Raw genomic sequence first — 57225 nt, forward strand, 5'->3', positions numbered from 1 at the left:
GACGGCCGGCTGTGGCTGCACGGCGGGCACGCTGATGGCCAGCTGGTTGAGGCGCTCCTGCCAGGCGATGACGGCCGCGCGGGCCTCGTGCGAGTCGCGCAGCACGGCCTCGAAGCGCCGCGCCGCGCGCGGGCTCAGCGTGCCCAGCGCCTGGGCGGCGGCCAGCCGGTCGAGCAGTTCAGGGCGCAGATAGTTCATGCGGCGTGCCCCCGTCCGTCCAGGCAGGCGCGCAGCCGCTCCAGGCCGCGCCGCAGCCAGGTCTTGACGGTGCCCAGCGGCGCGCGCAGATGCTTGGCCACCTCGTCATGCGTGCGGCCCTCGTAATAGGCCAGGGCCAGGCTCTGGCGCAGCGGCGCGTCCAGGCCGTCCAGGCAGGCGCGCAGGCCGAGCGTGCCGCTGGCCTGGGTCAAAAGGGCCAGCGGGTCGGGGCGTTCGCTGGCGAGAGCCTCATGCTCGTCCAGCGTGTCATGGGTGTCGGCGTGCTTGCTGCTGCGCAGATGGTCCAGCGCCTTGTTGCGCACGATGGTGATGAGCCAGCTCATCGGCGAGGCACCCGTCTGCGCATAGCCGCCGGCGTTGTGCCAGATGTTGACGAAGGCCTCCTGCAGCACTTCCTCGGCCCGCTCGCGCCGCCTGAGCACCAGCATCGCCACACCCAGCAGGTGGGCGCTGGTGGCCTGGTAGAGCTGCTCGAAGGCGGGCTGGTCGCCCAGCGCCACCTGGCCGAGCCAGAAGGCCAGGCGGTCGGTGGCGGCGGGCGCTGCGGGCATCGCGGCAGTGTCGATTACTTTCGCTGCGTGCGGCGGCGGCTCACCCAGCCCATCGCGGCCAGCCCGCCCAGCATCAGCGCATAGCTGCTGGGTTCCGGCACGGCGGCGACGAAGTTGCTCCCGGTGAAGCCGGCCAGGGCGCCCGGCGCGGCGGCACCCTTGGGGCTCTCGATGCGGGCGAGGATGGACAGGTCGGCCGTGGCGACATTGAGGTTGCTCGAATAGACCAGCCGGTTCACGCCCAGCGTGCTGTTGGAATACATGAAGAAGCCGGCACCGTCCGTCGTCACCAGGCTGGCGATCAGGTTGGCGGCATTGCCGGCGCCGAAGGCCGTGGCCGGGTTGTTGTCGTCGTCGAACTCGTTCAACACGATGACGTTGCTGCCGGCGGCCGGCGGCGCGGCCAGCGTGGCACTGGCGAAGCTCAGCGACCCGCCCGCATTGAACTTGCTGAGGTCGAAGACGAAGCGGTCGGTCGTCGGGTCGAAGGTCGCGATGCTGCGCTGCTGGCCGGCAAACACGGTGCGCACGCCGTCGGCCGGATTGGCCGTGGAGCCGGCGAAGGGCGCGGTGTTGAACAGGGTTTCGGCGGCGGCGTGGGCTTGGGCCGTGGCGGCCACGCCGAGGGCCAGCAGGGTGCGGGCGATGAGCTTCATGGGATCTCCAGTTCGTTGCAGGCGAGGCACGACATGTGTCTCAGCCGGCAGGAACGGAGGTCCCCCGGTTCTGGATGTGGAATCCCCTAGGCCGTGTAGGGGATTACAGCTCGGTGCGCAGCGCCCACAGCTCCGGGAACAGCACCACGTCCAGCATCTTGCGCAGATAGCTGACGCCGCCCGTGCCGCCCGTGCCGCGCTTGAAGCCGATGACGCGCTCCACCGTCGTCACGTGGCGGAAGCGCCAGAGGCGGAAGGCGTCTTCCAGGTCCACCAGCTCCTCGCCCATCTGGTACAGGTCCCAGTTCTTCTCGGGGGCGCGGTAGACGGTCAGCCAGGCCTCCTTGACGCCCTCGTCGGCCACATGGGGCTGGGTCCAGTCGCGCTGCAGGTTGGCGGCCGGCACAGCGATGCCGCGGCGGGCCATCAGCTTCAGCGCCTCGTCGTAGAGCGACGGTGCCTCGTAGGCCTCGCGCACCTGGGCCAGCAGGTCGGGCCGGTGCTCGTGGGGCTTGAGCATGGCGGCGTTCTTGTTGCCCAGCATGAACTCGATGCGCCGGTACTGCGCGCTCTGGAAGCCGCTGCTCTTGGCGAGGTAGGGCCGCACGGCGCTGTACTCGGGTGGCGTCATCGTCGCCAGCACATCCCAGGCGTGGACGAGCTGCTCCATGATGCGCGACACCCGCGCCAGCATCTTGAAGGCCTCGGGCAGGCGATCCGCCGCCACGTTCGCGATGGAGGCCTGCAGCTCGTGCAGCATCAGCTTCATCCACAGCTCCGAGGTCTGGTGCTGCACGATGAAGAGCATCTCGTTGTGGTCGGGCGAGAGCGGCTTCTGCGCGTTCAGAATGGCGTCGAGCTGGAGATAGTCTCCATAGCTCATGTCCTTGGAGAAATCGAGCTGGGCGCCGTGGTGTTGGACGTCGGACATGCTCAGGTCACCTTGGATCGGCTGGTGAACTGGGGTGCATCCCAGGAGCGCGAATCGAGGATCTGGCCCAGCACGTCCACCGCGCGCGCCACATCGGCGTAACCGTTGTACAGCGGCGCGAAGCCAAAGCGCAGCAGCTCGGGGTCGCCGGCGCGGAAGTCGCCGATGACGCCCTGGGCAATCAGCGCCTGCATGACCGCATAGCCGTCCACACCCTGGGGCAGAGAGAACGACACCTGCGAGCCGCGCATGGCCGAGTCGCGCGGCGTCGCGATGACGGCGCCCGGCACGCGCGCTTCCACGCTGCCGATGAAGGCCTCCGTCAGCGCCAGCGACTTGTTGCGCAGCGCCTTGATGCCGCCCAGCTTCTGCGCGGCGTCGAACACGTCCAGTGCCGTGTCCAGGCCGGTCATGGCCAGCACCGCGGGCGTGCCGCACTGGTACTGCTGGATGCCCGGTGCAGGCTGGTATTCGCTGTCGAAATCGAAGGGGTTGGCGTGGCCCAGCCAGCCGGTCAGCGGCTGCCAGACCTGGCCCTCGTGGCGCGGGTGCATCCACACGAAGGCCGGCGCGCCGGGGCCGCCGTTCAGGTATTTGTAGCCGCAGCCGATGGCGAAGTCCGCCGCGCTGCCCAGCAGGTCGATGGGCACCGCGCCGGCGCTGTGCGCCAGGTCCCACACGGCCAGCGCGCCGGCCTGGTGGGCCCAGCGCGTCAGCAGGGCCATGTCGTGCATGCGGCCGCTGCGGTAGTTCACATGCGTCAGCATCAGCACGGCGCAGCGCTCGTCCAGCAGTGGCGGGATGTCCTCCGGCGACTCGGTCAGGATCAGCTCGCCGCCATGCGCCCGCACCACGCTTTGCGCGATGTAGTTGTCGGTCGGGAAGTTGCTGCGCTCGCTGATGACGACCTTGCGCTTGCCCTGCTGCAGTTGCAGCGCCGCATGCAGCACCTTGTAGAGGTTGACCGAGGTCGAGTCCGCCACCAGCACCTCGCCCGGCCGCGCGCCCAGCCACGGTGCCAACCGGTCACCGAGGCGGCGCGGCAGGTCGATCCAGCCGGCGGCGTTCCAGCTCTTGATCAGGCCCTGGCCCCACTCCTGCTCGACCGCGCGCTGGATGCGCTGCGGCGTCGCCTTGGGCAGGGCGCCCAGCGAGTTGCCGTCGAGATAGGTGATGTCCTCGGGCAGCTGGAAAAGGTCGCGCAGGCTGCGCAGCGGGTCGGCGGCGTCGAGCCGCTTGGCGTCGTCAATATTCATGGCAGTTCCCTCAGGACGGCGCGCACGGGCGAAGCGCAGGCGCCTTGGAGTTTGAGTGGCAGGGCGATCAGTTCGTAGTCACCCTCGGGCACGTCGTCGAGCACGAGGTTTTCCAGCACGCGCAGGTCGTGGCGACGCAGCTGCTGGTGGCTGTCCAGCACCTTGGAGTCGGCCGGGTCCACGCTCGGCGTGTCGATGCCGATCAGGCGCACGCCGCGCGCGGCCAGCCATTCGACGGCTTCCGGTGCGTAGGCGGTGAAGGCGGGGTTCCACGCCGTGTCGGCCCGCTCGCAGCAGCGCACCAGCACGCGCGGCGGCAGGCCTTGTTCAGCGTGCTGGAGGTGCGCCACCGTGATCAGCGGCGCCGCGCCGATCGCGTGGATGACGCGGCAGCGGCCGAGGTAGGTGTCCAGCGGCACCTCCGCGATGGCGGGCGCGTCGTTGGCGTAGTGCAGCGGCGCATCCGCATGCGCGCCCACATGGGGGCTCATCGTGATGGCGCTGAGGTTGACCGGGCAGTCCGGCGACAGCTGCGCCGTCCAGCGCAGGCTGTAGGGCTCGTCACCCGGGAAGATGGGTGCGTCGGGGGCGACGGTGGGGGAGATGTCCCAGAGTCGCGGGGTGAGGGGAGGGGCGTTGGAACTGCTCATGGCGGCGGCACCATAGCGGCAGGCTGGAGAGCGTGGTGTCGGTTAATTCCAACTGCCTGTCAACCGAGCGTGGCCGGTGCCGGGGGAGGTTCCCCGTCGCGCAGCTCGCGCGCCAGCGCGTCCAGTTCCTCGTCCAGGCTGAGGCGGCGGCGCCAGTCTCGGCCGGCCTTGCCGTACCAGTACTCGGCGTCCTCCAGGTCGCCCTCCTGCACATGCACCAGCGCATGCAGCCAGGCGGCTTCGGGCGAGTCGTGGCGCTGCACCTGGTCGTGGGCCTGGGTCCAGTGGCCGTCGCGCAGCAGCGCCAGCACGTCCAGCAAGGGTTGGTTCACGGCGTCTCCTCGTGCTCAGCCTCGGGGGCGGCGGACAAGTCCTGATCCCAGGGTTCGCCGGCAAAGCGCGCCGCCAGGAAGTCCACCAGCAGGCGCAATGCCAGCGGCTGGTGCTGGCGCGACAGGTAGATGGCATGGATGCCCATCACCTCGGGCTGGTAGTCGGGCAGCAGCGGCACCAGCCGGCCCGTGTGCAGATCATCGCCCAGGTAGTAGGTCGGCAGCATGCCCACGCCGGCGCCGGCCAGCACCGCGCGGCGCAGCACGGCGGTCTCGTTGGTGTGCAGGCTCCAGTTCACCGGCACGGTGATGAGCTCGCTGCCGCGCAGGAAGCGGTACTGCCGGCCGATGCCGAAGGCGTGCGCCACGCAGCGGTGCTGGCGCAGCTCGTCTGCCGTGCGCGGCGTGCCGTGCTGCTGCAGATAGCCCGGCGACGCGCACAGCATGGAGCGGCAGCGTGCCAGCGGGCGGGCAATCATGGCCGGGTCCAGGGTGTTGGTGATGCGCACGGCCAGGTCCACCCGCTCGGCCACCAGGTCGGCCGTCTTGTCGGCCACCGACAGCATCACCTCCACCTGGGGGTGCTGCTGCTGGAAGTCCACCAGCGCGCTCGTCAGCTGGGCCTCGGCGAACGAGCCCGGCGTCGTGATGCGCAGCAGGCCGGCGGGCTCCCGGCTGCGCTCGGCGGCCAGGTGCTGGGTCTCCAGCGCCAGGTCCAGCAGCTGCCGGCAGGCGGGCAGGGTGGCGCTGCCGGCATCCGTCAGGCTGACGCGGCGCGTCGTGCGGTGCAGCAGCCGCGCGCCAAACCAGTCCTCGGCCGCCGCCAGATAGCGGCTGACCATGGCGGTGGACATCTCCAGGTGCTCGGCCGCCTGGGTCAGGCTGGCCCGGTCAGCCACCTCCACGAAGACGCGCAAAGCAGTCAGGCGATCCATATGTGTCCCGAATTGCGACGGATAGTGAAATAAACAGTCAACCGAAGCGAACTTTATCAACCATATCGCAAAACCTAGAGTTCGCTCCACACCCTGCCGACGGCAGTCCACCTCACCCCGGAGATGCTCATGTTCCCTCTCAGCCAACTCGCCCGCCGCCTGTTTCCCGCCCTGGCCCTGGGCATGGTTGCCACCGGCGGCGCTCAGGCGCAGGCCCCGCTGGCCGTCAAGGTCTACAACGCCGATGGCAACAGCTTCCACGTCAATGCCGTCGTCGTCAGCGGCAAGACCGAGGCCCTGGTCATCGACAGCGGCTTCACTCGCGCCGATGCGCTGCGCGTGGCCGCCAACGTGCTGGACAGCGGCAAGACGCTGAAGATCATCTTCATCAGCAACGCCGACCCCGACTACTACTTCGGCGCCGAGACGCTGAAGAGCGTCTTCCCCCAGGCCCGCGTGCTGACCACGCCCGCCGTGCGCGAGAAGATCCAGGCCAAGCTGGCAGGCAAGCTCGCCTTCTGGTCGCCCAAGATGGGCGCCAACGCACCCCAGCAGCCCATCGTGCCCGAGGCGCTGCAGGGCAACAGCCTGACCGTGGACGGCGAGACCATCGATGTGCGCGGCACCACCGGCGTGCTGGCCCACCGGCCTTACGTGTGGATCCCGTCCATCAAGACCGTCGCTGGCAACATCGCCATCTTCGGCAACCTGCATGTCTGGACGGCCGACACCCAGAAGCCCGCAGAGCGCCAGGCCTGGTTCGCCCAGCTCGACGAGATCGAGGCGCTCAAGCCCGCCACCGTCGTGCCCGGCCACATGGCCGCCGGCACCGCTCTGGACGCCAGCGCCATCCGCTACACCCGCGACTACCTGCACCGCTTCGACACCGAGGCCGCCAAGGCCAAGACCGGCGCCGAACTCATCGAGGCCATGAAGCAGGCCTACCCCCAGGCAGGCCTGGGGCTGGCGCTGGACATCGGCGCCAAGGTCAACAAGGGCGAAATGGCCTGGTGAGCACCATGACGAGCCCTGTCCTCCACTACATCTACGACCCCCTGTGCGGCTGGTGCTGGGGCGCCGCGCCGCTGGTGCGCGCGGCCCGCGCCGTGCTGCCGGTGCGGCTGCATGCCGGCGGCATGATGGCCGGCGCTCAGCGCCAGCCCGTCACGCCCGAGCTGCGCGCCTTCGTGCTGATTCACGACCAGCGCATCGCCGAGGCCACTGGCCAGCCCTTCGGCGACGCCTACCGCGACGGCCTGCTGCGCGACAGCCAGGCCATGTTCGACTCCGAGCCGCCCACGGCCGCCATCCTCGCTGCCGACGCCCTCGGCGGCCGCGGCCTGGACCTGCTGGCCGAGCTGCAGGCCGCGCACTACGTGCAAGGGCGGCGCATCGCCGAGCCGGCCGTGCTGGTCGAGCTGGCAGGCGCCATCGGCCTGGCCGAGGCCGATTTCGAGGCCGAACTGGCCCGCCAGAGCGCCGGCCCGGTGCAGGCCCACATCCAACAGACCCGCACCTTCATGGCGCGTGCTGGTGCGCGAGGCTTCCCGAGCTTCCTCCTCGAAACCCCCGCGGGTCTGACCCGGGTGGACGCAGCCGCCCACCTGGGCCGGCCACAGGGTTTCGCGGCCGCGCTGCAGGGTCTGGCTGGCCAGCCGCCGGCCGAGCCGGGCGGCACGGCGGCGCTGTGCGATGCCGACGGGTGCGCGCTATGAAAAGCAAGCTGCAGATCGTGTCGGACCACTACGCCGCCTCGGCGCGCGGCGACGTCACGGCCATGATGGCCGACATGGCACCCGACGTGGCCTGGACGGAGATGGCCGGCTTCCCCTGTGCCGGCACCTGGGTGGGCCCGGAAGCAGTGGCCCGCCACGTCTTTGCCGTGCTGGGCCGCGACTGGGACGGCTACCGCTTCACGTTGGAGCAGCTCATCGACGGCGGCGAGCAGGTGGTGGGCATCGGCCACTACAGCGGCCGCTGCCGCGCCACGGGCAAGGACTTGCACGCGCGCGTGGCGCATGTGTGGCGGCTGGCGCAGGGGCGGGTCGTCGCGTTCGAGCAGTTCACCGACACCTTGCTGGTGGCGAGGGCGATGGAGGTGTGAGGCGCGCGGCGGCGCCGTCCTCGGTGCGGCCTAGCGCCGGAACTTGCCGCTCTGGTCGATGATGGCCAGGTCCACATAGTCCAGGCCGCTGTGGTCCTTGGGGCCGTAGCCCACCTCGATGCCGCCCACGTCGAAGCGGCCCATGTTCTCCAGCGCATCGCGCAGGCTCTGGCGCGTGGGCTGCTTGCCGGCGCGCTTCAGGCCTTCCACCAGCACCTTGGCCGACACATAGCCCTCGACGACGGTGGGCGTCAGGTCCACGCCGGCCTTCTGGGCGGCCTCCGAGATCTCCTTGATGATGGGCTTGGCAATCGAGCGCTCGTACGGGAACACCTGGCTGACGATGACGCCGTAGCCGATGTCGCCCAGGTCCTTGATGAAGCCCATCGAGGCGTTGTTGGACAGGGTCACCAGCTGCGCATTCGAACCCGCCGCGCGCACCGCCTTCATGCCCGCCACGACGGCCGTGCCCGAGCCGATGAACATCACCGCCTGCGGCTGCTTCTCCAGCAGCTTGGGCACGATGGCGCTGAAGTCGGGCTTGGCGCGGTCGTACTTCTCGTGGGCCACGGGCTTCTTGTTGGTCTTGTTCAGGCCGGCCATGGCACCCTGCACGGCGTCGTCGCCGAAGGAGTCGTCCACCTGCACGATGGCGATGCGCTCCATGCCGATCAGGCTCAGGTGCTCGATGGCCCGCTCGGCCTCGCGCTGGTAGGTGGCGCGCACATTGAACAGCCACGGGTGCACGGGCTTGTGCAGCACCATGGCGCCCGTCGACGGGCCCACCAGCGGCACCTTGTGCTCGGTCAGCAGCGGCATGATGGCCTGCGTGTGGGGCGTGCCACGGTTCAGGAACAGCGAGATGACGCCCTGGTCGATCAGCTGCTTGGCGTTGGCCGCGGCGATCTTGGGATCGAACTTGTCGTCCAGCGACACCAGGTTGATCTTCTGGCCATTGACGCCGCCGCCGGCGTTGACGATGTCCAGATAGAGCTTGGCGCCCTTGGTTGCCTCACCCACGCTGGCCGCCACCTGGCCGGTGTGGCCGGCGGTCTGGCCGATGGTGAGGTCGGCGTGGGCGTTGGTGGTGGCGAGGGCGGCTGTTGCCGTGACGGCAATGGCGAAGAGGCGGCTGGCCTGTTGCCGAAGTGTGGTCATGGGTTGTCTCCTGGCTGCCCCTGGCTGCGGCGGGCTCTTGGTGCTGGCGGCCTGCTCGCGGGAGCGCTCATTCAAGCATGGGAGGGTGACGCTTTGGAGGTTGCCGCGATGTGGATAGTGCTTATGTCGCGGCTTTGGCTTGACGCGTGAGGCCCAGCCGGGAGTTCGCCCCGGCGGGCGACCTACTTTCTTGGACGCCCAAGAAAGTAGGCAAAGAAGCCGCCCCGGTTCCGCCGCCCCTCGGGATACGAGGGGTTCCCTGCGCTTCTCGAACGCCGAGGCCCGCGCAAAACTCCCGCCGCTACGCTCTGGTCAAACAGTTGCGCGGAGTCAGTTCACGAAGCGTGCTGCGCACGCGCCTCGGCGCCCTGCGATGCTCGGCGGCTTCAAAGGGGTGAGACGAAACAGCCGACAGCCAATGCTAAAACCAAGGGGCCGGTCTAAGCGACCGACCCCTTGGTTCTCGGGTACTTAGATTGAGACCCGGCCCCGATTTCGCCGCAGTCAATCTGCGAAGTGCAGTTGAAATTAGGCTTAGGTCTTATGGGGCGCAAATTCCCCTATGCTTCCGCGGTCTATCAATACCAAAAAATGCATATCTGGCACTTGCTGGCGGGCATGATTGGCTAAGTCGAACGGTAGAGAGAATAATCGGCGAATCCATTCCAATCGCTTTAATTGAGGGGCGCGAACAATTCGTGATCCTTCTAACTCCAGATTTCCCGCAATGGATAGTTCAATTTTTGAGTGCACCAGGGCGTTGCGTTGACCGATTAGATATTTGAGCGCGCCATAGAGCGCGCCGCCCTTTGGGAGGGAATATGAAGGATGAAACGTCTTGGGGCCAGTCGTCCATTTTTCCAGAACATCTGCTCGCTCTAGTATCTTAAATACTTCAGTGCTGGAATACGTTGCCAAGCCAAGCGCTAGAAATGCGTTGATGGTGGCTTCGGCGAGTGCGTGAGCCAGGAATGCAACAGTGACGAACTCGCCCATGATGCGTTCGTCAAACTTGAAATATCGCTGCATTTCCGGGTGGGAGAAGTACTTGGCCTCTTCCGAAAGATGGGCAAGAAGTTGTTCGTCAGCGTGATTGGGATTGTTCTGCCTAAGGGAAGACAGCCTCGTCATACTTTCCGCCAATAGTTCATTTGCCGATTTCGGCTTAAAGCTGGTTGCTTCCCTTTCCAATTCGAGGAAAGCAGGCCATCTTGATCGCAGCGCAAAATCGATGTATTGGTAGTCTGTCGTGAAGCTCATAGACGGCGTTGGCATCGACAGTCCCAACTCCTTTGCCCACGCGCAATCAGCTTCAAACTTCTCTCGCTGTTTGCGCCTCAGCTCCGAAGCTTCATCGCGATCCCGGTTGCTCATTTGCGCTTCTCCCGCGACGACTGTAGAGCACTCTCATCACTAAACGGGATCGGGACCGGGTTTCAGGTCCGGCATCTGGTCAGGTCTCAAATCTGTCTCCCAACCTCGCTCCAGCCCGGCCCTCTGCAAGTCGCGGAACGCGCCGACTGTCTGACACACAACTGCCCTGCAAGAGTTCGCGGTGAACCGAGACGCGTCACGGCGTCAAAGGAACGCGCCCGTCGCGTAGTAGCTGCTACTTTCGCAACTCCCCTGACAATCGCCCCACGCCGACCGCCGCTGGACGATGCACCCCCCCTCAACCCCCACCTCGCCTTCGGCCGCCCCCCCGGCTTCCCCCGCCTTCCTCTCCGGCGGCGGCGAGATGGGTGCGTTGATGCGGGCGCATGACTGGGCCGCGTCGCCGCTCGGCCCCCCGCAGTCCTGGCCGCAGCCGTTGCGCGCGATGGTGCGATTGATCCTGAACACCGGCCACCCGATGTACATCTGGTGGGGCGACGAGAACGCCTGCCTCTACAACGACGCGTACCGCGAATGCATAGGCCCGGAGCGCCACCCATGCTCGCTGGGCCGGCCGGCGCGCGAGGTGTGGGAGGAGATCTGGCCCATCATCGGCCCGCAGATCGAGCAGGTGCGCGCCGGCCGCGGCGCGACGTGGAATGTGAACCACCTGGTGCCGATCACGCGGCATGGCCGGCGTGAGGACGTGTACTGGACCTACAGCTACAGCCCCATCGACGACGAGGACAGCCCGCACGGCATTGGTGGCGTGCTGGTGGTGTGCACCGAGACGACCGAGCAGGTGCTGGCCAACCAGCGCATGGCCGCGGAGCGCGATCAGCTGGGGCAGTTGTTCGAGCAGGCGCCGTCCTTCATGACGCTGCTCAGCGGCCCCCATCACCGCTTCGAGATCGCCAACCCGAGCTATCTGAAGCTGGTGGGCAACCGCGAGGTCGTGGGCAAGACGCTGGCCGAGGCGCTGCCCGAGGCCGTGGAGCAGGGCTACCGGACCTTGCTGGATAGCGTCTACGCGAGCGGCGAGGCCCACATCGCCAAGGGCGCGAAATTCAGCTACCAGGGCAGCCCGGGTGCGCCGGTCACCGAGCGCTTCGTGGACTTTGTCTACCAGCCGATCAAGGGCCGCGACGGCAGCGTGACGGGTATCTTCGTCGAGGGCGCGGACGTGACGGACCGCGAGACGGCCGATGCCGCGCTGCGGGCCAGCGAGGCCAAGTACCGCGAGCTGGCGCAGGCGCTGGCCCGGTCCAACCAGGCCAAGGACGAGTTCCTGGCGACGCTGGCGCACGAGCTGCGCAACCCGCTGGCAGCCATCCGCAATGCGCTGACGCTGCAGCGCCGCGCGCGGCACGACGAGCGCATCCTCGAGTCCAGCGGCGACATCATCGAGCGCCAGATGGCGCAGATGGTGCACCTCATCGACGACCTGATGGACCTGTCGCGGCTGACGCGCGGCATCGTGGAGTTGAAACGCGAGCCGCTGTCGCTGATGGACGTGGTGCGGCAGGCCGTCGAGGCGAGCCATGCGGGCGTGGAGCAGGCCGGGCACCGCCTGGTGGCGCGTCTGCCCGAGCGCGATTGCGTGGTGGAGGCCGACGAGACGCGCCTCATCCAGGTGCTGTCCAACCTGATCAACAACGCCGCCAAGTTCACGCCGCATGGCGGCCACATCGAGGTCAGCCTGCAGGGCGAGGCCGAGGTGGCGGTGCTGTCGGTGCGCGATGACGGCATCGGCATCGCGCCCGGCATGCTGGAGAGCGTGTTCGACATGTTCGCCCAGGTGCAGCGCTCCCACGACCATGTGGGCGGCGGCCTGGGCATTGGCCTGACGCTGGTGCGGCAGCTGGTGGAGCGGCACGGTGGCAGCGTCGAGGCCCACAGCGCCGGCCTGGGCCGGGGCAGCGAGTTCGTCGTGCGGCTGCCGCTGGCCGGGCATGCGGTGCTGGCGCCCCAGCCCGCCGATACGGTGCAGGCGAGCTTCGCGGGCACGGGCCTGCGGGTGCTGGTGGCCGACGACAACGCCGACGCGGCGGAAAGCCTGTCGGCGCTGCTGGCCCTGTGCGGCAACGAGGTGAGAACCGCCGTGGACGGTCTCTCGGCGCTGGCGATCGCGCAGGAGTTCCAGCCTCAGGCCATGCTGGTGGACATCGCCATGCCGGGGCTGACCGGCCACGAGCTGTGCCGCAAGGTGCGCGAGACGCCCTGGGGGCGCGGCGTGCTGATGATCGCGGCCAGCGGCTGGGGCCAGCAGAACGACCGGCAGCGTTCCATCGAGGCCGGCTTCGACCACCATCTCGTCAAACCGGTGGACTACGCCGCGGTGGACGCGCTGCTGGCCGCCAAGGCCGGCCGCGCGCCGGGCTGAGGGCGCGGGCCCGCCGCCTACTTCACGGTGACGGAGAAGTTCTTCGACCCGAAGTTCATGCCGCCCGATGACGACGTGATCTCGAAGCCGTACTGCACGTCACCCACGACCAGGTCGGCCATCCACCCGAGGTTCCTCAGGTAGTTGAGGACGGCCAGCACGTCGATCGTCGTGTTGTTCGTCTTCGTGGTGCGCAGGAAGGAATAGACCATGTTGGCGCCGTTGTTGCCGCGGTAGACATTCCAGGTGGCGCCGCCCACGTTGACGTTGGTGTAGACGGGGATGGCGCAGCCCTGCGCGGTCCAGTTGTAGGAGATGGGCTTGACGTTGCCGCAGCCACCGGCCGTGCCGGTGTAGTTGAGCCACAGCATGATCTCGTGGGCGTTGTTGCCTACCCAGACGTCGAAGGCGGACTCCCAGGCACCGCCGGAGGGCGTGGTGGCCGAGACGGTGGACGACAGCTGCGACAGCGAGCTGATGGTGCGGTTGACCGTGTAGCCGATGTGCGGGTACGACTTGATGCCGCCGGTGTTGGGTTGGTCGGACCACACGCCCCAATCGGCATTCGTGTTGGCCCAGATCGTCTGCGCACCGGCGGCCACGCCACCGCAGGGCGACCAGACGTCGTTGTTGAAGGTGTACTTGCCGTAGGTCCAGGTGGCGAACAGGTTGGTGGCTGAACAGGACGCCGTGGCAGGCGAGGAGGCGGCCCAGGTGGCGGCTCGGGCGCTCGTGGATGCGAGAGCCAGGGCGACGAAGGCGGCTGCGCCCAACGCGCGGTGAATTGATTTCATATGTCTCCGTTATGGTTGAAAGGGGTCATCGCCCGCGACCGCAGCCGTTGTGGATGGCAGCGTTGTCATGGGCGAATTAATTCGAGCCCCGAACAATTAGTTCGACCATCGGGCTTACCCGACCCCACCGAACCAGGCCGCCGGCGTGGCTTCATGCGCCACGAGGCGCACGGCGAGGGCTTGTGTGACTACCAGCTGCCCTGGAAAGAGTTCGGGCTGAACCGGCTGTCGCGGGTGATCACGCCCATGTCGACGAACTCGAAGTCCGAGGCGTGCAGGGTCTTGAGGTTGGAAATGGTGGCGTCCTGCCACTGCGCGCTGGGCTCGCCCTGCACATAGAGGTCGGAGCCGATGTCGGCCACGTAGAGGCCGTAGCGCTGCATGGCCACCGCGAGGGCCTTGGCCTGGGCGCTCCAGGAGGCCGGCGGCACGAAGCTGGCCTTCAGGCGCAGCACCGCGCCAAAGGGCACGCCGCCCGCCGTGTCACCGCCCGCGTGGTGGCGTGCGGGCCAGACATGGCTGCGGGCGAGCACGCTGTCGCGCAGCGTCACGCGCAGGGCATGGCGGATGTCGCCCGCGCTGGCTTCGGCGGCGCGCGCCAGCAGCGGCAGCATGGGCAGGCCGGCGGCGTCGCCTGAGGTCCAGGTGTCGGGCCGCATGTCGTTGCTCTTCAGGTTCCAGGCGGCCGTCGAGTAGCTGTACCACTGGCCATTGAGCTGGTAGCTGGCGTAGCTCTCCCACAGCCTGCAGATGCCCTGCTCGACGATGAGGACGTGGCGGTCGCCGCATTGCCGGGCGTCGTTGCAGGCGCCGGCCTCGGCCTTGATGAGGTTGTCGCGCGGGAAGGGGAAGCGGCGGTAGGGCTCGCTGAACGTCGTGCAGTTGCGCACGAGGGCGTAGTTGTCATCGCCAGCGGGTACTGCGCAGTCGCTCTCGTCGGGCGCGCTGTCGCCGCTGCCGGCGCGCGGGTCGGTGGGGTTGAAGGAGACCAGGGGCCAATACGTGGTGGCGATGGTGCCGTCGACGACGTTGTACGGAATGCCGTAGTAGTCGGCCGTCTGCTGCGGGTTGTCGTTCGTGCCCCAGTCGGGGTGGAAGGCGCGTGTGCCGCCGATGCTGGCGATCCACGTCGCGCTGCTGGCATGCACCGGGAAGCGCTGCGCGTCGTCGATGCGCGTGTTGAACACCGCCGTGGCTGGGAAGACATCGCAGCTGGCGATCTGCGGCGCGGCGCCGGGCGCAGGGGCGGGAGTGGGTGCCGGTGAAGGCGCGGGCGTGGGAGCAGGTGTGGGCTCCGGTGCGGGGGCCGACGCCGGGGGAGACGGAGCTGGTGCCGGCGCTGGAGCGGGTGCCGGTGCCGGTGGAGCCGAGCCGCCGCCTCCTCCGCCGCAGGCCGTCAGGCCGATGGATGCGGCCAGTAGCAGGAGGGGGCCGGTGTTCTTGTTGAGGATGTTTTGCATTCGCCAACAAGTTACAACTTCCCGGCCGGGCGAGCTGCAATGGATGGTGACAAGTGCGGCCCGCCCGGGTCAGCAGGCTGTAGGCTGCCAGCGCATCTCAGGGCGCGCTACTGGCGGTCGAGGCCGGCATCGCGGCCAGGAACTGCTCTCTCAGCACGYCGGCCGAATCCTTGCGCCACGCCGCAAACACCGCCGACGCCTCGATGGCCTCAAGCAGCGGCCTGAACACCGCCCCTTGCACGCCCGCGCGCTGGAAGGCCGCCGGCACGATGCTCACGCCCAGGCCCTGGGACACCAGCGACACGACGGACAACCAGTGCCGGCCTTCGTGCTGCAGCCGTGGGTAGAAGCCGTGCTGGCGGCAGATCTCGACGATGCGGGCGTGGTAGTCGGGCGAGCCCTTGCGGGAGAACAGGATGAAGGGCTGGTCGCTCAGCGTGGCCAGCGGAATCTTCTTCAGCTTTGCCCCCGGATGGTTGGCCGGCAGGCAGGCGAGGAAGGGTTCGCTGTACAGCGGTTGTGAGGTGAGGGCGGGCGGCAGGCGGTCGGTGTGGACGAGGCCGAGGTCGAGTTCTTCACCCAGCAGCGCGTCGATCTGGTCCTGCGAGTTCAGTTCCACCACGACGACTTCGACCTTGGGGTGGCCGGCCTGGAAGGCCTGCAGCCAAGCGGACAGGCCGTTGAACAGCGTGGAGCCCACAAAGCCCAGGCGCAGCCGGCCCACCTCGCCGGCCTGCACCTCGCGGGCGAGGGCGCAGGCGTCTTCGGCGCGGTCGAGCAGGGCTTGCGCGCTGCTGCGGAAGGTGTCGCCCGCGGGCGTGAGGCGCACGCCCTTGCTGTCGCGGTCGAACAGGCGGGCGCCGACGCTGGCCTCCAGTTGCTGGATGGCGACGGACAGCGGCGGCTGGGAGATGGCCAGGCGCTGGGCGGCGCGGCCGTAGTGCAGCTCCTCGGCCAGGGCGATGAAGTAGCGCAGGTGGCGGAACTCCAGTGAGCGGGCGGTGTCCCTTGTCTTTTCGATAGGCATGGCGAATCGTCGAAGTCGTTTCTTGAATTGGACACGAATCGCGCTCGGAGGAATACTGGGCGCCATAAGCGCCCTGGCTCATCGCCTGGCCGAACCCAATCAACGAGGACACCACCATGGCCACCAAGGCAAGCTTCCACTGGGACGACCCGCTGCTGCTGAACGAGCAGCTCACCGACGATGAACGCATGGTGCGCGACGCTGCTGCGGCCTATTGCACCGACCGCCTGCGCCCGCGCGTGCTGGAGGCCTTCCGCAACGAGAAGACCGACGCCAGCATCTTCCGCGAGATGGGCGAACTGGGCCTGCTGGGCCCGACCATCCCCGCCGAGTACGGCGGCGCCGGCCTGAACTATGTGAGCTACGGCCTGATCGCCCGCGAGGTGGAGCGTGTGGACTCGGGCTACCGCTCGATGATGAGCGTGCAGTCCTCCCTCGTGATGGTGCCCATCAACGAGTTCGGCAACGAGGCCACCAAGCAGAAGTACCTGCCCAAGCTGGCCAGCGGCGAGTGGATCGGCTGCTTCGGCCTGACCGAGCCCAACCACGGCTCCGACCCCGGCTCCATGATCACCCGCGCCCGCAAGGTCGACGGCGGCTACGAGCTGACCGGCAGCAAGATGTGGATCACCAACAGCCCCATCGCCGATGTGTTCGTCGWGTGGGCCAAGGACGATGGCGGCCAGATCCGTGGCTTCGTGCTGGAGAAGGGCGCCAAGGGCCTGAGCGCCCCGGCCATCCACGGCAAGGTGGGCCTGCGCGCCTCCATCACCGGCGAGATCGTCATGGACAAGGTGTTCTGCCCGGAGGAGAACGCCTTCCCTGAAGTTCGTGGGTTGAAAGGGCCATTTACCTGCCTGAACAGCGCCCGCTACGGCATCGCCTGGGGTGCGCTGGGTGCCGCCGAGGACTGCTGGCACACCGCCCGCCAGTACACGATGGACCGCAAGCAGTTCGGCAAGCCGCTGGCCGCCAACCAACTGGTGCAGAAGAAGCTCGCCGACATGCAGTCCGAGATCACGCTGGGCCTGCAGGGCTGCCTGCGCCTGGGCCGCATGAAGGACGAGGGCACGGCTGCCGTGGAGATCACGTCCATCATGAAGCGCAACAGCTGCGGCAAGAGCCTGGACATCGCCCGCATGGCGCGCGACATGCTCGGCGGCAACGGCATCTCCGACGAGTTCGGCATCGCCCGCCATCTGGTCAACCTCGAAGTGGTCAACACCTACGAGGGCACGCATGACATCCATGCGCTGATCCTGGGTCGGGCGATCACGGGGATCGCGGCATTCTGATGACTTTGCGGGATGGACCTGGCTGTCAGGCCAGCTCCGTCCCCAACCGATTCAGCGGGTTACTTGAGGCAGGGGCGGCGGCGCGAGGCATGCTGACGGTCTTCCAACCTAGGAGACCGCGATGACGACCCGCCGTAACGCCCTGCTCGCCGCCGCCACGCTGCCTGCTGCTGCCGGAACGGCCTCCGCGGCCTCAGCGGCCTCCTGGCCCAGTGCCGATGAGATCGCCAGGCGCGTGGCCGAGGTGTCGGCCACCGAGACGGCCTTTGCCGCGGCGTTCGCGGCGCGCGATCTCGCGGCCTTCCGCAGCTTCCTGGCGGCGGACACCGTCTGGATGGGCAAGGAACCCCTGTATGGGCCCGATGCCGTCATGAAGGCCTGGAACGCCTGGCTGACGGCGCCCAAGCCGCCCTTCAACTGGGGGCCCGACCTGGCCCTGGTGCTGCCCAGCGGCGACCTGGCCCGCACCACCGGCCCGGTCAAGGACCCCGAGGGCAAGCAGGTCGGCCGCTTCCAGTCGACCTGGCGGCGCAAGGCGGCCGGTGGCTGGGAGATCGTGTTCGACTTCGGGACTTGAGCGTTGAAGCTCAGCGCTGCCTGGTGAGCTGAATCTCGAACAGCTTCGGCCACAGCTTGCCCGTCACGAACAGGCGCTTCTTCTTCGCGTCGTAGGCGATGCCGTTGAGCACGGCATCCGGGCTGCTGCGCAGGTTGTCGGGCAGCAGGCCGCCCAGGTCGATCCAGCCGGTCACGCGGCCGGTCTTGGGGTCGATGCGGGCGATGCGGTCGGTCTGCCAGATGTTGGCCAGCACCTCGCCCTCCACCCATTCCAGCTCGTTGATCTGGTCGACAGGCTTGCCGTCGGCCGTCACGCGCACGCGGCGCAGCTCCTTGAAGGTCAGCGGGTCGAGGAAGCGCAGCTCGGGGCTGCCGTCGCTCATGACCAGCTCCTTGTCGTTGTGCGTCAGCCCCCAACCCTCGCCGGGGTAGCTGAATTTGCGCCAGAGCTTGAAGGTCTTGAGGTCGAGCACATAGGCGGTCTGCTCGGTCCAGGTGATGCCGATCAGGCGGTCGCCCCATTGCGAGATGCCTTCGCCGAAGACGTCTTGCGGCAGGTCGACCTGCTGAACCACCTTGCCGGTCTCCAGTTCGACCTTGCGGATGCTGGAGCGGCCGCGCAGGCCGGTGCCTTCGAACAGGAAGCCGTCGTGGAAGAAGAGCCCTTGGGTGAAGGCGTCGGCGTCGTGCGGGTAGGTCTTGATGACCTTGAAGCCCTGCACGGGCGTGGCGGCGAAGACGGGCGCGGCGAGTGCGGTAGCCAGCAGGACGAGGGCGGCGCGGCGCGGCAGGAGAGACGAGAGATGAACACGCATGGTCGTCAGCCTAGCCGAAGCCAAAGAGACGGAGCTTTCAGCAGCAGTTCTTTGCTTTCGTCGTTTACGCGCCGCCGAGCGACTTGAACAGGGCCGCTTGCCTGACCCACTGCTGCAGGCGCAGGCCGATGCGGGTCTGCTCGGCGTCGAGCACGGTGCTGCGGATCTGCAGCCAGTCGGCGCGCGAGATGGCACCGACTTCGTAGCGCAGCTTGGCCAGGCGTTCGTTCTCCACCGCTTCCTTCAGGCGGCCGGCATTGGCCTGCAGCTGCTGGGCCGAGCGCTCGGCCTCGATGCGCTGGGTCTCGATGTCGGCCAGCGCCTTCTGCAGCGTGTCGCGCAGGGCCAGGGCCGCGCTGTCGAGTTCGGTGCGGGCACCGTCGCGCTGCAGATTGAGGCGCTGCCAGTCGATCAGCGGCACGGCGAGGTTGGCGGCGAAGGAGGCCAGCGGCTGCGACAGCCAGTCGCTCGCCCTGGTGCCGCCCGTGCTCATGCCGGCGGAGAAGCTCAGGCGCGGGTAGCGCTCGGCCTCGCTGACGCGCAGGCGCGCCAGGGCCGTGTCCACGCCGAGGCGGGCGCGCTGCACATCGGGCCGCTGGGCCAGCACGTCGGCGGGCTCGGCCAGGCGCCAGCGCGGGGGCGCGTTGCCGGGCAGGGCGGCCTCGGGTGAGGGGCCGGGCAGGGCTTCGTCGAGCAGCAGGGCCAGGCGCTGGCGCTGCAGGAGCTGATCGGCGGCGAGGTCGGCCAGGCGCGTTTCGGCGGCCTGCACGTTGACGGCGATCTTGTCGAGCTCGATGGGCAGCAGCTTGCCCTCGCGCACACGCGCACGGGTCAGCTCCAGCGTCTCGCGGGTCAGCGCGAGCTGGTCCTCGGCCAGAGGGCGCTGTGCGCGGATGGCGGCCAGCGTCCAGTAGGCCTCGGCGACCTGGCTGCGGATGAGCAGGCGGGCCGCGGCGATGTCGGTGCGTGCGGCTTCGGCCTGGGCGCGCTGGGCGGCGGTGGTCTGGGCCAGGCGGTCCCACAGGTCGAGCTCGTAGCCGATGCCGACGGAAGCGCCGTAACTGCGGCTCCAGCCGGTGGACGTGGTGACGGGCACCGTGACGCCGCCGATGTCGACATTGCGCGTGCTGCTCTGCGTCTCGAGAGGGCGGCTGGCGTTGGCCGACACGCCGGCGCTCGGCAACCAGCGCAGGGCGCTCTGCTCGGCCAGCAGCTCGGCCTGGCGCCAGCTGTACGCGGCGCGGGCGATGTCGCGATTGGCCTCCAGCGCGCGCGCCTGCAGCGCGGCGAGCTGGGGGTCGAGCAGGCCGGCCCAGTCGGGCGTGGCGTCGCCGCTGGCGAGGCTCCAGGCCACGGGTGTGGCGACTTCGGGAGCCTTGACGGTCGGGCCAAGCGCGCAGCCGGCGAGCAGCAGCGCGGTGGCCAGGGTGATGGCGGTCAGTTTCATGTCTTGCTCACTCTCGGGCCAGTGCATCAACCGGGCTCAGGGCTGCCGCACGCCGGGCCGGCAGGGTGCCAAACACCAGGCCCACGCCGCTGGACACGGCAAAGGCCACGCCCAGGGCCGCCCAGCTGATGACGACATGCAGATGCTGCTGGGCCGCGTTGACGGCCTGCGCCGCCAGCCAGCTCAGGAACACGCCCACCAGGCCGCCCAGGATGCACAGCACGATGGCTTCGATGAGGAATTGCAGCCGCACATCGCCCTGGCGCGCGCCCACGGCCATGCGGATGCCGATCTCGCGGGTGCGCTCGGACACCGACACCAGCATGATGTTCATGACGCCCACGCCGCCCACCAGCAGCGAGATGGCCGCGACGCCGGCGAACAAGGCCGCCATCGCGCTCGTCACGCTCTGGAACTTGCGGAACTCCTCTTCGCCGTTCCAGGTGCCGAAGTCCTCGCGGCCGTGCAGGGCCTTCAAGCGGTGGATGATCTGCTCGCGCACCTGCTGGGGCGGCACGGTCAGGTCCAGCAGCACGTCGAAGTTGTCGACGTCGGGGCGGGCATCCAGCTTGCGCGAGAAGGTGGTGTGGGGCAGGTAGAGCTGGCCCAGCCAGCTGCCGAAGCTGAACGCGCCACCTTCGGGTGCGACGACGCCGACGACGGTGAAGGGCAGGGCGGCCGTGGGCGGGGGGGGCGCGCCGGGCAGGGCCTGCTGGGCCGCGTCGGGCGCCATGCCGGGGTTGATGAAGACGAGCTGGCCCAGCGGCGACTCGCCCTTCTTGAACAGCGCGTCGCGCGATTTCTCGTCGAGGACGACCACCTGGCTGCGCGTCTCGTAGTCGATCGTGCTGAGGTAGCGGCCTTGCACGATCTTGAGCTTGCGCGCCTTCAGCGTGGACGGGTCGCCGCCGATGGCCTCCAGCATCGCGTCGCGCGACTGGTGGCGGGCAGTGAGCTGGATCTGGCGGTTCAGCGTGATGCTCTTGACGCCGGTGAGGGCGCGCAGCGAGTCGATCTCGTGCGGCCGGAAGGGCTGGGGCACGGCGCCCGGTGGCAGGCTGGGGTTGCCGCGCCAGACCGGGATGCGGCCGGAGATCAGGCTGCTGAGGTCGGTCTCGATGGAGGCTCTCGCGGCCGTGGTCAGCGCCACGATGCTGACGACGGAGGCGATGCCGATGCTGATGCCGAGCATGGACAGGGCCGTGCGCAGGCGGTTGCCCTTCAGGGCCAGCAGCGCCGTGGCGACGGCTTCGCGCCATTGCACCTGCAGGCGGCGCAGTCTTCCACCCTCCTTGACCGGCGGCGCATCGCTGGGCAGTTCGGTGGGCGCGACATGGCCGGCCGGTGTGCCGTTGTCGGCGACGACCTTGCCGTCCTTCAGCTCGATGACGCGGCGCGCATGGGCGGCGACGGCGGCATCGTGGGTGACCAGGATGATGGTGTGGCCGCGCTGGTTCAGCTCTTCCAGCAGGCGCAGCATCTCGGCGCCTGAGGCCGAGTCCAGCGCGCCGGTGGGCTCATCGGCCAGGATGATCTGGCCGCCATTCATCAAGGCACGGGCGATGGAGACGCGCTGCTGCTGGCCGCCCGACAGTTCGTTGGGCCGGTGGTGCAGGCGCTCGCCCAGGCCCAGGCGCTCCAGCAGCGCGCGGGCACGCTCGCCACGCGCGCCGGTGCCGACGCCCGCGTACACGGCGGGCAGGGCGGCGTTGGCGCGCGCGTCCAGGTGAGGCAGCAGGTGGTAGCGCTGGAAGATGAAGCCGAAGCGCTCGCGGCGCAGCGCGGCGAGTTGGTCGGGGCCGAGGGTGCTGGCGTCCCTGCCGTCGATGACGAAGCTGCCGCTGGTGGGGTTGTCCAGGCAGCCGAGCACATTCATCAACGTGCTCTTGCCCGAGCCCGACTGGCCCATGATGGCGACGAATTCACCGGCCTCGATGGCGAGGCTGACGCCGTCCAGCGCAGGCACGTCGATCTCGCCGAGCTGGTAGTGGCGGGCGACGTCTTTGAGTTCGATCAGAGGCATGGGATTGCCTCCGTTGCGGTGGTGTTTATGGTGAGGCCCATGCCGGGACGTCGCCCCGGCGGGCGACCTTCTTTCTGAGCGACCAAAAAGAAGGCAAAAAGTCGCCCCCGATCCGCCCGGCCCTTAGCTTCGCAGCGGGCTGCCCTGCGGTACTCAGGCCTCGAGGCCCCGCGCAAAACTCCCGCCGCTACGCTCTGGTCAAACAGTTGCGCGGAGTCAGTTCTTGAAGCTCGCTGCGCTCGCGGCCTCAAGGCCCTGCGTTCCTCGGCGTGCTCAAAGGGGGGGTGAGTGAACAGCCGGCACCAGCCGGCTTTCGGGTTTGGCTGTTGGCTGTTCGGCTGTTTGGGGGCTCCCCTTCTAAACCGCCGAGAAGCGCAGGAGCCCGGGGCGCGAGCGTAGCGAGCCTCAAGCTCTGACTTCGCGCCCCTTTGTCTGAACGGAGCGTAGCGAAGTGAGTTGGGCGCGGCCCCGGGTTCCGAGCATCGCAGGGCAGCCCGAAGGGCCGGTTTTGCAGGGACGATTTCTTTGCTTACTTTCTTGTTCGCACAAGAAAGTGAGTCGGCCGCCGGGACGAAATCCCGGCTGGGCCTGGGCGTCAAGCCGCCGTCAGCCGAAGCAACGATGCCCATGTCAGTTGCTTGCTGCGCTGCTGGCGGATGCGGCGGCATCCGCCGCACTCGGCGGCGCCAGCAGCACCTTCTCACCGGCCTTCAGGCCTTCCAGCACCTGCACCTTGGCGCCGTCCTGCAGGCCGACCCTGACCTGGCGCGGCGTCTGCTTGTTGGCGGCGTCCAGCACCGTCACCGTGAAGCGACCGTCCTTGCCGCGCTCGCCCAGCGCGACGACCGGCATGGCCAACACCTGCTTGACCGAGCCGGTCTCGATGTCGACCTGCACCGTCATGTCGCTGAACAGCGAGCGGTCGCGGTTGTCGACCTCGAAGAGCACGTTGTAGAAGACGGCATTGCCGGCGCGCTCGGGCACGGGCTGGATGACGCGGATCTTGCCTTCGTAGCGCTTGCCTTCGCCCGACAGCGTCGAGAAGCGCGCCGTCTGGCCGACCTTGATGGCCTGGATGTCGGCCTCGGGCACCTTGGTGCGCACGGTGATGGTGTCGAGGTCGGCCAGCGTCAGGATGACGGGCGTGATCTGCACGGAGATGAGGGTCTGGCCCACCTGCACCGGCAGGTTGACGACGGTGCCGGTCATGGGCGCCGTGATGCGGGTGTAGGAGAGGTTGACCTTGCGCTTGTCCAGTTCGGCCTGCAGGCGCGTCAGGTTGGCGGCCTGGCCGCGCAGGTCGGCTTCGATCTTGGCGAGTTCGAACTCGGCCTTCTCGGCCTCGTTGCCCGAAGTGGCCTGGCCTGCCAGCAGGCGCTGCTGGCGCTTGAGCTCGCGGCGGGCGGCGTCGGCATCGACGCGGCGGCTGTCGATGGAGGCGCTGGCCTGGACCACGGCGGCTTCGGCCTGCGCCACGTCACTGCGCGCCAGCTCGGGGTCGAGGCTGACGAGCAAATCGCCCTTCTTGACTTGCTGGCCCAGCTCGATGTGGATGGTCTGGACCTGGCCGCTGACCTGGGCGCCGACATCGACCTTGGTCTTGGCCTGCAGCACACCGGCGGCCTGCACGCTCTGCGTGACGTCAGCGAGGGCGACGACGCCGCTGGGTGGCGGGGGCGGTGCAGGCGGCGTGCGCGTGAACCACCAGGCCGCGCCACCGGCGGCGAGCACGGCGATGACGATCAGGCGCACGCGCCAGCGTTTCAGAAACGAAGCTTTCTTCATGTCCCTCCCAGGACTTCGGGGTCTTTTCTTTCGCCCCTTCTGGCCGGCGTCGGCGTGATGGGTCGGCTAGCGTAGCAGTCGAACGGAGCCCACAGGCTCCACTTCAGCCATCGTCGTGAGTGAAGCGCGGTTTGGCAAAAGTCATGTGGGGTCAGGACTTGCGCCCTTCAATGCCCTTCATCAACGGCTGTGCGACGTCAGTCGCGCCAGCGGCGAAGCCATGCTGACGCCGGGTGCGGCCGTGCTGGCACCGCGGCCGGGCTTGGCGTCGTCGTCCTCGCCACCCGCCGTCAGCGCGGCAATGCTCTCCGGGTTGCGGCGCATGGCCACGCCCACGGCCAGGATGTCGATGACCAGCAGGTGCAGGATGCGGCTGACCATGGGCAGGTGGGTGGCGATGTCCTCGATGTGGTCGACGATCAGCGTCGCATCGGCCTTCTTGGCCAGCGGGCTCTGGCTGGCGGTGATGGCCACGACCTTGGCGCCGCGTTCCTGCGCCTTCTCGACGACCGACAGCAGCTCCGGCAGGCGGCCGCCGCTGCTGATGACGACGGCCACGTCGCCTTCGCGCAGCACGTCGGCGGCGAGCAGTTGCAGGCGCGGGTCGGTGTAGGCGCCGCAGGGCATGCCGAAACGCAGGAACTTGAACTGCGCGTCCAGCGCCACGACGCCGTAATGGCCCAGCGCGAAGAACTCGATGCGGCCGGCGCCCAGCAGCATGTCGATGGCGCGGTCGATGGTGTCGCGGTTCAGGTGGCTGCGCACCTGCAGGATGGCGCTGGCGGTGTTGCCCAGCACCTTGGCGCCCAGCTCCAGCATGGAGTCGTTGGTGTTGACCTGGGTGTGGGTGACGGGCACCGTGCCGGTCAGGCCCGAGGCCAGGCGCAGCTTGAAGTCCGACAGGCCCTCGCAGCCGAGCGAGCGGCAGAAGCGGATGACGGTCGGTTGGCTGACGCCGGCGGCGCGGGCGATCTCGGCGATGGGGTCGTTCAGCACCGAGCGCGGCTGGGCCAGCACCAGGTCGGCCACGCGCAGTTCGGCGGGCGACAGCTCGCTGCGGGCGCGGCGGATCTGCCCCAGGATGGCCGAGCCGGGCGAGGCCTGCAGATTGCGCAGCTGGTTCTCGAGGATGGCCGAGGCGCCCTTGAAGGTGGCGTGCTCGGCGGTGATGACGAAGGTCGGGATGGCCGACACGTAGTCGCGAAAGCGCCCCTTGTCCTCGAAGCGCTCGCGAAACGGGCTGCGGTCGAAATACTCGCCCAGGCGCGGCACGATGCCACCGCCGATATAGATGCCGCCGAGCGAACCGAGCGTGACAGCCAGGTTGGCCGCCGCCGTGCCGAGCAGGCCGCAGAAGACCTCCAGCGTCTCCAGGCAGAGGGCGTCGCCGTCTTCCAGCGCGCGCTGGGTTATGGCGGGGGCGAGCAGGGCTTCCGCGTTGGCGACGCCATTGCGGTCGGCCAGGGCCTTGTAGATCAGCTCCAGGCCGGGGCCGGAGATCAGGCGCTCGTAGGAGACATGACCTGCGATGGGGTCCAGCGTCTTCCAGGCGAACTTCAGGATGTCCATCTCGCGTTCGTCGCGAGGGCCGAAGTTGACGTGGCCGCCCTCGGTGCCCAGCGCGATCCAGCCTTCACCGGCCGGGATCAGGCCGGACACGCCCAGGCCGGTGCCGGCGCCCAGCAGGCCGATGACGCTGGGCCGCCTCGCCTGGCCGCCGCCGACCTGGTGCACATCGACCTCCGCCAGCCGGGGCAGGGCCATGGCCAGCGCGGTGAAGTCGTTGACGACGACGAGGGTGTCCAGGCTGAGGCGCTGGCGCATCTCGTCGATGGAGAACTGCCAGTGGTAGTTGGTCATGCGCACCCGGTCGCCCTCGACCGGGTTGGCGATGGCGATGGCTGCGTGGGCAATCTGCTGCGGGCCACCGTCCTGCCAGCTCAGGCCGGCCAGGTAGGCGCGCACGGCGGCGTGGAAATCGGCGTGGTCGGCGCAGCGCAATGAAGCCATCTGCGTGAATTCGCCCGGGCCGATCTCCAGCGCGAAGCGGGCATAGGTGCCGCCAATATCGGCAAGCAGGCGGGGGCTGTCGAAACGGGGCATGGGCGCTGGCTGACCTGGAAAAGGGGACGGGCGATTATTCAGCAGGCCCAAGGGCCCTCACGACAGGCCCGCCCCAGGGTAGGGCGGGCCTGCTCCAAAACTGGTTGTAGCTTCACTACAGCCCCTCGGCAATCGAGTTTCCCCAGGGCGAGGTGCGGGTTGTCGACATTTGAAAGCGTTTTCGCCGCCGTAAATCGAAACCTGGGGTGAGCTTGTATTGTCGTTTGTATGTAGTTTTGCTACCGTCCGCCGCGACCGTCATTTCATCTTTTTGAGCCCTGTGTTTGCCATTGCCCGACTCCTGAATATCCGCAGACTTTCGTCCTTCCTTGTTTCGGGAGTTCTCGCATGAGCGCCGCCTACCCCTGGCTGGTGGCCGATGTGGGCGGCACCAACGCCCGTTTCGGCACTGTGGCCGGCCCGGGTGCGCCGGTGGAAGACGTGCGGGTGCTGTCGGTGGCGGGCCATGCCGGCCCGGCCGCGGCGGTGCGTGCCTATCTGGAAGGCCAGCCCGCCGGCCAGGTCAAGCCGCAGAGCGCGGCCTTCGCGCTGGCGACGGCGCTGGATGGCGACCACATCGAGCTGACCAACGGCGCCTGGAGCTTCTCGCGCGCCGGCACGCAGGCCGAGCTGGGCCTGAAGACGCTGCTCTGCCTGAATGACTTCGAGGCCCAGGCCCTGTCGCTGCCGCGCCTGCGGGCTGACCAACTCCGCGCCTGGGGCGCGCCGCCGCCGGCGACGGGTGATGTGGCCGTCGGCACCGTCATGGCCGTCATCGGCCCGGGCACCGGCCTGGGTGTGGGCGGCGTCGTGCGGGCGCCGGACCGCTGGCTGGCGCTGCCGGGCGAGGGCGGCCATGCCACGCTGGCGCCGGCCGACGATTTCGAGAGCGCCGTGCTGAGCCACGCGCGCCGCGAGTTCCCGCATGTGTCGGCCGAGCGCTTCCTGTCGGGCATCGGCCTGCCGGTGCTGTGCCGCTGTGTCGCCGCCGCGCTGGGGCAAGGCGAGGACGTCAGCGCCTTGCCGACCGAGCAGATCGTCGCGCGCGGCCTGTCGGGCGAGTCGCCGGCCTGCTCGCGCACGCTGGATGTGTTCTGCGCCATGCTCGGTGGCTTTGCCGGCAGCGTCGCGCTGACGCTGGGTTCGCGCGGTGGCGTCTTCATCGGTGGCGGCATCGTGCCGCGCCTGGGCGAGCGTTTCTTCCAGTCGGAATTCCGCAGCCGTTTCGAGGCCAAGGGCCGCTTCCAGTCCTTCCTGGCGGGTATCCCCACGGCCCTCATCACCGACACGCTGGCAGCCCTCTCCGGCGCCTCGCTGGCGCTCGAGCAGGCCGACGCCTGATCCGCCGCGCGCGGGTCCGCGCGCCGGCTTTCTCCTCCCGTCCCGACGCCACGCCGGCCGCATTCGCGGCCGGTGCGCCTGCGCCTGGCCCGCTCTCGCCATGCATACCAGTGGACGGTCTGGAGGCTTCGCCGGGGCTGTCGTGCGCATTTCGTCACGCTGCCCGACCCTGTTGTTAACCCCTAAGTTGATGGTGTAGTTGCGCTACAAGTTTTGACTTCTGATGAGGTTGCCAAACAGGGAGGTTGGCCAGAAGTATCAATTCCATGCTGGTTTACCCGTGGATTTGGGTCGAAATCAGGTCGCTTCTGCGCAACGTCTAGGGTTTACGCAGGTGCGGAAAAAAATCTAGTTTTGATACAAACACGGTCGAGACGTTGGGTTCTCGCCCACGAGACGCAGGCCGCTCACCCCGGCAGCGCCGTTCGGGCCAACCGTTTTCCAATGAACTAGAGGAGACATTCATGACCATGAGCCAAGACAAGCGCGGGTCGGGCACCGCGGCGTCCTTCCGCATCAATCCGGTCGCCATCGGCTGCACCCTGCTGATCGCCGCCACCGGCGCGATGGCACAGCAGCAGCAACCCCAGCAGTTGGAAACCGTGACCGTCACCGGTATCCGCAAGGGCATCGAGGACGCCATCTCGGTCAAGCGCAACAACGATTCCATCGTTGAGGCGATCTCCGCCGAAGACGTGGGCAAGTTGCCCGACACGACGATCGCCGAAGCCCTGGCCCGTTTGCCCGGCGTGACGACCCAGCGCACCCGCAGCGGCGCGGCCTCCAACATCTCCATTCGCGGCCTCGGCCCCGACTTCAACGGCTATTTGCTGAACGGCCGTGAGCAAACCAGCACCGGTGACAGCCGCGCGGTGGACCTGAGCGTCTACCCGGCCGAACTGATCGGCAGCGCCACCGTTTACAAGACGTCCGACTCGACGGTGATGGGTGCAGGCCTGGCCGGCACCATCGACAACCGCCTGATCGACCCGCTCGCCTTTGGCCACCGCGTCATCGCCGGCAGCATCGAAAAGATCAAGACCGGCCTGAGCCTGCCAGTGACCGGCACCGGCCACCGCAAGAGCCTGGCCTATATCGACCAGTTCGCCGACCGCACCATCGGCCTGGCCCTGGGCTTCGTGAAGGCTGACGGCACGACCAATGAGCTCGGCACGGGCGGCTGGGGCGAGGCCACCGTGGCCGCGACCGCTCCGGGCGGCGCGTCGCTGGGCAACGTCAAGGTGCCGGGGCCTTTCGGCGCGGGTATCGACTACAAGAACCGCCGCGTCTCCGATGACCGCACGGGTGCGGCCGCCATCCTCTCGTTCAAGCCGAACAAGAACTTCACCAGCCAGCTCGACGTCTTCTATTCCAAGATCGACAGCGCGGCCAAGGAAGCGCGCATCCAGGCCGGCCTGGGCGGCCCCATCACGAACGCCACCGTCGTCAACGGCGTGGCGACCAAGGGCACTTTCGCGCTGGCTGCCAACGGTGGTGGCCTGATCGACCGCGCCGAGAATATCTTCGACAACGACAAGTTGCAGTCCTACGGCTGGAAGAACACCCTCAAGCTCGACGGCGGCTGGACGGCCGCGCTGGACCTGAGCCACAACACCGCCAAGCGCGTCGAGCGTGACATCGAGGCCTATGCCGGCATCCTGGGCGCGGACACGCTGACCTTCGACACCACCGGCGGCGGCACGGTGCAGTTCTCGCTGGGCAACCCGACGGCTTACACCGACCGCACCAAGATCTTCGTGCGCGACCAGCAGGGCTGGAGCGGCGTGAACGACCCCGTCGTCCCTGGCAAGAGCCTGGCCCAGGCCGGCTATTCCAAGGGCCCGACGATCAAGGACAAGGTCGATGCCTTCCGCTTTGACCTGACCAAGGATCTCGGCGATGGCACGATGTTCTCAAGCCTGCAGTTCGGCCTGAACCACAGCAAGCGCACCAAGGACCGCACCACCGACGAAGGCGTGTTGCAGTCGGCGACGAACAACGGCTTCGACCCCTTCCAGTTCCCCGACGACGCCTATGTGTCGACCAACATCGGCGGCACGGGTCTGGACATGCTGACCTTCGACCCCAAGGCCGAGCTGTGGCAGGGCGCGAAGCTGGTTCGCAAGTACAACGACGACATCCTGTCCAAGACCTGGGGCATCCAGGAAAAGGTCACGACGCTGTTCGCCAAGGCCAACATCGACACCGAGTGGGGTGGCATTCCCATCCGCGGCAATGCGGGCCTGCAGGTCGTCAATACCGACCAGTCGTCGACCGGCTACCGTGCCGGCGTGGGTTCCGGCGTGGTGCTGAACAACCCGGCCGTGGGCCTGTCCAAGGACGGTGAGAAGTTCACCGACGTGCTGCCCTCGCTGAACCTGAACGGCGACCTGGGCGCCGGCAACGTGGTGCGCTTCGGCCTGTCGCAGCAGATCGCCCGCGTCACGCTGACCGACCTGCGCAACTCCTTTGCTGCATCGCTCAACACCGACGCGCCGGTGGGCAGCTATGTCCGCGACCGCTTCGTCGGCTCGGCAGGCAACCCGCACCTCAAGCCCTACAAGGCCTGGGCGCTGGATCTGTCCTATGAGAAGTACTTCGGCAAGAAGGGCTATGTGTCCGCCGCGGCCTTCTTCAAGAAGCTCGACACCTACATCGTTCCGCAGACGACCATCGGCTACGACTTCACCCAGTACGCCCAGGCGCTCAATCTGACGCCGGGTTCCAAGGGCTACGAAGGCATCTTCACGCAGACGGTCAATGGCAACGGCGGCAATGTGCGCGGCTATGAACTCGCCGCGTCCGCGCCCTTCAGCATGATCACGGACTGGCTGGATGGCTTCGGCGCCTACGGCAGCTACTCGAACACGAGCAGCTCGGTCAACTTGCCTGACCTGCTGGGTCTGAATCCGGCGCAGCAGGTGCCGGCCGCCGGCAAGATGGAGCTGCCGGGCCTGTCGAAGAAGAACGCCAAGCTGACGCTGTACTTCGAGAAGTGGGGCTTCAGCGCCTTCGTCGCGCAGAACTACCGCTCGACCTACATCGGCAGCGTGGCCAACGACGCCATCGGCGGCTACCCGACGCTGCGCCGCATCAAGGGCTCGAGCTGGGTGTCGGCCCAGGTGGGTTACGAGATCCAGGAAGGCATGTTCAAGGGCCTGAGCTTCCGCGTCGAAGGCAACAACCTGAACGACCCGAGCTATGTGCAGCTGCGTGCCGACGGCACGGTGGATTCGGAGAACAAGACCGGCCACACCCTCATCATGAAGCTGAGCTACAAGCTCCAGTAATCGCCTTCATGGGCCAGCCCCCTCGCCAACCGGCCTGGGGGCTTTGTTTTTTCTGCGCTGCTTTGCGAAATACTCCGGCCAGCGCAGCTTCGAGAGAGCGACAGACGTGGAAGCGAACAAAGTCAAGCAGATCGTCATCGTTGGCGGTGGCACCGCTGGCTGGATGACCGCCGCGGCCTTGGCCAAGGTGCTCAAGGGCAAATACCCGATCAAGCTGATCGAGTCTGACGAGATCGGCACGGTGGGCGTCGGCGAGGCCACCATCCCGATGATCCAGCTCTTCAACCGCATCCTCGAACTCGACGAGGATGAGTTCATGCGCAAGACGCAGGCCTCTTTCAAGCTCGGCATCGAGTTCGTGAACTGGGGCAAGCTGGGGGATCGCTACATCCACGGCTTCGGCGTCATCGGCCAGGACAACTGGACGGTGGACTTCCACCAGTACTGGCTCAAGCAGTACATGGCCGGCAAGGCCAAGGACCTGGCGCACTACTCGATCAACACCGCGGCCTGCCTGCAGAACAAGTTCATCCGCGCTCAGCCCGGCATGCCGAATTCGCCGCTGTCTCAGATAGCGCATGCCTTCCACTTCGATGCATCGCTCTATGCCAAGTTTCTGCGTGAATACAGCCAGGCCCGCGACGTCGAGCGTGTCGAGGGCAAGATCGTCGAGGTGCGGCAGCGCGAGGGCGACGACCATGTCAGCGGCGTCGTGCTGCAGAACGGCCAGTTGATCGAAGGTGACTTCTTCGTCGACTGCTCGGGCTTCCGCGCGCTGCTCATCGAGGGCGCGCTGAAAACCGGTTACGAGGACTGGTCGCACTGGCTGCCCTGCGACCGTGCGCTGGCCGTGCCCTGCGTGTCGACCCAGGAGCTGACGCCCTACACGCGCGCCACGGCCCGCCAGGCCGGCTGGCAATGGCGTATTCCGCTGCAGCACCGCGTCGGCAACGGCCACGTCTACTGCAGCAAATACATCAGCGATGACGAAGCCACGGCCGTCCTGCTCAGCAACCTCGACGGCGAGCCGCTTGCAAGCCCGCGGCCCATCAAGTTCCTGACCGGCAAGCGCCGCCAGGCCTGGAACAAGAACGTCGTCTCCATCGGCCTGTCCAGCGGTTTCCTGGAGCCGCTCGAATCGACCAGCATCCACCTGATCCAGATGGGCATCGGCCATCTGCTGACCTACTTCCCGGCCGCTGGCTTCGATGACGCGGACCGCAACGAGTACAACCGGATCATGGATCAGGAGTACGAGTGGGTGCGCGACTTCATCATCCTGCACTACAAGGCCACCGAACGCACCGATTCGCCGTTCTGGAACTATTGCCGCACGATGGACATCCCCGAGTCGCTGGCCCAGCGCATTGGGTTGTTCGAGTCGCGTGGCCGCGTCTATCGCGAGGGCAACGAGCTGTTCACCAAGATCAGCTGGCTGCAGGTCATGCATGGTCAGCGCATCCGTCCAAAGTCCTATCACCCGCTGGCCGACCTGTTGCCCGAGGACGAGATCCAGAGCTATCTCGAAGAGGTCGAGCAGGTCATCAGTGCCTGCGTGGACGTGATGCCTTCGCATGCCAAGTTCATCGCCGAGAACTGTTCTGCGGCAAAAATGTGATGTCACCGCAACCAGGGAGTTCGCAATGAGTCAATCCACCTTCACCATCCTTGGCCTCGCGCTGTCAGCGCTGCTCGTCGGCTGCGCAGCACCCGGCAAGTCCAACCAGGGCCAGCTGACCTACGAGACCAACCCCGAGGGTGCGCAGCTCTTCGAAGCTGGCCAGGCCATCGGCACGGCACCGGTCACGCGTACCTACACCAGTGACGGCAAGGCGCCGCAGATCACGACGCCCGAAGTCACGGCGGTGTGGCCCAGTGGCGCCAAGGCCAGCTTCTGGACCAAGATCGACATCGGCTCGGACCGTGCGACCACCATCGAGCGGCCTGCCAAGGCGCCCAACCTGCAGGCCGACCTGGACAACGCCTCCAAGTTCAAGCTGGCACGTGAGCAGGAGCAGCGCCGCGAGAAGGAAGATGCGCGTCGCGAGCAGAACCGCAACTCGGCACGCTGCAAGGCGCAGCAGTCCGGCCAGACCAAGGGCGTGCTGGACGACTGCAACTGACGCGCGCAGCGCCTGCCCATGAGCCTGCCTTTGCCCTATCCGGCCGGCCATGCCGGTCGGTTCTTCAATCCGGCACCGCGTGTTGAAGAGATAGCGCTTGCGCAGGGGCAGCGTTGCCTGGTTGTCGATGACGCCCTGATCGATCCGGACGGCCTGGTCGACTGGGTGGACAGTCATCGCTTCGAGCCTGCCGAGGCGAACGCCTATCCCGGCCAGCTGATGGAGTCGGTCCCGGTACTGGAGCAGAGCCTGGATGGCTTCTTCACCCAGCACATCCGTGGCCGCTTCGGCGCGCGGCGTACGCTGGGCATGTATGCCCGCTTCAGTCTCGCGACGCTGCCGCCCCAGGCTTTGCAGCCGGGCCAATGGCAATGCCACCGCGATCGCGTGGCCATCGCGCCGGCGCTGTGTGCGGCCTCGGTGCTCTATCTCTTTCGCGACGCTCGCCTGGGAGGCACCAGCTTCTACCGCCCGCGTGGCACGCCGGAGCACACCGAGCGCCTGCTGGAAGATGCACAGGAGCTTTCCGCGGCCGAGTTCAGCGCTCGCTACGGTGTCAACCCGGGCTATATGACCGCGAGCAACGACCACTTCGAGCAGACTGCCCATGTGCCCGCGGCCTGGAACCGGCTGATCTTCTACGACGGTGGCCAGTTCCACTCCGGACACATCGCCCATCCCGAGTTGCTCAGCGACGATGCCCGTCGGGGTCGCCTGACCTTCAACGGCTTCTTCGCCTGCAAGCGTGGCGCGAGCTGAACCCAAAGAGCATCTTCATGAACCTGCACCGTCGCACCGTCCTGACTGCCGCTGCAACCCTCGCCCTGCCCGCCATGAGCGCCCCCACCGCCGCCCCTGCCAAAGACATGCCCCATCTGCCCTGGTCCCGCCAGGCCGTCATCTACCAGATCAATGTGCGCCAGTTCTCGCCCGAGGGCACGTTCAAGGCGGTGCAGTCGGACCTGCAGCGGCTGAAAAGACTGGGCGTGGACATCCTGTGGCTGATGCCCATCCAACCCATCGGCAAGCTCAACCGCAAGGGCACGCTGGGCAGCTATTACTCGATCAGCGACTACACGGCCGTGAATCCGGAGTTCGGCACGCTGGCCGACGCCAAGGCGCTGGTGAGCGCGGCGCATCAGCTGGGCTTCAAGGTCATCCTCGACTGGGTCGCCAACCACACCGCCTGGGACCATGGCTGGGCCACGGCGCACAAGGATTGGTACAAGCTCAACGCCAAGGGCGAGATCTATCCCGTCACCTTCAACGAAGGCCAGCCGGGCGAGGAGCATTGGGACGACGTCGTCGCGCTGAACTACAAGAGCGCGGGCCTGCGCACCGCGATGATCGACGCGATGAAGTTCTGGGTGCGCGAGACCGGCCTCGACGGCTTTCGCTGCGACGTGGCCAGCCTGGTGCCGACCGAGTTCTGGGTGCGCGCCCGCAAGGAGCTGGACGCCATCAAGCCGATGTTCATGCTGGCCGAGTCCGATGCCGTCGACCTGCACACCAGCGGCGCCTTCGACATGACCTATTCCTGGGACCTGGCCGACCAGGTGTTCAAGAAGATCGGCAAGGGAGAGGCGGGTGCGCCACTGTTGCGCGAGTGGCTGGCCAAGCAGCAGAGCCCGGCAAATGGCTACCCGCAGCATGCCTACCGCATGCGCTTCACGAGCAACCACGACTTCAACTCCTGGCACGGCACCGACGCCGATCTCTACGGCGACGCCTACCCGGCGCTGGCGGTGCTGAGCTTCACGCTGCCCGGCATGCCGCTGATCTACAACGGCCAGGAGTCGCGACTCACGAAGAAGCTGGAGTTCTTCGAGAAGGATGCCATCGACTGGAAGATCTACGAGCTGAGCGAGTTCTACGCCAGCCTCGCCGCGCTCAAGCACCAGCACCCGGCGCTGGCGGCCGGCCAGTACGGCGCGCCGGTCAAGCTGGTGGAGAGCCCGCCCGACATCGTCGCCTTCGAGCGCCGCCTCGACCAGGACCTGGTGCGCGTGGCCGTCAATCTGTCCAACACCGAACAGCTCTGGCAGGGCCACAAGCTGCGGCCGTGGGGATGGCAGTTGTCGTGAACGACCCGCTCGGCTATCGGCCCGGCTACCACTTCGCCGCGCAGAAGAACTGGATCAACGATCCCAACGGCCTCGTCTTCGACGCGACCACGGGGCTCTACCACCTGTTCTTCCAGCACAACCCCTTCGGCGACGAATGGGGTCATATGAGCTGGGGCCACGCCACCAGCCGCGACCTGCTGAACTGGACCGAGCTGCCGCTGGCCATTCCCGAGGACGAGCGCGCCTCCATCTTCTCGGGCTCCATCGTCATCGATCACGGCAACACGGCCGGGTTCGGCGTCGGGGCCTGGGTGGCCTGCTACACCGGCTGCCTGCGCCGCGCTGAAATCTCGAACACGGGCGGCCAGGCCCAGGAGATCGCCTACAGCCTGGACCGCGGCCTGACGTGGACGAAGTACGCCGGCAACCCGGTACTGGACCTGGGCCTGCGCGAGTTTCGCGACCCCAAGGTGTTCTGGCATGAACCGAGCGGACGCTGGACCATGGCCGTCGTGCTGCCCGAGGAGCGCCGCGTCGCCTTCTACGCCAGCGCCAACCTGCGCGAGTGGACGCTGCTCAGCCATTTCGGCCCGACCGGCTGCACCAGCGCGATCTGGGAATGCCCCGACCTCATCCACTTTGCCGCGCAGGGCGAAGCGACGGGCCGCTCCCTAGCTTCGCCCACCCCCTCGGGGGGCGGCGCATTGCATGGCAATGCGCCTGGGGGCGCCACGTCCCTGTGGCTGCTCAAGGTCGACACCTTCGAGGGCCACCCGGCCGGCAGTGGCGCGCAGTGCTGGGTCGGGCGCTTCGACGGTGAGAGCTTCACGGCCGAGACCGAGGCCTTCTGGGCCGACCATGGCAGCGACTTCTATGCGGCGCTGTCCTTCGCCGGTCTGCCCGCCGGCCGCGCACCCGTCTGGCTGGCCTGGATGAACCAGCATGCCTATGCCAGGCACACGCCGACCTCGCCCTGGCGCGGCGCGATGAGCCTGCCGCGCGAGCTGTCCCTGGTGCAGACGCCGGCGGGTTGGCGCCTGGGCCAGGCGCCGGTGGCGACCGACAGCTTGCGCGGCCAGGCGCGCCACCTCGTCGGTGCCGGCCTCGTTGCCGAGGCGGGTGCGAGTTGCGAACTGCTGTGGGAGATGGACCCCGGCGAGGCTGAGGCTTCGACGCTGAGCGTCCGTTGTGGCGCGGGCGGTGAATGCACCGAAATCGGCATCGATCACCGCCGTGGCGTGATCTGGATAGACCGCAGCCGCAGCGGCACCGTGGTCGATGCCGAACACTGGGCCGGCCGGCGCGAGCAGGCCTGGGCGGGTGCGCGCGGGCCGCTGGTGCTGCGTGTCCTGGTCGATCGCTGCTCGGTTGAAGTCTTCTCGGGCGATGGCCTGGTCGCGCTGACGGAGGTCGTCTACCCGGCCAGCACAAGCGGCGACGTCGCGGTGCTGGCGCTGGGCGGCGCCTGGGTGCGCTCCGTACTCACTTGCTGGAAATTGAACGCATGAAGATCCTCATCACCGGCCTGAACGGCACGCTGGCACCCCGCCTGGCCGAGGCCGCGCGCGCGGCGGGGCACGAGGTCATCGGCTGGGACCGCGCCGCGGTGAATCCCGACGACGAGAAGCTGTCCGCCGCCTGGTTGTCGGCGCAGGCCGTGGACGCCGTGGCCCATTTGGGCATGGCCTCGGCGCGCTTCGCCGGCTGGCTCGCATCGCGCTGCCCGAACTTCCTGTTCACGAGCACCGTCATGGTCTTCGACCACCTGCCCGACGGCCCTCATGACCTGGCCGACGCCCGCAATGCCAAGGACGACTACGGCCGCTACAAGGCCGAATGCGAAGACGCCGTGCTGCTGGCCAACGAGCGGCCCGTCATCGCCCGCATCGGCTGGCAGATCGACGAGACACGGCCCGGCAACAACATGCTGACGACGCTGGATGAATGGCAACAGCGCGATGGCCGCGTGGCGGCGAGCCATGCCTGGACGCCGGCCTGTTCCTTCATGGCCGACACGGCGGCGGCGCTGCTGACCTTGATCGAGCGGCCCTTGCCCGGCGTGCATCACCTGGACAGCAACGCGGAGGAGGCCTGGCGTTTCGACCAGGTGGCGCGCGCCCTCGCGAGCAGGTTCGGGCGCGACTGGCGCGTCGAGGCGAACGAGGACTACCGCCACGACCAGCGCCTGGTCGGTGGCACCAGCCGCCTGCCGCCGCTGTCGGCGCGCTTGCCTGGATTGACCCGTGATTGAGCGCTGGCCCATCAATGGCAGGGGGCGCAGCCGGACCGTCGCCTATGGCGGCCTGGTCTGGACGGTGGCCAACGCGACCGACTTCACGGCCGGCTTCGACGTCCAGGTCAGCCAGAGCCTGCAGATGCTCGAAGCGCATCTGCAGCAAGCCGGCTCGGCGCGCACGCATCTGCTGTCGCTGCAGGTCATCCTGACCGACATCGCCAACCGCGACGCCTTCGACCGGCAATGGCAGGCCTGGATAGGGCCCGATCCCGCGCATTGGCCGCAGCGGGCCTGTTTCCAGTCGGGCCTGGCGCCGGGGCTGCAGGTCGAACTGGTCGCCGTCGCGGCGCCGGTTTCGGCGGGGCATCGACAATGGGGCGATGAAAGCACCCGTCCGCCTGCAGGCACTGATTGATGAAGGCCTGATCGACAGCGTCGTGCGGCAGTTGAAGAGCGGCAAGGAAGCCGACGTCTATGTCGTGCGCTGCGGCGACGACACCTGCGCCGCCAAGGTCTACAAGGAAGCCAACAAGCGCGGCTTCCGCCAGGCCGTCGACTACACCGAGAACCGCAAGGTCCGCAACAGCCGCCAGGCGCGCGCCATGAGCAAGCGCACCGCTTATGGCCGCCAGCAGCAGGAAGCCGCGTGGCAGAGCGCCGAAGTGGATGCCCTCTACCGCCTGGCCGCGGCCGGCGTGCGCGTGCCGCAGCCGGGCAACTTCCACGACGGCGTGCTGCTGATGGAACTGGTGGCCGACGGGGACGGCGACGCCGCGCCGCGGCTGAACGATCTGAGCTTCACCGAAGCCGAGGCGCGGCAGCACCATGCGACGCTGATCGACGAGGTGGTGCGCATGCTCTGCGCCGGCGTCATCCATGGCGACCTGTCCGAATTCAATGTGCTGCTGGCCGCCGACGGGCCGGTCATCATCGACCTGCCGCAGGCCGTGGATGCGGCCGGCAACAACCACGCGCCGCGCATGCTGATCCGCGACGTGAACAACCTGCGCAACTTCTTCGGCCAGCACGCGCCAGCCCTGCTGGCCACGCAGTACGGCCCCGAGATCTGGGCCCTCTATGCCGCCGGTCGGCTGGTGCCCGACATGCCGCTGACGGGGCGCTATGAACACAGGCCCGGCGAGGTGGACCTGTCGGCCGTGYTGCGCGAGATCGAGGACGCGCAGCGCGAAGAGGCGGATCGCCTGCTGCGCATGAGCTAGGCCTCTCCGGGTTGTATCCACAACTCCTTGCGCTGGATCGGTGTCTCGGGCGGCAGCAGCGGGTTGCTCAGGCGCAGCACGCGGTCGGGCGAGATCGGATGGGCCTTGAGCACGGCGCCATAGAACTCGCGGTGCAGACGCTGGAAGCTGCCGTCGGCCACGGCCGCCTCCAGCCCGGCCTTCAGTTCGGCCGCCAGGTCGGGGCGGCTGGGGCTGACGAAGAGATAGGCCGCCGCCGGGTAGTGCAGCATCAACCCGGGCGCGATGGCGAGCTCGGGGTAGCGGCCGCCCGCCATCTCGGCGTCGATCTCGAGGATGGAGCGCGGGAAGTAGTCGATGCGGCCGGCGGCCAGCATGCGGAAGAGGGCGTCGTAGCCGCTGCTGGTGCCGACCTGCAGGCCGTTGGCGCGCAGGATGGCCGTATCGGGCCAGTCATGGCCCTGGCCGGCGAGGCGCTCGCCGAGGTCCTTCAGCGTGCGCACGCGCTGCCACTGCGCCAGCTCGCTACGCCTCACCAGCAACAGCCGCCAGCCCAGCAGGCCGCGGTCGATGGGGACGCGCACCGGCAGCAGGCCACTGGACTCGCGCTGCGTATCGGTCATCGTCCACATCAGGTCGATGGGGGCGTGGCCGGCGGCCAGCTCTACGAGGGTGCGGCCCTGCGTCATGTCGAGGTCGACCGGCTGGATGAGGGGGCGGTTGCCGCCACGGTTCAGGGCTAACTCGACGATGCGGCGCACATAGACCAGCTGCGGGTCGGGCATGGTGATGTGGCGCGGCAGGCGCACAGTCTCGCCCGGTTGGGCCAGCAGCGGCCGCGCCGCCAGCAGCAGGGGCAGGCTCAGCAGGGCACGGCGCCGGGTCGGCGTGGGGAAAGCGCGCATCGGCCCGCATCATGAAGCAGCCGGTGAAACGTCGGGTTATCCCTGGCTCAGAGCTGGTGGCGCTCGGCCTCGAGTTCGCGCTCGCGCAAGCGGGCCAGCAGGGTGTCGTCGTCCAGCGCAGCGTCCTCGGCTGCGAGCGCGCCGCAGTCGCGCAGGGTGCGGCCATGCTCGCGCAGTGCCTGTTGCAGCCATCGGGCACGCCGGAGCGTGCGCGGCGTGCAGGAACGGCCGCGCAGGTCATCGTCGAGGTCGCTGCCGTGGGCCTGCCAGGCATCGGCCAGATAGAGCTGAGCCGGCGCATGGGCGAGTGCATGTCGCCAGCGGGCGGCCAGGCCGCGGTAGTGATGCAGCACGCGCTCGGTGGCGCCGCGCGCCGCGAGGCGGTCGGCGAGATCGTCATAGGCCTGCGCAGCCAGGCGCTTGAAGGCGAGGAAGTGCGGCAGGGCTGCGTCATCGCTGCCGGCATCCAGCAGGGCGCCGAAGAGGTGGCGGCCTTCGATGCGCTCGGCCAGATGGTGCTGGGGAGCTTCCAGGCCATGGCCGGCGCTGTTGTACTGCGTCAGCGGGTCGAAGCGGTAGCAGTAGCCGAAGTCGTAGAGCCAGAGGCGTTCGCCATCGTCCAGCAGATTGCCGGCGCTGTAGTCCCATTCGAAGAAGCCGTGTTCGATCAAGGCGCAGCCGGTTTCGAGCAGGGCGCGAGCCTGGCGCTCGTCCAGCACGCCGGGGTGGCGGCCGCTGATCCAGGGCGACACGACGAGGCCGGCACGCAGGGAACCGTAGACGGGCGCGATGACGCCGGGCAGGGCCAGCGGCGCCAGCTCGGCGTGGCGTTGCAGCTCGTTGAGAAAGGAGGTCTGGCCGTCGGGGTTGCGCACCCGGCATTCGGCGCGGGCGCGCTTGACGGCCCAGCGGCGGCCCGCGTGGTGCAGGCAGATGACCTCGGCGGTCAGGCCACCGTCGTGGACGGCTTCGACGCCCGGGCTGGCTGCAGTCAGCGCTTTCAACTCGGCTACGGGCAAGGGCAGGGCGGCCGCATCGCCAAAGGCGAATTCAGCGCCGCTGGCGATGAAGGCCAGGTTGGCCTGCTGGCGCCGGGCGTCCAGCGTCAGATCAGGCCCGGCCATGCGTCGGCGTGGCGGTCGAAGCCGGCGCGGATGCTGACGACGAGTTCGGCCGGCAGCGGGCCGCGGGCGATGGCGTCGAGGTTGCGGCGCAGATTGGCCGGCTTGGCCGTGCCGACGATGGCGCTGGCCGCTCCCGTGTGGAAGGCGGCGAAGCGCAGCGCCACGTCCGCCCAGTCCTCGGCACCGGTAAGGCCCATGGCCTTGAAGCGATCCCAGTACTGGCCTTCGGCGAAGTCGCCAGGCCGCTCGGCATGGCGCCAGACGGCACCGGCCAGCGGGCGCTTGGCGATGACGCCGATGCCGGCATGGTCGGCCCGCGCGGCGCGGGTCTTCAGATGGGCCTGGTCGCAGAGGCTGACGGAGGTCTGCAGGCTGCCGAAGGCGCCGCTGTCGATCGCGAAGTCGATCTCGGCGTTGTCGCCCGAGTAGGCGGCCACGCGCAGCTTGCCGGCGGCGCGGCAGTCGTTCAGCGCACGGGAGACCTCGCCCTGCTGCAGCACGGGCAGCGGGCAGGAGTGCAGATGGACGATGTCCAGCCAGTCGGTCTTCATGAGCTTCAGCGCGCGCTCCACGCCCTGCACGATGCAGTCGTATGTCCAGTCGGGCACGCCTTCAACGCCATAGCCGACCTTGGTGGACAGCACGAAGTCCGTGCGGCGGTGGGCGATGTGGCGACCGATGCGCTCTTCGCTGAGGCCATAGCCGCGGGCGGTGTCGATGAGGTTGATGCCCTGGTCGAGCACATGGTTGAGCAGGGTGCCGGCTTCGGCTTCGGACGTGCGCTCGTCGTTGATGTGCATGGCACCGAAGCCGAGGGCCGAGACGCGCAGGCCGCTGTGGCCGAGGGGATTCAGGATCATGGGGTGATGAGGACGCGGCCGAACAGGGGCGGCACGGTGAGTTGGATCCAGCCTTCCTTGACGGTCACGGCGTCGCCGCCGAGGGCGTCGCGCAGCTTGTCGGCCGGGAAGGGCAGGCCCACCTTGACGGTCCGGGCCTGGGGGCTGTTGTTGGTCGCCGTGACGGCCCAGCTCTTGCCGTCCTGGCGGGCCAGCACGACGACGTGGTCGTCCACATGCAGCGGTTCGCTCAAGCGACCGTGGCGCAGCACCGGCAGCTCGTGGCGCAGCTGGGTCAGGCGCTTGAAGTCGGCCAGCAGGGCCTCGTCGGGCTTGCCACCTTCGTCGGCCCAGGGGTAGGGCGCGCGGTTGTAGGGGTCGTCGCCACCGCCCAGGCCCACCTCGTCGCCGTAGTAGATGGTGGGCGAGCCGGGGTAGGTCATCTGGAAGAAGACCGCCAGGCGCAGGCGCTGCTTGGCCAGGGCCAGATCGCGGTCCTCGCCGAAGTGGTGCAGGGCGCGCGGCTGGTCATGCGTCGACAGCAGGTTCATCAGCGCCGAGAAGGCCTGGGGCGGATAGGCCTCGCGCATCAGCTCCAGATTGGCGGCCATCAGCTTGCCGCTTTTGCCCGCGGCGTAGTCCAGCACGGCATTGCGGAAGATGTAGTTCATCGTGCTGTCGAACATGTCGCCGAGGAAGTACTTGCTCGAATCGAACCAGGTCTCGGCCACCGTCAGCGCATCGGGCTTCTTGGCTTTCACGGCCTGGCGCCATTCGCGCCAGAAGTCGTCGGGCACCCAGGGCGCCACGTCCATGCGCCAGCCGGCCGCGCCGCGGTCCAGCCAGAGGTTGGTGACCGAGTCCTTGTCGCGATAGGCATAGGCGCGGAAGGACGGGTTGTTCTTGTCGATCTCGGGCAGGTCGCTGACGCCGACCCAGCCCTGGTATTGCTTGTTCGGATCGGTCTCTTCCGGCTTGAACTTGAACCAGCCGTAGTAGGGTGAGGCGGGGTTGGGCTTGCCGTTGTCGAAGGCACCGCCGGCCGGGAAATTGCCGTAGCGGTTGAAGTAGGGCGAGTCCGCGCCGACATGGTTCAACGAGGTGTCGGGGATGACGCGGATGCCGCGCTTGGCAGCTTCGGCGCACAGGCGCGTGAAGTCGTCGTTCGTGCCGAAGGCCGGGTCGATCTGCTTGTAGTCGGCCGCGTCGTATTTGTGGTTGCTGGGCGCGCGGAAGACCGGCGTCAGATAGATGGCGTTGGCGCCCAGGCTCTTGATGTAGTCGAGCTTTTCGATGATGCCGGCGAGGTCGCCACCGAAGAAGTCGTTGTTGTAGAGGGCGTCGGAGCCGTCGCCGGTGTTCGGCTTGAAGGGCCTCTCGTTCCACTGGGCGTGGCGCTCGACGTCGCGGTCCTGGTAGCGGTCCTGCGGCCGGCCGCCACCGGGGCGCGGGTCGTTGGCCTTGTCGCCGTTGCGGAAGCGTTCGGGGAAGACGTAGTAGTAGACGATGTCCTGGGCCCAGGCCGGCACCTGGAAGCCGGGCGCATAGACGGTCTGGCGATAGCGGCGCACGCGGTTCAGGTTGGACGGCAGGCGCTCGACCGAGGCCCCGCCCATCGACCCTTTCTCACGGGTCCAGTAGATGGCGTCCTTGTTGTTCTGCAGCGCGTATTTGCCCTGGGCGGTCTCGATCTCGAACCAGTAGCCGTAGACGCCGGTCGCGTCGAAGCGGTAGCTGGCCATGAAGCCGGTACCGAGGCCGTGCGATTGTGGCGTCATGGGGATGCGGGCCAGCGGCTCGTAGCTGAGCTGCTCCTGGTTGCCGCTCATCTGCCGGCGCTCGATCACGAGGGTGGCCTGCTTCAGGCCGGGCACGTCGTTGCCGATGCTGAACTTCACTTCGGTGCCCGCCGGCTGGGCGCCGAAGGGCGACTTGAACTCGTCGTTGCGCGAGTCGAAGTGGGTCGTCAGCGCGGCCTTGTCGGTCAGGGGCTTGGGAGGCGTGGGCTTGAAGCGCTTGGGGCCGACGTCCAGTGTCGGGCGGCCATCGGCGGCGAAGCTCAGGCGCAGGGTGTGCTCGCCGCTGAACTCGCGTTTGATGTTGCCGGCAGCACCTCGCGCGGGCTGGCCCTTGGCGTCGCCTCCGATGGTCAGCGCGGGCGTCCAGTCCTCGTCGGCGAGCTTGAACTCCTGCGCGCCCTTGGCCTTGAGGTTCAGGTAGTAGGCGTCGCAGTGGTACTGGAAAGCCTGCTCGTCCTGGGCGGCCCAGTTGTTCAGGCCGCCGCGCAGATAGAGCGTGGCTTCACCGAGCGGGGGCTTGGTGCAGGCTGCGTAGGAAGCGGGGACGAACGAAAGCAGCGCTGCGCACAGCGCGAATGACTTCAGCATATGAACCTCAGCCTTTGACGCCGCCAGCGGTCAGGCCGGACACGATCCAGCGCTGGGCGAGCAGGAAGACCAGCGTGATGGGCAGGCCCGACAGCACGGCCGCGGCCGCGAAGTCGCCCCACAGAAAGCGCTGGTCGTGCAGGAAATATTTGGAGCCGACGGCCAGCGTCAGATTGCCCTCTTCGCGCAGCAGGATGGAGGCCACCGGGTACTCGATGATGGTGCCGATGAAGGCCAGCACGAAGACCACCATCAGGATGGGAATGGCCATCGGCAGCAGCACGCGCGAGAAGGCCTGCCAGTGCGTCGCGCCGTCGACCTTGGCGTTCTCCTCGATCTCGACGGGGATGGTCTCGAAGTAACCCTTGATGGTCCACACATGCGTGGCGATGCCGCCCAGGTAGGCGAGCACCAGGCCGGCGTGCGTCTCGATGCCCAGCGCCGGCACATAGGTGCCGATGGTCTCGAAGATGGCGTAGATGGCGACGAGCGCCAGCACCGGCGGGAACATCTGCAGCAGCAGCATGCCGTTGAGCACCGGCTTGTCGAAGCGGAACTTCATGCGCGCAAAGGCATAGGCCGCGCTGGTGGAGATGGCGACGATGAGGAAGGCCGAGATGGTGGCAATCTTGATCGAGTTCCACAGCCAGGTCAGCACGGGGAAGGGCGGCTGCACCAGGCTGCCATCGGCGGCCTGGTAGGGGATGCCGAGCGCCAGCTTCCAATGCTCCAGGCTGATCTCGGTCGGAATCAGGCTGCCGGTGGCGAAGTTGCCAGGGCGCAGCGAGATGGACACGACGGCCAGCAGCGGGAAGATGGTGATGGCGATGAAGATCCACATCACCGCGTGGCCGGCGATGGTGCGCCAGCGGGCTTGTTTGCCGAGGACGATGGCCATGATTACTTTTGCGCCTTTGCGGACATGCGAAGGTTGATCAGCGACAAGACCGCCACCAGGAAGAAGATCAGCGTCGAGATTGCCGCGGCGAGGCCGAAGTCGGAGCCCGAGTCGCGGAAGGCGATGCGGTAGGTGTAGCTGACGAGGATGTCGGTCTGGCCCGCGGGCAGCTTGGTGGACAGGAAGTCCGGCCGGCCGTCGGTCAGCAGCGCGATCAGCACGAAGTTGTTGAAGTTGAAGGCGAAGGCGCTGACCAACAGCGGCGCCAGCGGCTTGATGATGAGCGGCGCGGTGATCTTGAAGAAGTTGGTTGCCGGAGAAGCGCCGGCCAGGGCCGAGGCCTCGTACAGGTCGGCGGGAATCGCCTTCAACAGGCCCGAGCACAGGATCATCACGTAGGGGTAGCCCAGCCAGACGTTGACGATGACCAGCATGGTCTTGGCCAGCAGCGGGTCGGCGAACCAGGCCGGCTTGACGCCGAACAGCGCGTTCAGGATGGCGTTGATCTCGCCGAAGTTCTGGTTGAACAGGCCCTTGAAGACGAGGATGGAGATGAAGCCCGGCACCGCATACGGCAGGAAGAGCAGGGTGCGGTAGGTGGTGCGGTACTTCATGCCTTCCCAGTTCAGCATCACCGCGAACAGCATGCCGATGGCCGTTGCGAAGAACACCGTCAGTGCCGAGAACAGCACCGTCCACGTGAAGATGGACAGGAAGGGCCCGCGGAACTCGGCGTCGAACAGCATGCGCGCGTAGTTCGCCACGCCGATGAAGGCCTTGAAGCCGGGCTGCAGCACCTCGCCCGAGGTGGCCTCGAAGAAGCCGGTGTCGCGGTTGGGCTTGAAGGCGGCGCCGTCCGCGGTGCGCGTGAGGCTGCCATCTGCATTGGCCGTCCACTGCGGCTTGACGGGGCCGAACTCGCGCAGGCCGAGGTAGTGCAGCTCGGTCTTGTCGGGCATCACCAGCACGAGCTTGGAGAGCGCGTCGCGATGCTTGATCAAATCGGGCAAGGGCAGGGCGGCGTCGGTCGGCGTCGTTGCAGCGTCCGATGTGGCGACGTCAACGCGCAGCTCCTTGCCCGCACGCAGCGCCAGCGGTGGCGACACCCAACGCGGCGCGGCCTCGCCCTCAGCGCGCAACACCAGGCGGTATTCGGCGCCGCTGGCATGCAGGCTGTAGGCCAGCACCTGGTCCTCGACGGCGTCGTGCTGCTCCAGCAAATACTCGCGCACGCGGCTTTCGCTGAGCAGATGGGTGCTGGAGTAGTTGGTGAAGCCTATCTGCGCCGTGTAGACGAGCGGAAAGGCGATGAAGATCAGCATGCCGGCGATGCCGGGGAAGAGGTAACGCCAGGCAAAGCCGCCACGGCTCAGGTAGACATAGAAGCCGGCCGTGAACAGCACAAGCAGGCCCGCGGCCCAGGCGGCCTGGCCGGTCGTGTAGACGACGAAGACGAGATACAGCGCGGCCACGATGGCAGCCACAGCCAGCGGCCAGTGCAGCCACTTGGCGAGCTTCTCGGTCAGCGTGGGCGGCAGCGTCGTGTAGCTGCCCTGGCCCAGGGTGGAGGTGGCAGCGTTCATTTGTTCAGCAGCATCCGTGCGGCGGCGCCGTCGAGCGCGTCCTTCGGTGATTGCAGTCCATTGGTGATGGCTTCCAGCGCCGCGTCCATCGCGGTCCAGAAGCGGCCCACCTCGGGGATGTTGGGAATGGGGGCGCCGTTGCGGGCGTTGGTCATGCTGRCCGCGATCAGCGGGTTGACTGACAGCTCGGCATAGAAGGCCTTGTTGGCCGGCACACCGATGGGCACGTTGGCGTCCAGGATCTTCAGGGCCTCGGGGCGCATCAGGTGGTTCTCGATGAACTCCTTGGCGATGTCCTTGTTCTTGCTGGGCGCGGAGATCATGCAGCCCAGCACGCCGACAAAGCTCTTGCTGGGCTTGCCGGCGACGACGGCGGGAATGGGCGCCACGCCGATGTCGATCTTGGCCTTCCTGGCGTTGTCCCAGGCCCAGGGGCCGGAGATCATCATGGCCACCTCGCCGCGCGCGAAGGCCGCTTCCATCTCGGAGTAGCGCGCGCCCTTGGGCATGTGGCCATCCTTGATGAGGCGCTCGATCATCTGCGCACCGGCGAGCGCGCCTGCGTTGTTGACGTCGACCTTCTTCGGATCGAAGTCGCCCTGGGCATCGCGGCCGAAGATGACGCCGCCGGCGCCGGCAATCATGGGCCAGCTGAAGAAGCTCTTGTTGTAGTCCCACAGCACGGCATGCTTGCCGCTGGCCTGCAGCTTCTTGTCCAGCGCGATCAGCTCGTCCCAGGTGCTGGGCGGCGTGGGTACCAGGGCCTTGTTGTAGATCAGGCCGGTGGTCTCGATGGCGATGGGGTAGCCCCAGATGCGGCCGCGGTAGCTCAGCGCTTGCCAGGCCGTCTCCTCGGACTCGGCCTTGAGCTTGGCAGAGGGGCGCAGTGATGTCAGCAGGCCGGCCTTGGCCCATTCGCCGACGCGGTCGTGCGGCCAGCAGAAGATGTCAGGGCCCTTGCCGGCACCGGCGGCCTGCTGGAACTTGTCCGTGGGGTCGACCGGGTGTTCGACGACGACCTTGACGCCCGAGACCTTCTCGAAGGCATTGCCGACGGTCTGCAGGCCGCCATAGGCCTTGTCGCCGTTGATCCAGACGAGCAGCTTCGGGCTCTCGGCCAAGGCCGGCGCTGCAGCGAGTGCGGCCACGAGGGGGAGCCACTTCATGCGTACAGCTCCGGCGCGGCCAGGCGGCGCAGGGCGAGGCCATTGGCGTCGAACACATAGAGGGCCTCGGCCGGCAGGTGCAGGTCCAGGGCCTGGCCGTTGCGCAGGCGGTCGCAGCCGTTGCGGCCCTCGAACTGGCAGGTCAGCGGCTCTTCCAGGCCGGGGTAGGGGCAGTAGGCAAAGGTGATGCCGCCCAGCGACTCGACGAATGCCACCGTGCTCTGCAGCAGATTGCCTTCGCCGCCCTGGCGGATGTGCTCGGGCCGCACGCCCAGGGTGACCTTGTCGCCTACCCTGGCGGCGTTGCCGTCGACCTTGGCCTGCAGCACCACGCCGCTGCCGTCCAGCTTCACATCCACATGGCCGGCCTCGATGGCGACCAGTTCGCCGGCGATGAAGTTCATCTTGGGGCTGCCGATGAAGCCGGCCACGAACAGGTTGCGCGGGTGCTCGTACAACTCCAGCGGCGACCCGACCTGCTCGACCTTGCCGGCCGACAGCACGACGATGCGGTCGGCCAGCGTCATGGCCTCCACCTGGTCGTGGGTCACATAGATCATCGTGGTCTTGAGGTCCTCGTGCAGCTTGGCGAACTCGTAGCGCATGCGCACGCGCAGCGCTGCGTCCAGGTTGGACAGCGGCTCGTCGAACAAAAAGACCTCGGGCTTGCGCACGATGGCGCGGCCGATGGCGACCCGTTGGCGCTGGCCGCCGGAGAGGTCCTTGGGCTTGCGGTCCAGCAGGTGTTCTATGTGCAGGATCTTGGCCGCGTTGCGCACGGCGGTCTCGATCTCGGCCTTGGGCACCTTGGCCAGCTTCAAGCCGAAGGCCATGTTGTCGAACAGATTCATATGCGGGTAAAGCGCATACGACTGGAACACCATGGCGATGCCGCGCTCGCTGGGTGGCACGTCGTTGACGACGCGCCCGCCGATGGTCAGTTCGCCGCCGGTGATCTCTTCCAGGCCGGCGATGGAGCGCAGCAGCGTGGACTTGCCACAGCCCGAGGGGCCGACGAAGACCATGAACTCGCCGTCGCGTATCTCCAGGTCGATGCCGTGAAGGATGCGGATGTCGCCATAGGCCTTCTCCACGCCGGTCAGTCGAACGTCTGCCACTTCTAACCTTTCAGTCGCCGGGGGTCCTGTCGTCGAACTGCGCCGGCTTGTCTCGTCGGGAGACGGCTAAATTTCTCTTGTTTGGCCGTCTTTGTAGACAATATACATTTGCGGCGTCGCGACAACAACAGCGACTTCCCGGTTGAATCTTCATGAAACCCTTATAGATCAACGGTTTGCAAAACGTCGCGGGTTTTCCCGATGTAGTCAAACTACACAACGGGTCGGAGCTGTCCGATACTTCGTCCAGCGCTGCCCTTCGAGTAGCATTCTTGCCCCCGTCGCTGGGGGCCGGCACTGATGAACACCCCAACCCGCCTTCCCGTTCAACGCAAGCCCAGCCCCAAGGCCTCCACCGCGATGAAGAAGCCGTCCGCCCTCTCTGCCGAAGACAAGGCGCTGCGCGCCGCCTTCGAGACCGCCTACGAGCGTGAGCTGTCCCAATCCAGCCATGGCGCCACGCCCCAGGCGGCCCTGCATGCCGCGGCCATCGCCTGCCGTGAGACGCTGGCGCGCCGCTGGGCCAAGACGCAGGCCGCCGATGCCCAGCGCGGCGACAAGGCGCCCGTGCGCCGCGTCCACTATCTGTCGATGGAATTCCTGATGGGCCGCGCGCTGTCCAATGCGCTCGCCGCCCTGAAGCTGACCGAGCCGCTGGAAGCCAAGCTGGCCGAGCAGGGTCTGGCCCTGGGCGATGTGCTGGAGCGCGAGCCCGATGCGGCGCTGGGCAATGGCGGCCTGGGTCGCCTGGCGGCCTGCTTCCTGGACAGCTTCGCCGAGCTGGAGCTGCCGTCCTTCGGCTACGGCCTGCGCTACCGCTATGGCACCTTTGCCCAGGTCATCAGCCAGGGCCGCCAGCTGGAGCAGCCCGACGACTGGACGCGCGATTCGCCCGCCTGGGAGCTGCCGCGCCATGACGTGCGCTTCCATGTCGGCTTCGGTGGCCGCGTCGAGGCCGACGCCTCTGGCGTGCGCCGTTGGATGCCGGCCGACAGCATCGAGGCCCAGGCCTTCGACTTCGTCGTGCCCGCCCACCACAGCGACCGCGTCTCGACGCTGCGCCAGTGGCAGGCCACGGCCGCGCCCATCGCCTTCAAGCCCTTCTGCGAGGGCGACTACGCCCGCGCCGCCCGCCACCAGGTGCTGGCCGATGCGTTGAACTGGGTGCTCTACCCCGACGACAGCACCGAGCAGGGCCGCGAGCTGCGCCTGAAGCAGGAAGCCTTCCTCGTCAGCGCCTCGCTGCAGGATCTGATCGCCCGCCATCTGCGCGAGTTCGGCTCCCTGCACAACCTTGGCAAGACCAACGCCATCCATCTCAACGACACGCATCCGGCGCTGGCGCCTGCCGAGCTGATGCGACTGCTGCTGGACGAGCATGGCCTGGGCTGGGACGAGGCCTGGAAGATCACGCGCCAGGCGGTGGCCTACACCAACCACACGCTGATGCCCGAGGCGCTGGAGACCTGGCCCGTGCGCATGTTCGAGAACCTGCTGCCGCGTCATCTCGAGATCATTTACGAGATCAACCATCGCTTCCTTGAAGAAGTGCAGGCGCGCTTTCCCGGCGATCACGCCTTCGCCGCGGGCGTGTCCCTCATCGATGAAGGCAGCCACGGCAGCGAGCGCCGCGTGCGCATGGCGGCCCTGGCGCTGGTCGCGTCGCACCGCGTCAACGGCGTGGCCGCGCTGCACTCCGAGCTGATGGTGCAGACCATCTTTGCCGACTACGCCCGCATCTGGCCCGAGCGCTTCCACAACGTCACCAATGGCGTCACGCCGCGGCGCTGGCTGCAGCAGGCCAACCCGGCCCTGTCCGCGCTGCTGGACAGCCGCATCGGCGAAGGCTGGCGCAAGGACCTGGCCGAGCTGGGTGAGCTCAAGGCCCTGGCTGCCGACCGCGAACTCGGCGAAGAGTTCCTCGTCGTCAAGCGCGCCAACAAGGAGCGCCTGGCCGCCGTCATCCGCCGTGAGCTGGGCATCTCGGTCAATGTCGACAGCCTGTTCGACATCCAGATCAAGCGCATCCACGAGTACAAGCGCCAGCTGCTCAACCTGCTGCACGTCATCAGCCGCTACCAGGCCATTCGCGACAACCCCGACGCCAACTGGGTGCCGCGCACCGTCATCATTGCCGGCAAGGCCGCTTCGGCCTACCAGATGGCCAAGAGCATCGTGCGCCTGGCGCACGACGTCGCCCGCGTCATCAACAGCGACCCGCGCGTGGGCGACAAGCTCAAGCTCGTCTTCCTGCCCAACTACAGCGTCACGCTGGCCGAGAGCATCATCCCGGCGGCCGACCTGTCCGAGCAGATCTCGACGGCCGGCACCGAGGCCTCGGGCACCGGCAACATGAAGTTCGGCATGAACGGCGCGGTCACCATCGGCACCTGGGACGGCGCCAACATCGAGATGGCCGAGGCCATGGGCGTGGAAAACATGTTCGTGTTCGGCCTGCGCGCCGATGCCGTCGCCAAGATCAAGCAGCTGGGCTACGACCCGCGCCTGTATGTCGAAGAGAATCGCCAGCTCAAGCGCGTCATCGATGCCATCGCGGCGGGCGTCTTCAGTAACGGCGATACCGAGCGCTACCGCGGCCTCGTGGACAGCCTGTTGCACCGCGACGTCTACCTGCTGATGGCCGATTTCGCCGATTACGTCGCCACCCAGGCCAAGGTCGATGCGCTGTTTGCCGACCGTGCCGCCTGGGCTGAACGCGCCTTGCGCAATATCGCCGGCATGGGCCCGTTCTCGTCCGATCGCACGATCAACGAGTACGTGGACCGTGTCTGGTCCGTGAAGAGTTTGAACAGCTGACGATGCTCACTGACGCCGACGTTGATTCCCTGCTGGCGGGCCGCCATGCCGATCCCTTCGGCCGGCTCGGCCTGCACGCGGATGACAACGGCCGGCTGTGGGTGCGCGTGCTGCTGCCTGGCGCTGACGAAGTCGCGCTGCTGGATGCCGGCAGCAAGAAGCACATCGTCGACCTCGAGCAGCGCCGCGGCGGCTTCTTCGAGGCCCAGGTGCCGCGGCGCAAACATCGCTTCGACTACCGGCTGGCCGTGCGCTGGACCGGCGGCGGGGAGGGCGTCTATGCCGACCCCTACAACTTCTACCCCCAGCTCGGCGACGAGGAGCTGAAGGCCTTCGCCGAGGGGCGCAACTTCCGGCCCTGGCTGAGCCTGGGCGCGCACGTCGTGCAGTATGGCGACGTCGGCGGCGTGCGCTTCGCCGTCTGGGCGCCGAACGCGCGGCGCGTCAGCGTCGTCGGCAACTTCAACAACTGGGACGGGCGACGCCACCCCATGCGGCTGCGCCACCAGGCCGGCGTGTGGGAGATCTTCGTGCCCCACGCCATCGAAGGCGATCTCTACAAGTTCGAGATCGTCAACGGCAATGGCGCGCTGCTGCCGCTGAAGGCCGACCCCTATGCTCGCCGCGCCCAGCTGCGGCCCGAGACGGCCAGCATCGTCGCGGCCCTGCCTGAACCCACGCCGCTGCCGCGCCAGCGCGAGCGCGCGAACCGGCGCGAGTCGGCCATCAGCGTCTACGAGGTGCATGCCGCTTCCTGGCGCCGCGGCGTGTCCGGAGAGTTCCCGACCTGGGACGAACTCGCCGAGCAGCTGCCCGCCTATGTGGCCGACATGGGCTTCACGCATGTGCAGCTGATGCCCATCACCGAGCATCCCTTCGACGGCTCCTGGGGCTACCAGACGCTGGGCATGTACGCGCCCAGCGCCCGCTTCGGCCCGCCCGAAGGCTTCGCGCGCTTCGTCAAGGCTTGCCATGAGCAGGGCCTGGGCCTGCTGCTGGACTGGGTGCCGGCCCACTTCCCCGCCGACGCCCACGGCCTGGCCGAGTTCGACGGCACGCGCATCTACGAATATGCGGACCCCAAGGAAGGCTTCCACCGCGACTGGAACACGCTGATCTACAACTTCGCCCGCACCGAGGTGCGCGAGTTCCTGGTCGGCAGCGCCACCTACTGGATAGAGCGCTGGGGCGTGGACGGCCTGCGCGTGGACGCCGTCGCCAGCATGCTCTACCGCGACTACTCGCGGCCGGCCGGCGAATGGATTCCCAACATCCGCGGTGGCCGCGAAAACCTCGAAGCCATCTCCATGCTGCGCGAGATGAACGAGCATGTCGGCGAGATCGAGGGTGCCATCTCGGTCGCCGAGGAGAGCACCAGCTTCCCCGGTGTCTCGGCGCCCACCTACACGGGCGGCCTGGGCTTCCACTACAAGTGGAATATGGGCTGGATGAACGACACCTTGCGCTATATGGCCGAGGACCCGATCAACCGCCGCTGGCATCACGACAAGATGACCTTCGGCCTGATCTATGCGTTCAGCGAGAACTTCATGCTGCCCATCTCGCACGACGAGGTCGTGCACGGCAAGGGCTCCATGCTGGCCAAGATGCCGGGCGACGACTGGCAGAAGTTCGCCAACCTGCGCGCCTACTACGGCTTCATGTGGGGCCACCCCGGCAAGAAACTGCTCTTCATGGGCCAGGAATTTGCCCAGCGCCAGGAGTGGAACCACGCCGAGAGCCTGCCCTGGGGCCTGCTGGAAGACGACCGCCACGCCGGCGTGCAGCGCCTGGTGCGCGACCTCAACAAGCTCTACCGCGAGCACTCCGCCTTGCACCGGCTGGACTGCGAGCAGGGCGGCTTCGAGTGGATCAGCGCTCACGACGCCGAGCATTCCATCTATGCCTGGGCGCGCCGTGACGGCACCGGCCGCATGGTCATCGTCGTCTGCAATATGACGCCGGTGCCGCGCGAGGGTTACTCGCTGGGCGTGCCCGACGGCGTGACCGCCTGGCGCGAGGCGCTCAACACCGATTCGGCCTATTACGGCGGCAGCAATATGGGCAACGGCGTCGCCGCCGCCGGCCTGCCGGTGCAGGCGCTGCCGGCGCATGGCCGACGCCTGTCCATCACGATCAACCTGCCGCCGCTGGCCACGCTCTTCTTCGTTCCGATATGACGTGCCCCTCGCCCGGCCTCGCGTCGCTGCACGCGAGCGAGCCCAGTCGGTCCCCCGAGGGGACGGCGATGCGTGCAACTTCGAGTCGCACGCACATCGCCAGGGCGGGCCGGCTTGGGAGCGGCCCGGCGCTCGGCCCGCAATGCAGGGATAGCTGATGGCCCACCTACCCGACCTCCAACCTGGCTGGCACGAGCCACTGGGTTCGCTTGCCCGCGATGGCGGTGTCAACTTCGCCGTCGCCAGCGACAACGCGACGCGCATCGAGCTCTGCGTCTTCGACGGCGAAGGCCAGCGCGAGCTGCGCCGCTACACGCTGGATGGCCCGCATGACGGCGTCTTCCACGGCTTCCTGCCCGGCGTCGGCCCTGGCCTGGTCTACGGCTTGCGTGCCCATGGCCCCTATGTGCCGGAGCAGGGCCACCGTTTCAATCCGCACAAGCTGCTGCTGGATCCCTGGGCCAGAGAAATCGTCGGCCACTTCGGCTGGCGCGCCGAGCACCACGGCTACGAGCTGGGCCACCCGGACGGTCCGCGCTCGCTGGATGTGCGCGACAACGCGACGCAGGCGCTGAAAGGCCGCGTCGCGCCTCCGCCCGTCGCTCACGCACGCGCCCACCGGCCGCGTCGCGCTGCGGCCGACGTCGTGCTCTACGAGGTCCACGTCAAGGGCTTCTCCAAGCTGCTGCCCGGCGTGCCCGAAGACCTGCGCGGCAGCTATGCCGGCCTGGCCCACCCCGCCTCCATCGCCCACTTCAAGCGGCTGGGCATCACGACGCTGTCGCTGCTGCCGGTGCACTACTGCATCGACGAGCCACACCTCGCCGAGCGCGGCCTGCACAACTACTGGGGCTACAACACGCTGGGCTTCTTCTGCCCCGACCCGCGCTGGGCGCATGCCGCCCATCGCAACGACCCGACCGCCGTGACGGCCGAGTTCCGCCAGATGGTGAGCGCCTTGCACGAAGCCGGCCTGGAGGTGGTGCTGGACGTCGTCTACAACCACACGCCCGAGGGCAACGAGTTCGGCCCGACGCTGTCTTTCCGCGGCCTGGACAACAAGACCTGGTACCGGCTGGTGGCCGACGACAGCAGCCGCAACGAGAACCTGACCGGTTGCGGCAACACCGTCAACTGCGCCCACCCGCGCGTGACCCAGTTCGTGCTGGACTCGCTGCGCTACTGGGTGGCCGAGATGGGCGTCGATGGCTTCCGCTTCGACCTCGCGCCCGTGCTGGGCCGCACGAATCACGGCTACGACGCCAATGCCGCTTTCTTCACCGCGCTGCGCCAGGACCCGGTGCTGGCCGGCGTGCACCTGATCGCCGAGCCCTGGGATGCGGCCTACGACGGCTACCAGGTCGGCCGCTTTCCGGGCCGCTTCCTGGAGTGGAACGACAAGTTCCGCGACGCCGTGCGCGGCTACTGGCTGGGCGCTGGCCCGGGCGTGGGTCGTGGCGAGCTGGCGCGGCGCTTCATGGCGTCCAGCGATGTCTTCCACCACGGCCAGCGACTCCCCACCGCCTCGGTCAATTTCGTCGCCGTGCACGACGGCTTCACGCTGGCCGATCTGACGAGCTATTCGACCAAGCACAACCACGCCAACGGCGAAGAGAACCGTGACGGCCGCGACGGCGAGCTCTGCGCGAACTTCGGCGCCGAGGGGCCGACCGAGGACGCCGCCATCAACGCCACCCGCGAGCGCGTGCGCCGCGCGCTGCTTGCTACGTTGCTGCTGGCGCAAGGCACGCCCATGCTGTGCGCGGGCGACGAGATCGGCAACGGCCAGGGCGGCAACAACAACGCCTATTGCCAGGACAACGTCATCACCTGGCTGAACTGGGACCAGGCCGAAGGCCGCACCACCGAACTGGTCGCCGAGCTGCTGGCCCTGCGCGCCGCCGAGCCGCTGCTGCGCCACTCGCGCTGGTTTGCCAGTGGTCCCGGCGAGTGCAGCATTGCCTGGTACGCGCCCAGCGGCCACGAGATGACGCCGCATGACTGGCACGACGCCGGCCAGCGCGCCTTCGGGGCCCAGTTGCGCGAGGCCGATGCCGCCGCGCCGCGGCTGATGATCGTCTTCAACCCCGACCCGGCGCCCTTGCCCTTCCTGCTCTGCAACGGCCCCTGGCAGCTGGTGCTGGACAGCAGCGGCGAATCGGCCGCCCCCCTCGTTCTTCCCGGCCAGCCGCTCAATGTGCCGGCCCGATCTCTTCTTGTGCTGAGGCACCAATGAACCTGAACCAACGCTCCTCCGGTGTGCTGCTGCACATCACCTCGCTGCCCGGCCCGCATGGCATGGGCGACTTCGGCCCCGATGCCTACCGCTTCGTCGACTGGCTGCAGTCCGCCGGCCAGAGCGTCTGGCAGCTGCTGCCGACGACGCCCATCGGCCCCGGCGACAGCCCCTACCAGGGCGTGTCGGCCTTTGCCGGCAGCCAGTGGATGGTGGCGCTGGAGCCGCTGATCGCCAAGGGCTGGCTGACTCAACCCCAGGTGCCGGCGTTCAACGGCGCACTGGTCGACTACGGCACCGTCACGCCCTGGCGCGAACAGCAGCTGCGCGCCGCGGCCAAGGGCTTTTTCGCCAATGCGGCCGACGCCGACCGCATCGCCTTCGCCAAGTGGTGCCTGGAAGCGCAGAGCTGGCTGGACGACTACGTCCTCTTCATGGCCATCCGCTCACCGCTGAACGGCCAACCCTGGTGGGAATGGAGCGAAGGCCTCAAGAAGCGCGAGCCCGCGGCACTGGCGGCGGCGCGCAAGGAATACGCCGACGAGATCGCCTTCTGGCAGTTCGTGCAGTGGCAGTTCGACGTGCAGATCCAGGCGCTCAAGGCCTATGCCAACGAGCGCGGCGTCCACCTCATGGGCGACCTGCCCATCTTCGTGGCCCATGACAGCGCCGATTGCTGGTCGCGCCCCGACCTCTACTACCTCGACAAGGACTTCCAGACCACCGTCGTCGCCGGCGTGCCGCCCGATGACCTGGGGCCGCTGGGCCAGCGTTGGGGCAACCCGCTCTACCGCTGGGACAAGATGGCCGAGGAGGACTACGCCTGGTGGACGGCACGCATCCAGCGTGCGCTGAGCCAGGCCGACGTCTTCCGCATCGACCATTTCCGTGGCTTCGCCGGCTATTACGAGATCCCGGCCAGCAGCCCCGACGCCAAGCAGGGCCAGTGGCTGACCGGCCCGGGCATGGCGCTGTTCGACGCCATCAAGAAGGCCCTGGGCCCGCTGCCCATCGTGGCCGAGGACCTGGGCTTCATCACCGACGACGTGCACGAGCTGCGCGACGGCTGCGGCTTCCCCGGCATGAAGATCCTGCAGTTCGCCTTCGGCGCCGAGGGTGACCACGAGTTCCTGCCGCATATGTGGCCCACCACGTCGGTGGCCTATACCGGCACCCATGACAACGACACCGTGCGCGGCTGGTGGGACCAGGCCAAGCCGCGTGAACGCGCGTTCGCGGGCTCCTACCTTCCCTGCAACGAGCAGGACGTGCACTGGGCCATGATCCGCGCCTGCGCCAACTCGGTGGCCAATATGGCCGTCTACCCGCTGCAGGACGTGCTCGGCCTGGGCAGCGCCCACCGCATGAATGTGCCCGGCGTGCTGGGCGGCAACTGGGGCTGGCGCTTCCATTGGGGCATGCTGGGCAGCGAGCCGGCGCGCGTGCTGGGCCTGATCACCGCGGCGTCCGGCCGTGGGCCTTTTGAGCTGTTGAAGTTGCCCGGCTGACCGCTAAGAGCCCCTTTCCCCCGCAGATCGGGGGGCGTTTTCGCCCCCCTAGGATCATCATTTCTGCGGGGTGGATTGAATTTCTTCCGGTTACCTTGACTAGCATTGCCGGGTTTCCACGGGGCACCTGCGCCCGGTTGTTTTTCAGGGAAAGTTCAATCATGCAAATCAAGACGATCGCCGCCGCAGCAGCCCTGCTGGTTTCCGGCCTCGCTTCGGCGACCACGACGCTCAACGCCGGTTCCTATTCCGTCACCTACGACGAAACCACCGCCGGATTCGGCTGGATCACGGACTGGTCGTCGGGCAGCTTCGAGTGGAGCCTGCAAGGCGCCGTGCAGGTTCAGTCCTTT

The 57225-nt window shown here is 67.8% G+C and carries 47 protein-coding genes (2 of these 47 running past the window's edge); 21 read left to right on the forward strand and 26 right to left on the reverse strand.

What is annotated here, in order from left to right; genetic code table 11:
- The 8 genes from AC1D2H_RS24450 to AC1D2H_RS24485 all read right to left on the reverse strand — a co-directional run.
- Nucleotides 1-198: the 5' end (the start) of an anti-sigma factor gene (locus AC1D2H_RS24450; protein ID WP_478012745.1), read on the reverse strand. 540 nt of this gene lie to the left of the window's left edge; 198 of the gene's 738 nt are visible here — the first part of the coding sequence; it begins with the start codon at nt 196-198; its stop codon lies off the left edge, out of view.
- A complete protein-coding gene (locus tag AC1D2H_RS24455; RefSeq protein ID WP_477931501.1) occupies nt 195-770 on the reverse strand; it encodes a sigma-70 family RNA polymerase sigma factor in 576 nt (191 codons plus the stop codon). The genes AC1D2H_RS24450 and AC1D2H_RS24455 overlap by 4 nt, the downstream gene beginning before the upstream one ends.
- A 14-nt stretch (nt 771-784) precedes the next feature.
- Nucleotides 785-1426, reverse strand: a complete 642-nt coding sequence (locus tag AC1D2H_RS24460; RefSeq protein ID WP_477931500.1) for a PEP-CTERM sorting domain-containing protein — start codon at nt 1424-1426, stop codon at nt 785-787.
- A 103-nt stretch (nt 1427-1529) separates the two neighbouring features.
- Nucleotides 1530-2357 carry a tryptophan 2,3-dioxygenase gene (kynA, locus tag AC1D2H_RS24465; protein WP_477931499.1) on the reverse strand — a complete coding sequence of 276 codons (828 nt, stop codon included), beginning with the start codon at nt 2355-2357 and terminating at the stop codon, nt 1530-1532.
- A 2-nt stretch (nt 2358-2359) separates the two neighbouring features.
- On the reverse strand, nt 2360-3613 hold the full coding sequence (kynU, locus tag AC1D2H_RS24470) for a kynureninase (RefSeq protein WP_478012746.1): 1254 nt from the start codon (nt 3611-3613) through the stop codon (nt 2360-2362).
- A complete protein-coding gene (gene kynB, locus AC1D2H_RS24475) occupies nt 3610-4263 on the reverse strand; it encodes an arylformamidase (RefSeq protein WP_478012747.1) in 654 nt (217 codons plus the stop codon). The genes kynU and kynB overlap by 4 nt, the downstream gene beginning before the upstream one ends.
- Nucleotides 4264-4322: 59 nt before the next feature.
- Nucleotides 4323-4595 (reverse strand): hypothetical protein, encoded by a 273-nt coding sequence (locus AC1D2H_RS24480; RefSeq protein WP_477931496.1) that lies wholly within the window; start codon nt 4593-4595, stop codon nt 4323-4325.
- Nucleotides 4592-5530: a LysR family transcriptional regulator gene (locus AC1D2H_RS24485; protein ID WP_477931495.1), complete on the reverse strand. Its 939-nt coding sequence runs from the start codon at nt 5528-5530 to the stop codon at nt 4592-4594. The genes AC1D2H_RS24480 and AC1D2H_RS24485 overlap by 4 nt, the downstream gene beginning before the upstream one ends.
- A 183-nt stretch (nt 5531-5713) precedes the next feature.
- Here AC1D2H_RS24485 and AC1D2H_RS24490 point away from each other — a divergent pair, with 183 nt between their 5' ends.
- Genes AC1D2H_RS24490 through AC1D2H_RS24500 form a run of 3 tightly spaced genes read left to right on the forward strand, consistent with a single transcriptional unit; the run spans nt 5714 to nt 7634 of the window.
- Nucleotides 5714-6544 carry an MBL fold metallo-hydrolase gene (locus AC1D2H_RS24490; RefSeq protein ID WP_477931576.1) on the forward strand — a complete coding sequence of 277 codons (831 nt, stop codon included), beginning with the start codon at nt 5714-5716 and terminating at the stop codon, nt 6542-6544.
- A 5-nt stretch (nt 6545-6549) separates the two neighbouring features.
- Nucleotides 6550-7245 (forward strand): DsbA family protein, encoded by a 696-nt coding sequence (locus tag AC1D2H_RS24495; RefSeq protein WP_478012748.1) that lies wholly within the window; start codon nt 6550-6552, stop codon nt 7243-7245.
- On the forward strand, nt 7242-7634 hold the full coding sequence (locus AC1D2H_RS24500) for a nuclear transport factor 2 family protein (RefSeq protein WP_478012749.1): 393 nt from the start codon (nt 7242-7244) through the stop codon (nt 7632-7634). Before AC1D2H_RS24495 ends, AC1D2H_RS24500 begins: the two co-directional genes overlap by 4 nt.
- A gap of 30 nt (nt 7635-7664) precedes the next feature.
- Here AC1D2H_RS24500 and AC1D2H_RS24505 read toward each other — a convergent pair whose 3' ends face one another.
- Both AC1D2H_RS24505 and AC1D2H_RS24510 read right to left on the reverse strand, forming a co-directional pair.
- Nucleotides 7665-8792: an ABC transporter substrate-binding protein gene (locus AC1D2H_RS24505; protein ID WP_478012750.1), complete on the reverse strand. Its 1128-nt coding sequence runs from the start codon at nt 8790-8792 to the stop codon at nt 7665-7667.
- A 534-nt stretch (nt 8793-9326) separates the two neighbouring features.
- Nucleotides 9327-10166, reverse strand: coding sequence for a hypothetical protein (locus AC1D2H_RS24510; RefSeq protein WP_478012751.1), 840 nt, complete (start codon nt 10164-10166; stop codon nt 9327-9329).
- A gap of 445 nt (nt 10167-10611) precedes the next feature.
- Between AC1D2H_RS24510 and AC1D2H_RS24515 the strand changes: the two genes are divergently transcribed.
- A complete protein-coding gene (locus tag AC1D2H_RS24515; protein ID WP_478012752.1) occupies nt 10612-12549 on the forward strand; it encodes a hybrid sensor histidine kinase/response regulator in 1938 nt (645 codons plus the stop codon).
- 17 nt (nt 12550-12566) lie between these two features.
- Here AC1D2H_RS24515 and AC1D2H_RS24520 read toward each other — a convergent pair whose 3' ends face one another.
- The 3 genes from AC1D2H_RS24520 to AC1D2H_RS24530 all read right to left on the reverse strand — a co-directional run bounded on the left by AC1D2H_RS24520 (nt 12567) and on the right by AC1D2H_RS24530 (nt 15794).
- Entirely contained in the window at nt 12567-13343 is a 777-nt protein-coding gene (locus tag AC1D2H_RS24520) for a GH12 family glycosyl hydrolase domain-containing protein (protein WP_478012753.1), read from the reverse strand.
- Between the two features lie 188 nt (nt 13344-13531).
- Complete coding sequence (locus tag AC1D2H_RS24525) at nt 13532-14803, reverse strand: hypothetical protein (RefSeq protein ID WP_478012754.1); 1272 nt, start codon at nt 14801-14803, stop codon at nt 13532-13534.
- Nucleotides 14804-14900: 97 nt separating this feature from the next.
- Entirely contained in the window at nt 14901-15794 is an 894-nt protein-coding gene (locus AC1D2H_RS24530) for a LysR family transcriptional regulator (RefSeq protein WP_478012785.1), read from the reverse strand.
- Nucleotides 15795-15946: 152 nt separating this feature from the next.
- Between AC1D2H_RS24530 and AC1D2H_RS24535 the strand changes: the two genes are divergently transcribed.
- Both AC1D2H_RS24535 and AC1D2H_RS24540 read left to right on the forward strand, forming a co-directional pair.
- Nucleotides 15947-17125 (forward strand): acyl-CoA dehydrogenase, encoded by a 1179-nt coding sequence (locus tag AC1D2H_RS24535; protein WP_478012755.1) that lies wholly within the window; start codon nt 15947-15949, stop codon nt 17123-17125.
- A 121-nt stretch (nt 17126-17246) separates the two neighbouring features.
- Entirely contained in the window at nt 17247-17702 is a 456-nt protein-coding gene (locus AC1D2H_RS24540) for a DUF4440 domain-containing protein (protein ID WP_478012756.1), read from the forward strand.
- A 10-nt stretch (nt 17703-17712) separates the two neighbouring features.
- Here AC1D2H_RS24540 and AC1D2H_RS24545 read toward each other — a convergent pair whose 3' ends face one another.
- The 5 genes from AC1D2H_RS24545 to AC1D2H_RS24565 all read right to left on the reverse strand — a co-directional run bounded on the left by AC1D2H_RS24545 (nt 17713) and on the right by AC1D2H_RS24565 (nt 25856).
- Nucleotides 17713-18498 (reverse strand): glutaminyl-peptide cyclotransferase, encoded by a 786-nt coding sequence (locus tag AC1D2H_RS24545; RefSeq protein WP_477931485.1) that lies wholly within the window; start codon nt 18496-18498, stop codon nt 17713-17715.
- 64 nt (nt 18499-18562) lie between these two features.
- Nucleotides 18563-19945 carry a TolC family protein gene (locus tag AC1D2H_RS24550; protein WP_477931484.1) on the reverse strand — a complete coding sequence of 461 codons (1383 nt, stop codon included), beginning with the start codon at nt 19943-19945 and terminating at the stop codon, nt 18563-18565.
- 7 nt (nt 19946-19952) lie between these two features.
- Nucleotides 19953-21968 carry an ATP-binding cassette domain-containing protein gene (locus tag AC1D2H_RS24555; protein ID WP_478012757.1) on the reverse strand — a complete coding sequence of 672 codons (2016 nt, stop codon included), beginning with the start codon at nt 21966-21968 and terminating at the stop codon, nt 19953-19955.
- Nucleotides 21969-22598: 630 nt separating this feature from the next.
- Nucleotides 22599-23753 carry an efflux RND transporter periplasmic adaptor subunit gene (locus AC1D2H_RS24560; RefSeq protein ID WP_477931482.1) on the reverse strand — a complete coding sequence of 385 codons (1155 nt, stop codon included), beginning with the start codon at nt 23751-23753 and terminating at the stop codon, nt 22599-22601.
- A gap of 180 nt (nt 23754-23933) precedes the next feature.
- The gene (locus AC1D2H_RS24565; RefSeq protein WP_477931481.1) at nt 23934-25856 is read right to left on the reverse strand and encodes a glucokinase; all 1923 of its coding nucleotides are present in this window, start codon (nt 25854-25856) and stop codon (nt 23934-23936) included.
- A gap of 348 nt (nt 25857-26204) precedes the next feature.
- On the opposite strand from AC1D2H_RS24565, the gene glk reads away from it, so the two are divergent.
- From glk to AC1D2H_RS24615, 10 genes are all read left to right on the forward strand, one after another.
- Complete coding sequence (gene glk / locus AC1D2H_RS24570) at nt 26205-27197, forward strand: glucokinase (RefSeq protein WP_478012758.1); 993 nt, start codon at nt 26205-26207, stop codon at nt 27195-27197.
- Between the two features lie 464 nt (nt 27198-27661).
- Nucleotides 27662-30487: a TonB-dependent receptor gene (locus tag AC1D2H_RS24575; protein ID WP_478012759.1), complete on the forward strand. Its 2826-nt coding sequence runs from the start codon at nt 27662-27664 to the stop codon at nt 30485-30487.
- Between the two features lie 106 nt (nt 30488-30593).
- Nucleotides 30594-32105 carry a tryptophan halogenase family protein gene (locus AC1D2H_RS24580; protein WP_478012760.1) on the forward strand — a complete coding sequence of 504 codons (1512 nt, stop codon included), beginning with the start codon at nt 30594-30596 and terminating at the stop codon, nt 32103-32105.
- Nucleotides 32106-32130: 25 nt separating this feature from the next.
- The gene (locus tag AC1D2H_RS24585) at nt 32131-32610 is read left to right on the forward strand and encodes a hypothetical protein (protein ID WP_478012761.1); all 480 of its coding nucleotides are present in this window, start codon (nt 32131-32133) and stop codon (nt 32608-32610) included.
- Between the two features lie 18 nt (nt 32611-32628).
- Entirely contained in the window at nt 32629-33369 is a 741-nt protein-coding gene (locus AC1D2H_RS24590) for a DUF6445 family protein (protein WP_478012762.1), read from the forward strand.
- Between the two features lie 17 nt (nt 33370-33386).
- Complete coding sequence (locus tag AC1D2H_RS24595; RefSeq protein WP_478012763.1) at nt 33387-34694, forward strand: alpha-amylase family glycosyl hydrolase; 1308 nt, start codon at nt 33387-33389, stop codon at nt 34692-34694.
- Entirely contained in the window at nt 34691-36184 is a 1494-nt protein-coding gene (locus tag AC1D2H_RS24600) for a glycoside hydrolase family 32 protein (RefSeq protein WP_478012764.1), read from the forward strand. The genes AC1D2H_RS24595 and AC1D2H_RS24600 overlap by 4 nt, the downstream gene beginning before the upstream one ends.
- Nucleotides 36181-36927, forward strand: a complete 747-nt coding sequence (locus AC1D2H_RS24605; protein WP_478012765.1) for a sugar nucleotide-binding protein — start codon at nt 36181-36183, stop codon at nt 36925-36927. The genes AC1D2H_RS24600 and AC1D2H_RS24605 overlap by 4 nt, the downstream gene beginning before the upstream one ends.
- Complete coding sequence (locus AC1D2H_RS24610; RefSeq protein WP_478012766.1) at nt 36920-37327, forward strand: Rid family hydrolase; 408 nt, start codon at nt 36920-36922, stop codon at nt 37325-37327. Before AC1D2H_RS24605 ends, AC1D2H_RS24610 begins: the two co-directional genes overlap by 8 nt.
- A complete protein-coding gene (locus AC1D2H_RS24615) occupies nt 37293-38132 on the forward strand; it encodes a PA4780 family RIO1-like protein kinase (protein WP_478012767.1) in 840 nt (279 codons plus the stop codon). Before AC1D2H_RS24610 ends, AC1D2H_RS24615 begins: the two co-directional genes overlap by 35 nt.
- Here the strand turns inward: AC1D2H_RS24615 and AC1D2H_RS24620 are convergent.
- The 8 genes from AC1D2H_RS24620 to AC1D2H_RS24655 are packed head-to-tail and all read right to left on the reverse strand — an operon-like array spanning nt 38129 to nt 48131.
- Nucleotides 38129-39016, reverse strand: coding sequence for a hypothetical protein (locus AC1D2H_RS24620; RefSeq protein WP_477931472.1), 888 nt, complete (start codon nt 39014-39016; stop codon nt 38129-38131). The genes AC1D2H_RS24615 and AC1D2H_RS24620 overlap by 4 nt on opposite strands.
- 47 nt (nt 39017-39063) lie before the next feature.
- On the reverse strand, nt 39064-40140 hold the full coding sequence (locus AC1D2H_RS24625) for a hypothetical protein (RefSeq protein WP_478012768.1): 1077 nt from the start codon (nt 40138-40140) through the stop codon (nt 39064-39066).
- Nucleotides 40122-41000 carry an aldo/keto reductase gene (locus tag AC1D2H_RS24630; protein WP_478012769.1) on the reverse strand — a complete coding sequence of 293 codons (879 nt, stop codon included), beginning with the start codon at nt 40998-41000 and terminating at the stop codon, nt 40122-40124. The genes AC1D2H_RS24625 and AC1D2H_RS24630 overlap by 19 nt, the downstream gene beginning before the upstream one ends.
- Nucleotides 40997-43366 (reverse strand): glycoside hydrolase family 13 protein, encoded by a 2370-nt coding sequence (locus AC1D2H_RS24635; protein WP_478012770.1) that lies wholly within the window; start codon nt 43364-43366, stop codon nt 40997-40999. Before AC1D2H_RS24635 ends, AC1D2H_RS24630 begins: the two co-directional genes overlap by 4 nt.
- A gap of 7 nt (nt 43367-43373) precedes the next feature.
- A complete protein-coding gene (gene malG, locus AC1D2H_RS24640) occupies nt 43374-44264 on the reverse strand; it encodes a maltose ABC transporter permease MalG (protein ID WP_478012771.1) in 891 nt (296 codons plus the stop codon).
- Nucleotides 44265-44266: 2 nt separating this feature from the next.
- A complete protein-coding gene (gene malF / locus AC1D2H_RS24645) occupies nt 44267-45847 on the reverse strand; it encodes a maltose ABC transporter permease MalF (RefSeq protein WP_478012772.1) in 1581 nt (526 codons plus the stop codon).
- A complete protein-coding gene (gene malE / locus AC1D2H_RS24650) occupies nt 45844-47013 on the reverse strand; it encodes a maltose/maltodextrin ABC transporter substrate-binding protein MalE (protein ID WP_478012773.1) in 1170 nt (389 codons plus the stop codon). Before malE ends, malF begins: the two co-directional genes overlap by 4 nt.
- Complete coding sequence (locus AC1D2H_RS24655; RefSeq protein ID WP_478012774.1) at nt 47010-48131, reverse strand: ABC transporter ATP-binding protein; 1122 nt, start codon at nt 48129-48131, stop codon at nt 47010-47012. Before AC1D2H_RS24655 ends, malE begins: the two co-directional genes overlap by 4 nt.
- A gap of 360 nt (nt 48132-48491) precedes the next feature.
- Here AC1D2H_RS24655 and AC1D2H_RS24660 point away from each other — a divergent pair, with 360 nt between their 5' ends.
- From AC1D2H_RS24660 to AC1D2H_RS24680, 5 genes are all read left to right on the forward strand, one after another.
- Nucleotides 48492-50948, forward strand: a complete 2457-nt coding sequence (locus tag AC1D2H_RS24660; protein ID WP_478012775.1) for a glycogen/starch/alpha-glucan phosphorylase — start codon at nt 48492-48494, stop codon at nt 50946-50948.
- Nucleotides 50949-50950: 2 nt separating this feature from the next.
- Entirely contained in the window at nt 50951-53128 is a 2178-nt protein-coding gene (glgB, locus tag AC1D2H_RS24665) for a 1,4-alpha-glucan branching protein GlgB (protein ID WP_477931463.1), read from the forward strand.
- Nucleotides 53129-53285: 157 nt separating this feature from the next.
- Nucleotides 53286-55364 (forward strand): glycogen debranching protein GlgX, encoded by a 2079-nt coding sequence (gene glgX, locus AC1D2H_RS24670; protein WP_478012776.1) that lies wholly within the window; start codon nt 53286-53288, stop codon nt 55362-55364.
- Entirely contained in the window at nt 55361-56872 is a 1512-nt protein-coding gene (malQ, locus tag AC1D2H_RS24675; RefSeq protein WP_478012777.1) for a 4-alpha-glucanotransferase, read from the forward strand. Before glgX ends, malQ begins: the two co-directional genes overlap by 4 nt.
- A gap of 161 nt (nt 56873-57033) precedes the next feature.
- Nucleotides 57034-57225, forward strand: partial view of a PEP-CTERM sorting domain-containing protein gene (locus AC1D2H_RS24680; protein WP_477931460.1) — the 5' portion only. The gene runs 480 nt beyond the window's last position; the window shows 192 of its 672 coding nt (coding positions 1-192); its start codon is at nt 57034-57036; its stop codon lies beyond the right edge, outside the window.

The sequence above is a fragment of the Roseateles sp. P1_C1_2 genome (assembly GCF_056406535.1).

What these genes read in the sequence shown, in the direction of transcription:
- AC1D2H_RS24455 (WP_477931501.1), bottom strand. Translation starts at nt 770, where the DNA reads ATGCCCGCAGCGCCCGCCGCCACCGACCGCCTGGCCTTCTGGCTCGGC.
- AC1D2H_RS24460 (WP_477931500.1), bottom strand. Translation starts at nt 1,426, where the DNA reads ATGAAGCTCATCGCCCGCACCCTGCTGGCCCTCGGCGTGGCCGCCACG.
- kynA (WP_477931499.1), bottom strand. Translation starts at nt 2,357, where the DNA reads ATGTCCGACGTCCAACACCACGGCGCCCAGCTCGATTTCTCCAAGGAC.
- kynU (WP_478012746.1), bottom strand. Translation starts at nt 3,613, where the DNA reads ATGAATATTGACGACGCCAAGCGGCTCGACGCCGCCGACCCGCTGCGC.
- kynB (WP_478012747.1), bottom strand. Translation starts at nt 4,263, where the DNA reads ATGAGCAGTTCCAACGCCCCTCCCCTCACCCCGCGACTCTGGGACATC.
- AC1D2H_RS24485 (WP_477931495.1), bottom strand. Translation starts at nt 5,530, where the DNA reads ATGGATCGCCTGACTGCTTTGCGCGTCTTCGTGGAGGTGGCTGACCGG.
- AC1D2H_RS24490 (WP_477931576.1), top strand. Translation starts at nt 5,714, where the DNA reads ATGGTTGCCACCGGCGGCGCTCAGGCGCAGGCCCCGCTGGCCGTCAAG.
- AC1D2H_RS24495 (WP_478012748.1), top strand. Translation starts at nt 6,550, where the DNA reads ATGACGAGCCCTGTCCTCCACTACATCTACGACCCCCTGTGCGGCTGG.
- AC1D2H_RS24500 (WP_478012749.1), top strand. Translation starts at nt 7,242, where the DNA reads ATGAAAAGCAAGCTGCAGATCGTGTCGGACCACTACGCCGCCTCGGCG.
- AC1D2H_RS24505 (WP_478012750.1), bottom strand. Translation starts at nt 8,792, where the DNA reads ATGACCACACTTCGGCAACAGGCCAGCCGCCTCTTCGCCATTGCCGTC.
- AC1D2H_RS24510 (WP_478012751.1), bottom strand. Translation starts at nt 10,166, where the DNA reads ATGAGCAACCGGGATCGCGATGAAGCTTCGGAGCTGAGGCGCAAACAG.
- AC1D2H_RS24515 (WP_478012752.1), top strand. Translation starts at nt 10,612, where the DNA reads ATGGTGCGATTGATCCTGAACACCGGCCACCCGATGTACATCTGGTGG.
- AC1D2H_RS24520 (WP_478012753.1), bottom strand. Translation starts at nt 13,343, where the DNA reads ATGAAATCAATTCACCGCGCGTTGGGCGCAGCCGCCTTCGTCGCCCTG.
- AC1D2H_RS24525 (WP_478012754.1), bottom strand. Translation starts at nt 14,803, where the DNA reads ATGCAAAACATCCTCAACAAGAACACCGGCCCCCTCCTGCTACTGGCC.
- AC1D2H_RS24540 (WP_478012756.1), top strand. Translation starts at nt 17,247, where the DNA reads ATGACGACCCGCCGTAACGCCCTGCTCGCCGCCGCCACGCTGCCTGCT.
- AC1D2H_RS24545 (WP_477931485.1), bottom strand. Translation starts at nt 18,498, where the DNA reads ATGCGTGTTCATCTCTCGTCTCTCCTGCCGCGCCGCGCCGCCCTCGTC.
- AC1D2H_RS24550 (WP_477931484.1), bottom strand. Translation starts at nt 19,945, where the DNA reads ATGAAACTGACCGCCATCACCCTGGCCACCGCGCTGCTGCTCGCCGGC.
- AC1D2H_RS24555 (WP_478012757.1), bottom strand. Translation starts at nt 21,968, where the DNA reads ATGCCTCTGATCGAACTCAAAGACGTCGCCCGCCACTACCAGCTCGGC.
- AC1D2H_RS24560 (WP_477931482.1), bottom strand. Translation starts at nt 23,753, where the DNA reads ATGAAGAAAGCTTCGTTTCTGAAACGCTGGCGCGTGCGCCTGATCGTC.
- AC1D2H_RS24565 (WP_477931481.1), bottom strand. Translation starts at nt 25,856, where the DNA reads ATGCCCCGTTTCGACAGCCCCCGCCTGCTTGCCGATATTGGCGGCACC.
- glk (WP_478012758.1), top strand. Translation starts at nt 26,205, where the DNA reads ATGAGCGCCGCCTACCCCTGGCTGGTGGCCGATGTGGGCGGCACCAAC.
- AC1D2H_RS24575 (WP_478012759.1), top strand. Translation starts at nt 27,662, where the DNA reads ATGACCATGAGCCAAGACAAGCGCGGGTCGGGCACCGCGGCGTCCTTC.
- AC1D2H_RS24585 (WP_478012761.1), top strand. Translation starts at nt 32,131, where the DNA reads ATGAGTCAATCCACCTTCACCATCCTTGGCCTCGCGCTGTCAGCGCTG.
- AC1D2H_RS24590 (WP_478012762.1), top strand. Translation starts at nt 32,629, where the DNA reads ATGAGCCTGCCTTTGCCCTATCCGGCCGGCCATGCCGGTCGGTTCTTC.
- AC1D2H_RS24595 (WP_478012763.1), top strand. Translation starts at nt 33,387, where the DNA reads ATGAACCTGCACCGTCGCACCGTCCTGACTGCCGCTGCAACCCTCGCC.
- AC1D2H_RS24605 (WP_478012765.1), top strand. Translation starts at nt 36,181, where the DNA reads ATGAAGATCCTCATCACCGGCCTGAACGGCACGCTGGCACCCCGCCTG.
- AC1D2H_RS24620 (WP_477931472.1), bottom strand. Translation starts at nt 39,016, where the DNA reads ATGCGCGCTTTCCCCACGCCGACCCGGCGCCGTGCCCTGCTGAGCCTG.
- AC1D2H_RS24625 (WP_478012768.1), bottom strand. Translation starts at nt 40,140, where the DNA reads ATGGCCGGGCCTGATCTGACGCTGGACGCCCGGCGCCAGCAGGCCAAC.
- AC1D2H_RS24630 (WP_478012769.1), bottom strand. Translation starts at nt 41,000, where the DNA reads ATGATCCTGAATCCCCTCGGCCACAGCGGCCTGCGCGTCTCGGCCCTC.
- AC1D2H_RS24635 (WP_478012770.1), bottom strand. Translation starts at nt 43,366, where the DNA reads ATGCTGAAGTCATTCGCGCTGTGCGCAGCGCTGCTTTCGTTCGTCCCC.
- malG (WP_478012771.1), bottom strand. Translation starts at nt 44,264, where the DNA reads ATGGCCATCGTCCTCGGCAAACAAGCCCGCTGGCGCACCATCGCCGGC.
- malF (WP_478012772.1), bottom strand. Translation starts at nt 45,847, where the DNA reads ATGAACGCTGCCACCTCCACCCTGGGCCAGGGCAGCTACACGACGCTG.
- AC1D2H_RS24660 (WP_478012775.1), top strand. Translation starts at nt 48,492, where the DNA reads ATGAAGAAGCCGTCCGCCCTCTCTGCCGAAGACAAGGCGCTGCGCGCC.
- glgB (WP_477931463.1), top strand. Translation starts at nt 50,951, where the DNA reads ATGCTCACTGACGCCGACGTTGATTCCCTGCTGGCGGGCCGCCATGCC.
- glgX (WP_478012776.1), top strand. Translation starts at nt 53,286, where the DNA reads ATGGCCCACCTACCCGACCTCCAACCTGGCTGGCACGAGCCACTGGGT.
- malQ (WP_478012777.1), top strand. Translation starts at nt 55,361, where the DNA reads ATGAACCTGAACCAACGCTCCTCCGGTGTGCTGCTGCACATCACCTCG.